Source organism: Kribbella sp. NPDC051718 (genome assembly GCF_040681515.1).
Taxonomy (GTDB): Bacteria; Actinomycetota; Actinomycetes; order Propionibacteriales; family Kribbellaceae; genus Kribbella.
In genome coordinates this window covers 1-57,188 of sequence record NZ_JBFAYZ010000003.1, presented here as the reverse complement: position 1 = coordinate 57,188, position 57,188 = coordinate 1, and the positions used below count along the sequence as shown (strand labels likewise).

Here is a 57,188-nt window from a genome sequence, read left to right as displayed (position 1 = left end):
CTGGGCCTTCACGCTGCCCGCGATCCGGCCGGTCTCGGCCAGGTCCCACTCACCCCAGCCCTCGTTGAACGGGATCCAGGTGGTGATCGAGGTGAAGCTCTTGTGCTCGTCGACCATCTCGCGCAACTCGGCCTTGAACTGGTCACGCCAGGGGCCGGCCGGGATCGGGTCGGGCTTCGCGGCCGGCATGTCCTGCCAGACCATCAGGCCCAACTGGTCCGCGTGGTAGTACCAGCGGTCCGGCTCGACCTTGATGTGCTTGCGGACCGTGTTGAAGCCGAGCAACTTGTGCTGGACGAGATCGAATGCGAGGGCCTCATCGGTCGGGGCCGTGTTCAGACCGTCCGGCCAGAAGCCCTGGTCGAGGGTCGACAGGTTGAAGAGGATCTTGCCGTTGAGGGCGAGGCGGAGTTTGCCGTCGGCACCTTTGATCTTGCCGACCGACCGCATCCCGGAGTACGAGCCGACCTCGTCCTGGGTCTTGCCCCGGTCGATCAGCTTGACCTTGAGGGTGTAGAGGAACGGGCTGTCCGGCGACCACAGTTTGGGGTTCTTGATCGGCAGCTTGAGCTCGGTGTCGGCCTTGCCCTTCACCTTGCCGACTAGCTTGCTCCCGTCGTACGCGGTGGCTTCCACGTCGAGGCCGGCTGGTCCGCTGGTGTCGGCGGTGATCTTCAGCGTGCTGCTCGGTAGGTCTGGGGTGAGCTGCAGCCGGTCGATCGAGGAGGTGGCGACGGGCTCCATCCAGACGGTCCGCCAGATGCCGGAGCTGCCTTGGTAGAAGATGCCGTGGTCGCTGACCTCGCGCTGCTTGCCGATCGGCTGGAACGTCTCGTCGGTCAGGTCCTCGGCCCAGACGATCAGCTCCTGCGGGCCGGACCGTTTGAGCACGTTCGTGACGTCCACGTCGAAGCCGTCGTAGCCGCCGCGGTGGGTGGCGACCTGGCGGCCGTTCACCCAGACCTTCGCGTCGTAGTCGACGGCGCCGAAGTGCAGCAGGAGCCGGTGGCCCTTCCAGCTGCTCGGCACGGTGAACGTGCGGCGGTACCACATCCGGTCCTCATGCCGCTGTACTCCGGACAGCGCCGACTCGATCGGGTAAGGGACCAGCACCTGCTCGGCCAGCGTCTTGTCGAACGGGGGCGCCTCCCCCGTGGCGGCCGGGGCGAACTCCCACAGGCCGTTGAGGTTCTGCCACTTCTTGCGGGTGAGCTGCGGCCTCGGGTACTCCGGGAGCGCGTTGGTGGGCGACACCTCGTCGGTCCAAGGCGTGCTCAGCGGCGGAGTGCCTGCGTGCCAGGCCTCGGGAGTGGGCTGTCCGACTGCTTGTTGAGTGCCGGTGGCGAGCGCGGTCGCGGCGAGCAGGCCGGCGACCGCGACCGCTACCGCGCGTCGTCTGAACTTCATGGGCTTCCCTCTCGTGGGCGGTGAAAGGTCAGTCCGCTGGAAACGTTCCCGTGACGGGACGTGACCGGGCGGACACGCTCGTCATTCAAAGCGTGCCGGAACAAAAAGACAAGAGTTCAGCCAAAATCAAACATTGGCCGACATCGGTCAGCCGGGCAGGACGCAGACCGGGATCGGGGCGGTGAAGGAGGTCTTCGGGGTCAGGCCGCCGGACTGGATGTCGACCGCGAAGGTGGTGACATTGTTGGACCGCTGATTGGAAACCAGCAGCAGTTTGCCGGTCGGGTCCAGGGTCACGTGCCGCGGCCAGTCGCCGCCGCAGGACGGCGTACCGATGCGCCGCAGACTCGCTCCCCCGGACTCGACAGCGAAGATGGCGACGCTGTTGTGGCCGCGGTTCGTGAGGTAGACGAACCGGCCGTCCGGAGACACGATCACCTCGCCGGGGTAGTTGGTCGGGCCTGCAGGCGCCGTGGCCTGGGCCGCTCCCGGAGTGACCTTGCCGGTCGCGCCGTCGTACTGGCAGACGGTGATCGTGCTGTTCAGTTCGGCGGCGACGTACGCGTAGCGGCCGTTGGGGTGGAACGCGAGGTGGCGCGGGCCGGCACCGGTCTTGAGCTTCGCCTGGCTCTTCAGGGAGAGCTTGCCGTTGGCAATCGTGTAGGTGTAGATCGTGTCGGTGCCCAGATCGACGGCCAGGACGTAGTTGCCGGTCGGGTCCTGGAGGACCTGGTGCGCGTGCGGCGCCGAGCCGGTGTGCTTGACCAGATCGGTCCGGGCGCCGAGGCTGCCGTCGGTCCTGACCGGGTGGACGGCGATGTCGCCGGAGCCGTAGTTGGCGCTCAGCAGGTACTTGCCATTGGCAACGAGAGCCAGGTGGCAGGGGGCGTTTCCGCCGTTGGGCTGACGATTGAGCACGCGCAGGTGACCGGGCGAGTCGACGGCGATGGCGGTCACGCCGCCGGACGACTGCTCGTTCACGGCGTACAGGTTGCGGCCCGACGGCGAGAGGATCAGGAACGACGGGTCCTGTACGCCGGCCAGTACGCCGGTCGAGGTGAGCCGGCCGGTCGCGACGTCGTACGACGCGATCCCGATGCCGGTACCACCGCCCGACTCGGAGGTGTAGGTGCCGAGATACAGCGTCCCCGTGGCCTGACAACTCGCGTTGGCTTGAGCTGGGGTGATCCCGACTGCTGCGCTGCCGACGGCAGCGGCGGTGAGTCCGAGGAATTGGCGGCGGCTCGTACCCATGACACATCCTCCGAGCATTTAGGTAATGATCCGACCACAAAGAGTGGCCTAGCTCGGCTTGTGTGGCAATAGGCACAACGGATGTTGCAGATTATGCAACGGGGATCGTGAGTGATGAAGGGTTGTCGGCGGGCGAGCTGAAGGTGACCGTGCTGCCGAGGCTGCTGCGACCGAGGTAACGCGGATCGACGGTGTCGACGACGAGCACCAGGTGATGCCCGGCGGACACCTCCCAACTGGTCGCCTCCAGCCTCAGGTCGACCGTCCTGGGCTGCCCGGCCGTTGCCCCGCGCAACGTGTACGGCTTGTGCGAGATGAGCGATCCGACGCCGAGCGCGTCGACGTCGTACAGATAGGCGAAGAGCGAGGTGTCGGCCTTGCTGGGCGTGACAGTCACCTGCAACCGCGGGGCGCCGTTGACGACCGTCTTCACGCTGTATTTCGGACCCGCCCAGACCCCGGCGAAGGTGCGATCGACGAGTGGGGTGGCGACGCCGACCGGGATCGAGAGCAGGCCTTGCAAAGCACCCGAGACGAGGACCACGCCACTGTCGGCGACTGTCGGGACGCCGGCGCCGATGCCGTTGGACCAGCCAGTGGAGGCCTGGCCCTGCAGGGATCCGGTGCGCGACAAGCCGGTGGGCTTGGTCAGGTACGAGGTTGTCGGTGTTCCGATCGCGGCCCAATTGGAGTAGCCGCGCCAGACGTTGCGCTGCGACTTGAGTTGGACCGGCGCCTCTTGGTCGGCGCCATTGTCTGCCCCGGTGAGGAAGTGCTTGAGCCAGGGCGCGAGCTCGTCCCAGACCTCGTTGGGCAGGCCGATCGCGCCGGTCACCTCGGGGGTCGCGTGGTCGCCGTGCGCGAGCAGCAGCCGCTTCGGTCCGGTGAGCTGGGTGAAGAAGTCCGTGTACTGCGTCGGCGGGAAGATCGAGTCCTCGAAGGCGTTGGCGAGGAAGACCGCGGGGTGGTTCGCGTTGATCTGGTCGACCACGGTCTTGGCCGATCGGACCGGCGCCAGCGCGGTCGCCTCGGCGATCGCGGTGTCGAAATCGCCACTCAGGAACTTCGTCTGCAGCGACTGCATCTCCGGTCCGGGCCGGCCGGTGATGTTGCCCAGCGCAAGGAGTGTGGTGACGGCCTGCAGATTGACCGTGTCGTTGGGATTCAGCGAAGCGATCAGATCGGCCCAGCCGCTCAGCGCGCCGACCGCCTTGATCCGGGGATCCTTGGCGCTGGCCAGCAGGGAGATACCGGCGCCGTACGAGATACCGACGGAGGCGACCCGGCTGGTGTCGGCCGGCGTGTGGTCGGCGGCCCAGTCGATCACTTCGGTCACGTCGGCGACGGTCGGCGGGCCGGCGATGTCGATGCCGCCGGCGGAGTCCCAGAAGCCGCGGCTGCTGTACGAGATGACCTGGAAGCCGGCTTTGGCCAGCTTGCTGCCCTGGCCGACGTACTCGAGGTTCGGCACGCCCCAGCTCGACGGCATCACCACGAGCGGGAACGGGCCGGAGCCCTGCCCGGTCGGGGTGAGTACGACGGCCCCGATCTCGGTCCCGCCTGCGCCGGGGATGCGCTGGTACGACGTGCTGAATCCCGCTGCGGCCTGCGCCGGGACGGGAGCGAGACCGATGCTCGCGACGAGGACTGCTAGGGCGACCACGAGTCTGCGCATCGATGACCTCCGGGCGGGGTTACTCCTCGGTTTTACCGAAGGGTAATCACGAAGTTACCGGTGTGTCACTAGCTCGGTACGCTGGGTCAGAACGCGTTGACTCCGGTGGCCTCGACCGACCAGGCCCAGAGATGCTGAGCGAGCTCGGGATCCTGAGCGGCCTTGCTGGGATGCACCAGCTTCGGCTTGCCGCGGAACTCGAAGAACGACGGGCCGTAGTACGAGCCGGACGGAACGCCGGGCGTCGTCGCGGCATACAGGCTCGGCCAGGCGCCGGCGGCCGCGGACTGGGCGACGAGGTTGGTACCGATCGCGAGGAGCCGGGCTTCCAGGTTGGCGCCGCCGAGTTGCGGTCCGGACGACTGCAGGTGGGTGCGAGCGTAGCCGGGGTGTGAGCCGACGCTGACGAGGCTCGAGCCGGCGGCGCGGGCACGGCGGTCGAGCTCGCGCATGAAGAGCAGGTTGGCGAGCTTGGATCTGCCGTAGGCGTCCCACTTCGCGTAGCCGTTCTCGGCGCGGAGGTCAGCCTGGCGGACCGTGTTGACGGTTTTGTGCATGAACGAGCTGACCGTGACGACGCGGGGGTTCTTCGCCTGCTGGAGCAACGGCAGCAGTCGGGCGGTGAGGGCGAAGTGGCCGAGATGATTGGTGCCCAGTTGCAGCTCGAAGCCGTCAGTGGTCTGCCGGTACGGCGTCGCCATCACGCCGGCGTTGTTGACCAGGAGGTCGAGGCTTTCCTGCGTTGCGCTGAAACTCTTGGCCGCGTCTTGGACACTCGCCAGATCGGCCAGGTCGAGCGCGAGGACGGCCGGCTCTGTGCCGGTGGCGGCCCTCAGCTTCGCGGCGGCCTGCTCGGACTTCTCCGGGTTGCGGGCGGCGATCGTCACCTCGGCCCCGTGCTTCAGGAGTTCGAGGGCGGTCTCGTAGCCGAGTCCGCTGGTCGCGCCGGTGACGAGGGCGCGGCGGCCGGTCAGGTCAGGGATGTCCGAAGTGCTCCAGCTCATGCGCCCACAGTAGTCGTGGGCGCATGAGCTTCGGCTTCGTACTAGAGAATCTTGCGCGCCTTGAAGGCGGTGGTCACCTGGGCGGCGGCCGCCTTGCCGTAGAGCAGGCGAGCCGACTGCACGGTCACCCGGGCGGCGTCGGCGAACGAGGTGTCCGGCGCGTAGAAGAACGTGCCCTGCAGGATCACCTTGTTGGCCTTGTTCCGGCCGAGTGCCTTCTGGATGTCCCAGAGCGCGTTCGACCAGATCTCACCGTCGTCGTGCACCTCACCGTCGATGTCGTCGGTGGTCTTGCCGGTGTCGGTGCGGCGCAGGCAGTGCTTCGGGCCGTCGGTGTACGACGTGGCGTCCCAGTCCATCACGCACGGGATGTCGTAGCCCTTGCTGACCGGGATGGACTGCTGGACGGCCCAGTAGTCGCCGAAGCCCTCGCCGATCGCGCCGGCCTGCTCCGACTCACCGAAGCCGGGAACGACGTCGTCCTGGATCGCGTGACCGTACTCGTGCCAGATCACCTCGGCGTCCTCGGCGTCGTCGACGCCACCCTCGCCCATCGTGATGACGTCGGTCGACGGGTCGTAGAACGAGTTGTCGCCCTCGAAGGTGTTGATCGAGAAGTCCTGCGACTCGCTGTTCACGTCGCTGAAGCCGAGCGAGTGGATGTACTCCTGGGTCTGGTTGACCTGGTAGTACGCCATCACCTGCTCGAACTTGTCGTTGGCGCGCTGGTACACGAAGTGGTTGTTCTTGTTGACCGCCACCCCGCCCTTGGCCTCGGCGATGTTGACGTAGCTGCCGTTCAGCTTGCCGGAGCCGTCCAGGTTGCGCAGGATGACGTTCTTCTGCGCCAGGAACAAGGCGTTCTGGTTCTTGTCGTCCTGGTCGGTCAGGTCCTCGTTCTTCAGCGTGACGACCGGGTTCGGGTCGAAGACCGAGCCGGTGCCGTCGATGTTGTCGCTGATCACCTTCGACTCCACGACCGTACCGGTCTTGGCGTCGACCAGTGAGCGGCTGACGCCCTCGGTCGACCGCGAGGTGACGTTCCAGACCAGCTTGGCGTTCGGTCCGCCGAGCACGGCCAGCTGCGCCGCACCCTGGGCCGCGGCCGGCGCCGGGGTCGCGTCCTTGCCACCGGTGGTCCGGCTCCGCGCGGCGCGGGCGGTGACGGCGGTGTTGGCGCTCTTCGTCGCGGTGGCCGAGGCGACCTTCGCGCTGACGTCCAGGTTCGCCGGTACGGCGTCGCGGCCGTCGGTGATCTGCACCTTGCCCGACTTGTCGACGTGCTGCGCGTAGTACCCGCCGACGACCGGCAGGCCCTTGAAGGTCTGCTGGTACCAGTAGTGCTTGCCGAGCAACGACGTCTTCGTCTTGATCAGCTTCAGGTTCGCCGGAACCGCACTGGCTGCCTGACTGCTCGCCGGCGCTGCCCCCGCCGCGCTGGTGAACGACATCCCGAGTGCCAGCACCACTCCAGTGGTGGTGATGGCTGCGATCGCCTTCCGGCGACGCGACTGCTCCCTCATACTCATTCCCTCCCAAGGTGGGCGAACGACCGTGGTGAAACGACTACGATCCGTCGCGACCCTAGTTCGCCCGGCACCGTCGTGGGAAGCAAAACTTTGCGTGATCCCGGCCGGGCAAGGGAAAACCTCTAGCGGTTGCCGCCTGCCAGCAATCGGATGACGGCTGGTAGGACATCGATGCCAACGTCGGGGTCGATGGCTCGCTGCACGCCCAGGCCGACGCCGAGGCTGAGCAGTGCGGTCGCACAGTCCTCGGCCGGCATCGGGAGCGTGATGTCGAACTCCTCGGCGTGCGTCTCGAGCAGTTCGGTGACCGCGGCCCGGATCCGAGCGTTGCGCAGGGCAAGCTCCCGGCGTACGACGTCGTCCTGCCGGGCCCGGGTCGCGAACTCGACCTCGAAGACCGTCCAGGCCTGGTCGCCGATCGTCTCGTCGGCCCAGCGCTGGAACCCGGTCAGCATGGCTTCGAGGGTCGCGGCGCCGTCCAGCGCCTCGGCCATCTTGTGCGCCTGGTCGAGGCGGATCGCGTCGACGACGGCCAGGCAGAGCTCGTCCTTGTTGCGGAAGTTCGAGTAGACCGCGCCCTTGGAGAAGCCGGCCTCGTCGGCGACCTTCTCCAGGCTGGTCGCCGCGTACCCGTCCCGGAGGAACAACTCGATGGCGGTCGCGACGAGCGTCTCGCGGGTACGCGCCTGGCTCTCCGCGCGGGTCAGTCTCGGCATCTTCACCTTCCATTAGTATCCAGATACTACTAGTATTCGAAATATGGCTGACCACGAAGTACTCGTCATCGGAGCGGGCGCCTCGGGCATCGGAGCGGCGATTCGCCTCCTCCAGGCCGGGATCACCTCCTTCGTAGTACTGGAGAAAGCCGCCGCGCTGGGCGGCACCTGGCGCGACAACACCTACCCCGGCTGCGCCTGCGACGTACCGTCGGCGCTCTATTCCTACTCCTTCGCGCCGAATCCGTCGTGGACCCGCGCCTTCGCCGGGCAGGCCGAGATCCGGGCGTATCTGGAGTCGACTGCCGCGCGGTACGGCGTGGTTCCTCACCTCCGCTTCGGCGTCGAGATGCTTCGCGCCTCGTGGTCGGATGCCGAGCAGCACTGGGAGGTGTCGACATCGGAGGGGTCGCTCACTGCCCGCGCACTGATCACGGGCACGGGGCCTTGGCATGAGCCGTTGATGCCGTCGATACCGCTGTCCTTCGACGGACCCCTGTTTCACTCCTCCCGGTGGGATCACTCGGTTGAGCTGCGCGGCAAGCGGGTCGCTGTGATCGGTACGGGGGCGTCGGCCGTGCAGTTCGTGCCGGCTATCCAGCCGTTGGTGTCGTCGCTGCATCTGTATCAGCGGACGGCGCAGTGGGTCTTGCCGAAGCCTGACCACTATGTGCCGTCGGCTGAGCGATGGCTGATGCGACGGGTGCCTGCTGCTCAGCGGTTGTTGCGTCTTCTGGAATATGGCGGCATGGAGGCGTTGGGGGTGGGCTTCCGGCATCCGGCGGTGATGCGGCAGATCCAGCGGGTGGGCGCTTGGCACTTGCGTCGGTCGGTGCATGATCCGTTGCTTCGTGCGGCGTTGACTCCGTCGTACACGCTGGGGTGTAAGCGGATTCTGATGTCCAATGACTACTACCCGGCCGTTGCTGCTGACAACGTGTCTGTCCATCCCACCGGTGTCGCCTCGATGTCTGGCTCTTCGGTTGTCGGGGCGGACGGGTCGGTGACGGCTGTTGATGTCGTGGTGCTGGGCACTGGGTTCAAGATCCTCGACCTGCCGTTGGCTACGCGCGTCTTCGATGCCGCCGGCAAGAGTCTTGACGATCATTGGCAGGGCAGTCCGTCGGCGTATCTCGGCACGACGGTGAGCGGCTTCCCGAATCTGTTCAACCTGCTCGGGCCGAGTCTGGGGACCGGGCATACGTCGGCGTTCATGATCCTGGAGGCGCAACTCGATCACACACTTGGCGCTTTGACGGCTATGCGTGATCGGGGGTGGTCGAGTATCTCCGTACGGGCTGGGGTTGAGGCGGCGTTCAACTCGTCCGTGCAATCTGCTTTGAGGTCGACGGTTTATGAGACCGGTGGCTGTGCGAGTTACTACCGCGATGCGAATGGGCGGAACAGCTTCAACTGGCCGTGGTCGTCGCGGCGGCTGCGGGCTCAGGTCGGGCGGTTCTCGCCTGCTGACTATGCGATCCGTTCCGGTGCGGAGGTGGCTTCATGAAGATCGATATCGCCCGGTCCATCGTGGTGATCACGGGTGGTGCTCGCGGGATCGGGGCGGCGACCGCCTCGGCCTTCTCTGCGCTTGGAGCCTCCGTCTATGTGGGTGATCTGGACGGTCCTCGAGTTCTGGATGTGACTTCGCGGTCGTCGTACGCGGCCTTCGTTGACTCGGTTCTTGGGGAGGCGGGGCGGATCGACGTACTGGTCAACAACGCCGGGGTGATGCCGCTCGGGCCGTTCCTCGACGAGTCGGACGAGATCAGCAGGGCGACGCTCGATGTCAACGTGTGGGGACTGATCCATGGGATGCGGCTGGTGGTGCCTGGGATGGTTGCCCGGGGCCACGGGCATGTGGTCGACATTGCTTCGATGGCGGGGAAGATTCCGTTTCCGGGGATGGCGGTTTACAACGCTTCGAAATTTGCTGCCGTTGGGCTCTCGGCGGCTGTTCGGCGGGAGCTGCATGGGACGGGGGTGAGTGTTAGTGCGGTGTTGCCGAGCGCAGTACGGACGTCGTTGTCGTCTGGGGTGCGGCTGGGCGGGGTCTTGCCGACTGTGGATCCCTCCGATGTTGCGGCGGCCGTCGTGCGGACGTGTCGCACCCGTCGGGCCGAGACTCCGGTACCAGGCTTCCTGGCCGGGTGGGGGTTGCTCGACGGGCTGGTACCTGAGCCGCTGATGGCTTACGCCCGGCGACTGCTCGGCGACGACCGGGGATTGACTGCGGACGCGGCTGCGCGTTCGGCGTACACGGCCCGTCTCGAGGCGTTCAGCCACCGCTGGCGTTGACCTCGTCCCCGGGAGAGGATCTGCCATGACCACCAAGCTGAGCCTGCGAGCCCAGAACCGGGCCACCCTCGACCGCCAATGGCTGACCTCCCGCCGCCCGGCAACTGCTCTGGAAGCGATCGAACACCTGGTGGGCATGCAAGCCCAGATCCCCCTGGCCCCCTACGTGGGCCTGTGGACCCGCCTGGTCGACTTCGACCCCATGGAACTGGCCGACCTCATCGAGTCCCGCCAGGCCGTCCGCGGCTCCCTCATGCGAGCCACCATCCACCTGATGTCCAGCCGCGACTTCCTAGCCACCCGCGGCCTCATCCAGCCCCGCCTGGAACGCGAGGTCTACTCCAACACGACCTACGGCGGCAAACGCCTGGAAGGCCTGGACATGCAGGCAGTCCTAGCCGCCGGCACCGCCCGCCTAGAGGCCTCGCCTGCCACAGCCGCCGAACTCCGAGACCACCTGGCCCCCCTCTGGCCCGACCGCGACGCCCCTTCCCTGGCACACGCCGTCCGCTGCCTACTCCCCACCATCCAAATCCCACCCCGAGGCGTCTGGGGCAAATCCGGCAACCCCACCATGTCCACAGCCGACCTCTGGCTTGGCACCCCCATCACCCCCACCCCCGACGTAGACGCCCTAGTCCTCCGCTACCTAGCCGCCTACGGCCCCGCCACAGTCCTAGACGCCCAAAACTGGTCCGGCCTAACCCACCTCTCCGAAGTCTTCGACCGCCTAGACCTCCGCACCTACACCGACCCAGAAACCACCCGCCCCCTCTACGACCTCCCCGACCTCCCCCTCCCCGACGAGCACCTCGAAGTCCCCACCCGCTTCCTCCCCGAATACGACAACCTCCTCCTCTCCCACGCCAACCGAACCCGCTTCCACCCCACCCCCGCCCCTCCCACCCGCCCCCTCCTAGAAACCCTAAGCAAAGGCTCAATCCTCCACGACGGCTACTTGACAGCCCTCTGGAGACGCCCCAAAACCCCCAAGAACACAGCCGCTCTGACGATCGAACCCCTCATCAAACTCACCCGCCAGGCCCGCACCGCCATCGAATCAGAGGCCGAGCAGCTGCTGGCGTTCACAAACCCATCAGCCACCACGACTGAGATCACCTACATCGGCGAGGACTGACAGCCGCTTGGTCAGTACGTACGGACGCTCTCCAACACATGCACCCGATCCACCAACGCCGGCCGCCCCGACATGAACTCAGCCCGACGAGTGCCACGCTGGCCGAGAGTGTTCTGATGCTGCATCTGCCAGCCGTTCAGCACCTGTACCAGCAACGTCCCGTAGCCGAGAAGTGCAGTTTTGCGGTCCGCCTGCTTCACCTGCAACCGGCTGAGCCAGGCAAGGATTGGTGGCGCGATGAAAGGTGTGAGGAACAGGAACGGCCACAACCGGCCGTGTCCGAAGATCAGCACGACCAGCACGAGCCCCGTGTATCCCATCACGAGAAAGCCCACAACGGCGCAGCCGAGCGCTGGGATCTTCCGCATCAAACGCCCAAGCGCTCGCGCCGCAATGAGAGTCGCCCTGGCAGGAATCGAGTACCAGAAGCTCAACAGGCTGAGCCATGCCCGCCCGCCCAGATGGTGGCTCAACTCATGGGCCAGGACAGCTTCCAGATGATGAACAGGAACTGTGTAGAGCGCCCAACGTGTGACCGCGATCGTATGGCCAGGCGTTGGCGTCGCGTTGACGTCCTCGGATTCCTGAATCCAGATCGTGAAGCGGTTCGGATCTACACCGGCGCGACGCGCCACCTGATACCACCCGGGCCCCATCCGCTGCCGTTCGACAGAAGTGGGCAGTCGCAAGCGCAGCAGATGGCGAGCAAGCATGTCCTCCACCGGCCGGATGAGTGTCAGCGCTCCGGAAATGATCCAGGCCCCCACTACAGCCCAGCCGACGGTAGACCCGAAGAATCCACCAAGCCACCCGACGACACAGAGGCTCCAGAAGAACCAGGCTCCAGCGACCGCCAAAGACGCGCCGATTCCAGCGTCCACCCGAACTGGCCCTGGAGGCCCCGACGACACCTCTGGTAGTTGTCCGCCAGGGATCTGTACCGGCGGGTCAGGCGGGAACTGGTTCCACTGCTGTCCGACTGGAAGATTGTTGCCTGGGCCGGGTTGCTGAGGGTTCGGGTACCCGTAGGGAGGCGGCACCGCAGGGAAAGGCTGGTCGCCGCCTGTCGGCCCTTGAGGATCGAACGGGTCGGGCGGGCCGCTCATGTGTTGCTCTCCTTCTTGGGTTGGGTCCGGCGGGGTTCAACGGTAGGCACGGTGGGGGCGGTCTCAGTAGAGCGACACGTGGACGTGGTCGAAGTGGCCGCCGGTGACGTCGGTGGGGACGTAGACGCCGCCGCCGTTGTACGGGATCCAGGTGCCGCGTTTGGCGGACCAGATCTTTCCGTACCAGATCACGTAGTGGACGCCGGTCTGCGCTGCTGTCTGGACGGCCCAGTTGGCGATCCGGTCTCCCTCTGCCTTGATCGGGGCGGATCTTCGGGAATTGCCCCCGACCATGATGTCGCAGGCCTTGCCGCGTGGATGGTCGCTGGTGGGGTTCCAGGCGTGGGCGTCCCAGCAGCTCATGCTGAGAGCGCCCAGCGATTTGCGAGCCAGTGCTACCCAGGCGGCGGTTCGCGGCGTCACCAGTCCGCCAGTCCCGGTCGGATCGGCGATCGTTTGTTGCTCGGGCGGCCAGACGCCGTTGATCGGCTGGCCGGAAACCAGTCCCTGGCCACATTGGCTGTTGTCCGTCAGCGCCTGGGCATCGTCACCGCCGCCGGGTGGCGCACCCGCGCGACCCGCGTACGGATCGCCGGGGCGATTCAGGTTGATCCCCGCAGACGCCGCGATGTTCTTGGCAGCTTCCTCGTGCTGGCCATAAGCATCCGGAAAGCCAGAGACCTGTACTGCTTGAGCCGCATCGTTGTAGGACATCGACGGCCAGCCGTTGATGTCCACCAGGCCTGGCGGGTCCGGAGGATTGACGCCGCCAAAGAACGCTTCCGCCGCGTAGCGGGGGTCCATGATCTGCTCGACGGATCCCCAGCCGGCCGCTGGTCTCTGCTGGAAAAGACCGACCGAGTCGCGGTCGCCATAGGATAGGTTCTGCAGTTGCGACTCCTGCAAAGCGGTCATCAGGGCGACCAGCGTGGCTTGGCCAGGTAGTCCCCGCTTGACCGCCACATCGTCGATGATCCTGGCGAACGCGATCTGGTTCTGACGCAACTTCACACTGGTGTTCGCGTCACCCGCCTGCCCCGGTGCGAGTGGCAGACAGGCAGCCTGGGACTTACCCGAAGCGCCGAACGGCGCGAGCATCAAGAGGCCGACCACCCCGACCAACGCCATCGCTGAGACAGCCTTGAGAACCAGGCCGGCGCTCATCAAGCCGCCGGCCCGAGACGCGTTACGAGCGTCGAACATCTCGGCCTCCTCTCGCGATCCTCATGGCCCGGTGCCGCCGGAGACCTCACTGATCAGCCACTTGCCCTCTTCCGCGATCACGGTGACCAGCAGTGGTACGTCGAATCGCTGAGGCTTCGTGCCGGTCGTCTGGATCGTCACCTTCAAGAGGCGAGCAACTCGGGTGTCCGTGTCGACCGGCGCAACGTCGGCTCGTGGAAGGCTGACCACCGCCGCGACCACCGTCGACCGGCCGTTGCTTGCCTTCAACGCGTCGTACGTCGAGTCACCTGCCGCGGCGAAGCTGGCTCCCACTCCCGGGGTCACATACTCAGCAGTCTTGTTGATCAGCTGCGAATAGCTCTCAGCCGCCGGATCGCGGGTGTAGAAAACGCGCGCCCAGGTCTCCACCACCTTCACGGCGCCGGCGATTGCCGCCGGCGGCGGACGATGGGTCTCTGGTGGCGGCGTCGACTGCGTCGGCGTAGCGCTCGGCTGCTCCGAGATCGAGGTCGAGGTTGTGCCGGGAGCAGTCGGCTGTGGGATCGGCTGGGCCGGCGTCAGGAGTCCCACCGGTTGCTTCTCGTCGTCGCCTCCACCGAGGATCTTCGGCAGGCCTCCGCCGAGCCCGAGGATCACCACCATCACGATGACCACGAGCACGACGATCGCCGCGGGCGAGACCGGCTCCGCCTGCCGCTGACTGCGCAGCCAAGCCATCCGCGCCGCGTGGTCGTCGCGACGCCAGGTCTTCTTGGCCCGCCTGCGCTCGCGACCGCTGAGCTCGTCGAGTTCCTCGGGGTAGTCGTAGTCGTTGTTGATGACCGAGCGCCAGCTGTCCGGCTCCGGCGGAAGAGGACGCTGACCCGACTGTCGCGGATCAGGGTCCTTGTCGCGCTTTCTACCTGCCATCGCCCATCACCGACGTTTCGGTACGTGCACAGTCACGCCGTCTTTCGTGAACTGCGAGTACTCCCGGAACCGACGCTGCTTCGCCGAAGTGGGCCGCCGACGTGACGTCCCCTTCGGCGGGCCGTCCCGCAGGCTCGCGGACTGCACGTAGGAACGCGGCTCGTAACGAGGTTCGCTGACCGGCGCGGCCTGGATCCGCTTCGAGTGACGCGCGGGGCGCTGAGCATCTGACGGAGCAGATCGTGGCGCCTTAGCCGACGATGTGGCGACACCCGCCGAACCTGTGCCGACCGAGATGGTACGGCGGCCCTCCCCGTGGGTCTGCGTCCGCGAACGCGAAAGGCTCAAAGCAGACGCCTTGCGTCCGGAACCGGCACCACCGACGCTAGCTGCTTCAGACGTAACCAGTCCGGTGCCACCTGGCCTACCCGCAGCTGCGGAGGTGCCTCCTGTCTCTGGCTTCCGTCTCTCCGCGCCCGTGGTCAACTCATACGGGCTTCCACCCGACGCCGTAGATCGCCCGATCGCGCCGACCGCCGGCGCCTGCCGGAATACCCGAACTGTAGACACCCGCTGGGTGCCAGCGCCGGGCTGGCCAGAGCGCTCGCGATTCCGTTCCGACGGCGTCGGCGACGTGACGCCTCTGTTGCTGATCGCGCTCGTCAGCCGCTGCAACGCACCCGTCGCGCCGCGACGCGCAAGGTTGCCCAGCATGATGCTTCCGGTCCCCGGACGCATCATCGTCGTCAGGCTGTCCAGCAGCCGCCGAACGCGGACTCCGACAATCAAGACGCAGATTGCGAGACCAGTGACCGGCAGCCACCCCAAGCTCCCGCTCAAGCTGAAAACGGCGGTGAGGAGGGTCAGTGCCGTGCCGAAGATCAGCATCGCGAGGAAGGACTGCAACACCAGGCCGATCAATGCCTCGAACCAGTTCAGCCCCCACTGACGTGGTCTGCCCGGAATGATCCAAAGGCAAGCGAAGAAGACCCCGACCACCAAAAGCAGTAGGCAACCTATGAACGCCATCAGGGCTGTGAAAGCCAAGGCGATATTGAGGAAAGCGAAGAGGGTGGCCGCGATCGCCGCGATCATCGCCACGCTCACTCGACCGAACGGATTGTCGCCCTTGAGCCACTTGACGGTCGGAGCGTCGCTACCGCCTTCCGCCGGCGTGATGACGTCATTGATGTACTTGGATCGAGCCTCTGTATCGGTGCCGACGTCCAGCAGTCCCTTGCCGTAGCGCTCGCATGCGGCAATGGAGCCGAACTCCGCAATGCACCACGGCGTCACGACGAATCCACGCCAGCTGGAATCAGCGGACTTACGCAGCAACGTCTCTTTCGGTGTTCCTGTGAAGCCAGGCTCGGGCCACGGAACAGGGGTCTGCATGGTCGAACCCATCGCATCCGACGACGCCGTCATCACCGCACCGGCACCGAGCTGCCTCGCGCCGTCCACGCCGCGGATCCAGGTCGCCGGGGCGACCGCGAAACTGATGCTGAGCAAGCCCGCCGCGAATACCCAGAGCAGTTGGCCCAACGCGCTACCTGAGGTCTTCCGCTGGGTGTAGGCGGCGACAGCTCCGAAGGCCAGTGCCGAAGGCAACAACCATCCCGCGAGTTGAGTGCCTGTGGCGCCGACTGTCGTCGACGTCGCAGTGGTCAGCGACGAGACATCGGTGAACGAGAACAACCACCAGCCGACCGAGATGGCCGCACGGGTAATCGCGGTCACGTACATCATGACCAGCGCCGCATAGCCGTTGAAGATCATGTTGAAGCCATCGGTGATACCCGTATCGAAGTCCAGCGTGTACAGCATGGGGCTGTAGGACTCGAAGAGGGTTCTGCTGTCGCCGTGGGTTAGGTCGGGGGTGGGGAGGAGGTCGCCGAAGCCGGTGGGGTTGGTGGGGCCTGTGTGGGGATCGGCGGCCAGGGCGACCTGGGCTGTGACGATGAAGGAGATCGTTAGGACGGTGAGCGCCGTGCGGAGACGGCGGGACCATCTCATGCGACGTGTTCCTTCTTGCCGGAGCCGTTGCCGTTGCCGTTGGAGGGGGACGGGTCGGGGTCCGTGGCGGGGTACATCGCTTCGTTGTAGGCGGCTTCGTCGGCTTCTTGGTCGTAGACCTCGTCGGGGCCGATTGGTTCGTCGTAGCGGGGTGGGTGGTGGTGGTCTACGCCGTTGGGAGAAGGGGTGGGCGTCGGGGTCGCCGGGGCGTGGTGGTTGGAGGTTTCTACTACCGGGACCGATGGCAGGGGGGTGTCCTGGACGGGTTCCTGGGTGTGGGCTTCGGCTTGGGAGGCGGCGGCCGCGGCGGGTTGCAGGGCGTCGGCGCGGTCTTCGTCGTCTTCGGCGAAGGGGTCCGGGTCCTCGTACGGCGGGAGGATCGGCTGGGTCGGTTCCAAGTCGTGCTCGGACTCCGGGGTGGTGCGGAGGAGTTCGGCGACGCGCTGGCTGGGGATGTCGATCTGGACGGTGGCGACCTCGTCCCAGCGGTCTCGCATGATGCAGTGGCCGTGGCGGATGCTCTTGCCGTTGGCGGCGGTGTTGATGCCGCGGACCAGGGTTTGGTACGGCGCGGTCTGCGGCCGGCCCAGCAGTTCCAACAACGAGTCGACCTGTTCGCGGGAGCGCAGGCTGAAGGCGAACAGGGTGGTGATCTGCTCGACCAGGCCGGGGAGCTTCAGGATCGAAGCCGGGTCCTGGGTGTCCAGGACAAGGGACGCGCCGAGAGCACGACCGACCCGGGCGATGTAGTCCAGGAACGACGCGCCGTCGGGCGTCTTCGTCAGGAGGTGGACCTCGGGGACGATGACGACTTTGGAGCGGCCACGGAACTCTCGGCGGCCGGTCGTACGGACCATCCAGGCGAGGCAGCCGCGGAGGCAGGCCATACCGACGCGTTCGATCGGGGACCACGACTCGGGCGCGGACTCCGGCGAGGGCAGGGTCAGGCCGGGCATCTGTACGACCCAGAGGCCCGGGTTCGTCGTCAGTGAGGACAGACCCGACGGCGGACCGGCGACAACCGAACCGAGGCCGGTCTCAACCAGGTCGCGCAGCGCGAACCCGACAGTCCGGGTGGTCTCCGATTCAGCCGCGCACAGCCGCTGGATGACTCCCCACGAGGACGGATCGGGCGACTGGATCTCCGCCCGTGTCGCCGCCATGACGGGCGCTTCGGCGGCGCCCCGCAGATGCGGCGGCAGCAGCAACATGAGCTGCGACGGCGCCTGCAGCAAAGCGTCGTCCACAGGGAGTACGCGCAGCAGGTCGGCAGCGCCCGAGAACTGGGCGGTGATCTCGATGACAGCAGTCGGTACGCCGTACTCCGCGGCAACCGCCGACACCCCAGCAGCATCACCCTTCAAGTCCAAAAGCGGAACCCAAGCCCCGGCAAAAGCCGAATCAAGCCCACCCAACATCGCGGCAGTCGTCTTGCCTCGACCCGATCGGCCAAGGAACAACGTCGTCGTCGCGTCACCCAACGCCGAACCGGCAGCCGCGTCGAAGCGCACCAACCCAGGCGTCGAGCCGGTCAGATACCCGATCGCCGGACCGGTCGCGTCACCGATCGACGCCCCGCCCCAGAACCACGAGCCGAAGAACGCGGTCGACTCCCGCACGTGCCCGAGATCGGGCACCCGGAGCTGGTCGCCTGGCAGCGATTCCAGCCACAGGTCCCGCTGCTCGTCCGCACCGGCGGCCACCGTGATGCCGCGGTCGGCGTAATGCGCTACGACGGCGTCGACATACGCCTCGAGGTCCTCGCGGGTATCCGCGCTGACCAGCAGCCGTGGGTGGTCCTCGACCAGGGTGAGGCCGCTGCGGTTGATGTCGCGCTTGACCTCACGCATGATCCGCTCGGTCTCGACGATCTCGTCGGCCGTCTCCTCGGCGGTGCCCTTCGCGGCCGACCGGCGCTGCTCCTTGGCCGACTTGCGGGTCTCGTCGACCAGGTGCCGGGCGGTCTTCTTCGTCAGCACCCGGAACCGGACCGAGGCCTCGACGGTGACGTCGATCTCGTCACCGTCGTCGTCGATCGCCTTGATCTCGGACAGCGTCCGCAGCCACTCCCCCGCGCCCGGTGTCTCGAGCTCCTCGGGGAAGTCCGTCATCGCCAGCACACTCGTGTACGCAGCGATCTGGCCGCGGGTGTCGTAGATGCGCAGGTGATCCGTATACGGCACGACGCGGCCGGACGTCAAGCGGGCCAGCGACGCGCCGGTGATCAGGCCGCGACGGGGTGCGGCCACTGCGCCGCGGTGCATCTCGCGGCTGATCAGCCAGGAGATCACCTCGGCGGGTGCCGTGTGCGCGCGCCAGACGGTCGAGCCGAGCTGACGGGCGAGCTTGTGGACGCGCTCGTCCAGGTGCGCGAGCTCGCGCGCGCTCACCCGCCACGAGGTGGTCCCGAGGGCGTCGCTGATCGAGCCGCGGACCTGCGCGGTCGCCCGCGGGTCGCGGTCGCTGAGGTGCACGCCGAGCGCGACGTACCGCTCCGGCATCCGCATCTCGTCGATCCGGTCGGCGCGGGTCTGCGCCCAGCCCTCGTGATCGCCGATCCGGTAGTGGCCGGCCACGCTGTCGATGTAGTCCAGACCGGTCGAGCGGCCCCAGACCACCTTCAGGTGGCTGAGCCGGTCGCCGAGGATCGTCGCGGCAGCGCTGACCGCGGCGTCGAGCGCGGCGTCCTGCTCGCCCTCGGTGGCCAGGTCGGTGTTCGCGACCGAGATCAGGAACCACGCCTCGGCGCTGCGCTCGGTCACCAGCAGACCGTCGGCGATGGCGACCAGGCGGGGTGGCGGCAGGCCACGCTCGCGGCCGACACCGACCAGGTTCAGGAGCTTGTCAGCGATCTTCATCAGTGCCCCTTATTCGAACGATGCAGTCCCGACGACGTCCTGCGACTGACCCTCTGCACGTGGTCCGCTCCGAGCAGGCGGGCCCGTTGGTTCACGGTGATCTCCGCACCGGCCCGGACCTGTGGGTCGAGCTCCACCACGTCCTCGCGTTCCCATTCCGGGGTCACCCTGGCCTTCGCCAGGTTGGCCACCTTCTGGGTCGCGACGCGCTCACGCCATGGCAGGTACTCCGTCTTGTCGGCGGCCCGCGCGCCGAGTCCGATGATCGGGCGATGGGCGCGCAACGCGTAGCGGACGGCCAGCGCCCACTCGGTCACGCGGCGGCGGCGTTCGTGGTGCCGGCCCGCCCGCCAGCCGAAGGCGGTGATCACGAACGGCGGCACGATGTACAGGCTGACGGTGGCCTTCTGCGGCACCCCGATGAACGGGACGAGCAGGGCGATCCAGACCAGGATGATGACCGCGCCGAAGATGATCATCCGCCGGCGGGCGCCTTCTCCGAGGTCGATCCCGAGCAGGTCGTACTGCCGGGTCTCGATCTCGAAATGGTGGGTCAGGGTGCGGCCGACACGCATCAATTACCTCCGGCCAGCAATCCCCAGAAGCCCTTGAGCACGTTGATGGTCTGGTTGTTGGCGTAGATCAGCCCACCGACCAGCACCCCGGCCGCGATGTGACCGAACAGCTCGCCCCACTCGCGCTTGAAGTAGTGGCCGATCGCGCGCAGCACGAGGATCGCGATGAAGATGTTCCCCGCGATGACCAGGACCCAGTCCTTGAAATCCGCCCCGGTGGGGACGTTGCTGTCGGCCATCGGCGCGGTCAGCTCCACCACGCTCGCGACGAGTTGGTGCGTCATCATTGCGGTATCTCCCTTGGTGCTCTGGTCATCCGACGGCAGTCTGCTGTGGTCATCCGACGGCAGCCACTTGCCATCGCTGTGCCCCGTCCGCGGCGACAGTACGCCGAAGAGTGAGCGTGTAGGTCTGCTTGAGGGTCGCGTCCCCGGCCCCGTCCCAGGTAACGGCGGCCGTGGCCCGGCGCTCGTTGTCGTCTCCGGCGTAAACCTGCCACGATTCCAGGTCGTCCAGCTTGACCACCCCGTTCAGGCTGTGGATCGCGGCACCGGGCGCCGCCACCGCCTCGACCTTCACGTCGGATTCGGCGTAGGCGCTGAAGAACGCCTCGGCGTCCTTCTCGGTCGCCGCGGTCAGGTCGTCGTCCGGCTGGCCGGTCCCGGGCATGTTGTCGGGCAGCGCTGCCCGCTCGTCGGCGACGAAGGTGGGCGGGCCGCTGGCGACGACCCGCGATGCCGTCCGTGCCACCGGCACGGACACCCTTTGCCACGTGTAGGGGCCGGGCACGAAGGTACGGCCCGACTTGGTGAACGCCCGGACCTGCACCCGGACGTCGACGACCGCCGTGATGCCGGACGGGTCGACCTTGACCTCGCCCGGGTACGCCTTGTCGGCGGTCTGCTTGCCCTGACCGTTCCAGCCGGCCCGGGCGTCCAGTTTGTCGGCCAGATCGAGGGCGATCGAGGCCGGCCGGGCGTCCGGGTTGGTCTCGTCCCAGTTCAGGTAGGAGACCGCGTACCGGGTCGCGACCGCACGGGCCTCGTCGGCCGGGAATCCCGACTGGGTGGTCTGGCCGCCGGTCGTGGTGGACGTGTTCGGCCGGATCCAGGACCGTACGCCGCTGATCGCGGCGAGCAGCAGGACGGCCACCACCAGGCCGCGGAAGAACCGCCGCGCCCAGGTGGAGAAAGAGGACTCGGGCTCGGTCGCCCATGGTGTCTGGCTGGGCTCGAGGATCGGCTCGCGGACCGGGCCGGGCGCCGCGTGGGCGCCGTGCGGTGACCGCTGCCGGAGTCGCTCGGGCTGCCTGGTCCCGCCCTCCGACGGCTGACCCGTACTGCGGGCTGCCGCCTGCTGGCCGGGCGGAGCACCCGGAGGCGCCTGCCCGGCCGGGGGCTGGGCACCTGGCTGTTGTGGGCGACGCGGAGGGGCCATCACGCCACCGGAGTTCGGCGGCTGGGGCTGGCTGTACTGCGCTGCCACCCCCTGCGCCTGGCGAGGCGTAGGCGACACCGGTCCATCGGGGTGGGACCACCACTCCGGTGCGGTGCTCTGCGGGCGTTGCTTGCCCGACCTCTTCGTACGCCGTTGGTCCGCCCAATGCTCACCTTTTGGCGGCAGATTCAGCAACGTTCGCCACCAACTCATCGCTACCCGCCCCTCAGACAGCAGTTACGCGGACAGTAGCCGGGAGGATACGGCAAGCGACTGTCCACCGGGAGACCTGAACCCAGGATCCGGAAGCTCCATCGCTCCCCGCAGCCATACTGTTACCCGCTTCTGCGCTCGCTGCACATTCACGGGTGAAGCGTGACACCTTCGGTACCGTCGCCATAACTCCTCTCTCATGCCCGATCACGTCGATCAGGCAGCGCATACCATGCCACACGGGTCAGACAGGTTCGAAAACCCGTGCGAACAACATGGTAAGCAGAACGATCCAACTGATCACAGATAGTAACCGATCGCCCGGTCCGCCCTGTGGAAAACTCTCCCGTGGCGCGGGGTCAAAGTACTAGTGTTTGACGCATCCGAGGACCTTTGAGAGGACATGCGATGGAGACTCGTCGGCTAGGGCGGCTGGAGCACCAGAGCTCGGTACTGATCTATGGCGCGGCATCACTCGGTGGGGTCGACCAAGATCGGGCCGATGCGTCGATCCAGGAGGCCCTTGACGCGGGGATCAACCATTTCGACGTGGCTGCCGACTACGGCGACGCCGAGTTGCGGCTCGGGCCGCGGATGGGCGAGATCCGGGACCGGATCTTCCTGGCCACCAAGACCGGACGGCGCACGTACGACGAGGCCTGGGCGGAGATCAACCGGTCGCTCGAGCGGCTGCAGACCGATCGGGTCGACCTGATCCAGATGCACGCCGTCTGCGATCTGGAGAACCTCGACCTGGTCACCGGCAAGGGCGGTTCGCTGGAGGCCGCGATCCGGGCCAAGGAAGAGGGCATGGTGTCCGCGATCGGCATCACCGGGCACACCGCCGAGGCACCGAGTGTTCATCTGGAGGGTCTGCGCCGGTTCGATTTCGACAGCGTGCTGACGCCGCTCAACTACAAGTTGTCCACCGATTCGAAGTACGCCGATGACTACGCAGCGCTCGTCGAGGCGGTCAAGGCCAGCGACGCGGCGCTGATGACGATCAAGATGATCGCCCGGCGGAACTGGCAGGACGGCGAGGAGAAGGCGTACGACACCTGGTACCGGCCGTTCGACGAGCAACGGTATGTGACGGCCGCCACAGCCTGGCTGCTGAACGGGCACCCCGAGATCACCGGCCTGGCCACGGCGGGCGAGACGCGGCTGCTGCGCCAGATGATCCAGGCCGAGAAAGAGCGGGCCGACCTCAGCCCGGACGACGCGGCTGCCATCCTGGACGAGGTGCAGGACTACCAGTCGCCGTTCGTCGACATGCCCATCTGATCCCGGTCCCGCGCCGCGGGCGGCCCCGGGAACACTCACGGGGTCCGCGCTGTTATGCATGACGAATTCGTCTAACTTCGGAGGTCGTAGTGGCAACGGTCGAGCTGTCCCAGGAGAACTTCGACAAGGTCGTCGGTTCCGACGGGCTCGTCCTGGTGGACTTCTGGGCGGAGTGGTGTGGTCCGTGCAAGATGTTCGGGCCGGTGTTCGAGAAGTCGTCCGAGACGCATGAGGACATCACCTTCGGCAAGGTGGACACCGAGGCGCAGGTCGAGCTGGCCCAGGCATTCCAGATCAGCTCCATCCCGACCTTGATGGCCGTGCGTGACGGTGTCGTCCTGTACTCGCAGCCGGGTGCCCTGCCGGCGCCGGCGCTGGAGGACCTGATCACCCAGCTCCGCGCGGTCGACATGGAAGAGGTTCGCGCCCAGATCGCGGCCCACGAGGCCGAGCACGGCACCGAGCCGCACACGCACTGAGTCAAACGCTCTATATATATAAGGAAGCGGTCCAGACCCGTACTTCGGGTCCGGACCGCTTCCTTTTGCCCGTACTACGTACGCGGGGCTCAGGTTTGTGGGTAGGCGCGGTCGAGGGCGTCGAGGCCGCGGCCGATGGTGGTGCGGATGGTGTCTTCGATGGTGGTGATCGGCTGCGCCTCGACCAGACCTGTGACCAGTAGTTGATGACGGAGCGCGAGGAGGCCGACGAGCATGGCGGACCAGGCTGGTGAGTTCGTGGCCTCGGTCAGCGGGGTGGCCCAGGAGTTGATGATGACCAGGCGGCGGGCTCTGAGGGTTGGGGAGTCGTTCTCACAGAGGTGGAAGGCGCGGAGGCCTTCGTAGATGTTCTGGTCGACGACGGGCCAGGGGCAGTTGAGGTCGAGCATCGGGCCTTCGAGGAGGAGGTCTCGGACCGCGTCCGAGCTGACGGCAGCCAGCAGGTTCTCGAGGGCCTGCGGCTCGGCGTCGAAGAACAGGTCTTCCTTGCTGCCGAAGTAGTTGAAGATCGTCTTCACCGAGACGTCGGCGGCGGCGGCGATCTCGCTCAGCGTGACCTCCTCGAAGCCACGTTGCTCGAACAACCGAGTCGCGGCATCGGACATCGCCTGCCGGGCAGCCGCCTTCTTCCGCTCACGCAAACCGTTCATCGAATAAAACTTTACAACGATGCGATGTTTTGGCCAAGCTGATGCCCATGGATGCGAAAAGTTGGCTGATCACAGGGACGAGCAGTGGGCTCGGTCGGGCATTGGTTCAGGTGGTGGCCGGACGGGGCGATCGGGTGATGGCTACTGCTCGGGGTGTTGGACGGATTGCGGAGTTGGAGGAGTTGGCGCCGGGGCGGGTGCGAGTGGCGCGGCTTGATGTGACGGATGGGGCGAGTGTCCGGGCGGCGGTGGCTGCGGCGGAGGAGGCGTTCGGCGGGATCGACGTACTGGTGAACAACGCGGGGTCTGCGTTGCTCGGGGCGTTCGAGGAGCACCGGGACGAGGAGTTGCGGGCGGCGTTCGAGACGAATCTGTTCGGGGCGTTGGCCGTTACCCGGGCGGTGTTGCCCGGGATGCGGGCGCGGCGGTCGGGGCATCTGGTGCAGATGTCTTCGGTGGTGGGCGTGACGTCTGGCGCGGGCGGTACGGCGTACGCGGGGCCGAAGGCTGCGTTGGAGGCGATGTCGGAGGCGCTGGCGGCGGAGGTCGCGGCGCTGGGGATCCGGGTGACGATCGTCGAGCCGGGGCCGTTCCGGACGGACTTCGGTGGGCGGTCGTTGAGCTGGGGGCAGCCGCTGCAGGACTATGCGGCTCTGATCGGGCCGGCTCGGGCTGCTTTCGAGGCGTCGCATGGGACGCAGAGCGGAGATCCGATGCGGGCCGCTGAGGCGATCATCGACGCTGTTGAGCGGGACGATTCACCTTTGCGATTGCCGCTCGGCGCTGAGGCGTACCAATGGATCCGGGGGTATCTGAGTGGACGGCTCGACGAGCTCAAGGTTGCTGAGCCGATCGGCGCGGATACGGCCCTGCGGAATTAGATAGAGCGTGGCTCCCGAGGGGAGCCACGCTCTCTTCCAGCGCGGGCGTCATTGGCCGGGCCGGGTGGTGCTGACGGTCCTCCGCCCGAGGACCGCTGGTGCCCTGGTCTTCCGACCTCGGGGCACCGAGTGCTCTGGCCAGAAGGTCCATTGCTGCTTCCGGGTCGGGCACTGGGTGGTGCGGCCGGCTCCCGCGCGGCATCGCGGGAGCCGGGTCTTGCGTTCACGGTCCCGTCAGGCGCTCGGGTGCTGGACCGCTACCGGGTTCCGGGGGTGAGGCTCCGCGGAATCCGGGTACTTCGCCGCGGGTCTCCCAGCAGGGTGGGAGCCGCGGGTGGTGCTGCCGGTATCCGCAGAGCAGGCGCCGTACTGATACCGGGTAGTGCTGGCGGATCTGCCGGTTGCTGCGGGAGATCCGCCGGTGCTGGCAGGTCCGCTGTGGTCTCAACGGAGCTGCCGGTGCTACTGGCCGGCCGTTGGGTGCGGCCGCCGGTGGTGCTGACGACTTCCCGACAGGGGCCGGGACATCGCCGGTACTACTACCCCGGGCCTGTGGTCCCGGGATGGTGCCGCCGGATCGCGGTGAGCAGTCCGGTTAGAGCTGCCGGGTCCTGGTGAGCGATCCGGGTGGTGCTGCCGATCCGTGGTGAGCGGATCGAGTGGTGCCCCGAGGACCCTGGTGAGAAGGCCCTGGGTGGTGCGCCGGGTCTTGGTGAGGGGCCCGGGGTGGTGCGCCAGGGCCTTGGTGAGGGGCCTGGGGTGGTGCGCCCGGATCTGTGGTTCCGGGGTGGGGCTGCCGGGGCTGTGGGGTCACAGGCCCGGGTGGTGCTGCCGGGGACCGCGGAGTCGCGGGCCCGGGGTGGTGCTGCCGGAGCCCCGGGAGATGGCGGGGCCGGCCGGTGGTCTCCTGCAGGGTGGAGGCCGTCTGGTCCCGTCGCGGAAGAGGCGGCTGGGGTACGGCTCGGCCGCGACGGGAGTTCGTGGGTGGTCGGTGGGGAGGGAGCCCGGCTGCAGCTGGGCTCTTGAGTCCGGTCTGCCGGCCAGAGGCCGGTTGGCCGGAGGGTCAGCGAAGAGGGTTGAAGGGGGCCAATTCGACCGGGGTGCGGCCGGTGGTGATGGTTTCGGCCAGGAGCTGGCCGGTGATCGGGCCGAGGGTGATGCCCCACATGCCGTGGCCGCCGGCGGCGAAGACGCGCGGGGACGAGGTGGCGCCGATGAGCGGCAGACCGTCCGGGGTGCACGGGCGCGGGCCGACCCACTCGAAGGTTCGGGCGTCGAGGTCGGCGTCGCGCAGGAGCGGCCGGGCCGCTTCGACGATGGCGTCGATCCGGCGCGGGTCGAGCTTGGCGTCGGGCTTGCGGAACTCCATCATCCCGGCGACCCGGAGCCGGTCGCCCAGCGGCGTACAGGCGATCCGTTGCGCCGGGAAGTACACAGGTCCGGCGGGCACGTGCGCGATCGGGACGCTGAAGCTGTAGCCGCGCCCCGCCTGCACGACGGTCCGTACGCCGAACTGCCGCGCCAGATCGCCGAGCCACGCACCGGTCGCCATCACGACCGCGTCGTACGGCGTGCTCTCACCATCCGCCGTGACGATCCGGACGCCGCGGATCTCGTCCACGATGTCCTTCACCGTCACGCCGGTGACGATGTTTCCGCCGCGAGCGCGGACCGAGTCGGCGAGCATGTTCACGTACTCGCCCGGGTTGATGAAGCGCTGGCCGTGCAGCCGGATCGCCGCGCCGATCTCGTCGGACAGCGACGGCTCGATCTCACGGGCGTCGTCACCGGTGATGGCCTCGAACTCGATGCCCTGGCCGGCCGCGTGGATGTGCTCGATCTCCTCGAGCAGCACCGAGCGCTCGGCCTCGGTCCGGTACGCCGCCAGGAACGACTTCGCCTCGTACGTCTCGGCCTCGACTCCCGCCTTGGCGAGTGCGTCGAACCCGTTCAGCGCCTGCCGGTTGATCGGCACCAGCGCCTCCATCGCGGTCTTCCAGCGTCCGGCGGTGCTGTTGCGAGCGAAGCGGGTCAGGAACGAGATGAGCCGCGGGCTTGCCGTCGGCGGTACATAGACCGGCGAGGAGGGGCTCAGCACCGCACCGATGCCGTACTTGAGGACGGCCGGCTCCGGCAGCGGAGTCGCCAGGCCGGGGGTCAGCCAGCCCGCGTTGCCCCAGGAGGCACCCGCGGCGACGCCTTCGCGATCCAGCACGGTGACCTCGATGCCGGCCTCCTGGAGGAACCAGGCGGTGGCGAGACCGACCATGCCGGCGCCGACTACGGCGACCCGGTCCGGGACGATGTGAGTGCCTTGCACGGAAGCGACCATGTATCGATGGTGCGGCCGCCAGGAACCGCTGTCATGGTGCGATCGCACCACAGCTGGCACTGATGACAGTGGCAAGAGCACAATAACTTCATGATCACCGTCCCTGACCTGGTCGTCGCCGTCGGACCGGCCCTCTTCGAGATCGTCGTCGCCGGGCAGGGCGACGGTGAGGTGCGCGATGTCTTCCTCGCCGATCCGCAGGAGGCTTCGACCGGTCAGCCGGGCGACCTGGTGCTGGGCTTCGGCCTGGGCAGTCCGGAGGAGGCAGTGGAGCTAGTAGCGCGCTGTGCTGTCGGCAACGCGTCCGGGATCATCCTGCGGACGACGCTGGCCCAGGACCCGGAGGTGGTGGCGCAGGCGGAGAAGCGGCGGCTCACCCTGGTTGCGCTGCAGCCGTCGGTCACCTGGGCCCACGTGGTGTGGCTGCTGCGGGGTGTGATCGACAGGGCGGCTGCGCCGGACTCCCCCGCGGCTGGAGACGCCGGTGTGCACCAGGAGCTCTTCGCACTGGCTGATGCCGCCGCAGCCATCGTTGACGCGCCGGTGACCATCGAGGACAACCAGTCGCGCGTACTGGCGTACTCGAGCCTCCATGACGTGTCCGACACGGACCCGACACGGGTGTCGACGATTGTCGGCCGGCGGGTGCCTGCTGAGGTCATTGCGCACTTCCGGGCTCGAGGGATCTTCAGGCGGCTGGCCCGGTCGAGCGAGCCCTTCCTAGTACCGGACGGGCCGAACGGTATTCGGCCACGACTGGTAGTACCGGTGCGGGCTGGTGGTGAGTGGTTGGGATCCATCTGGGCTGTAGTGGATGGGCCGGTGAGTGCGGAGGTGACTACTGAGCTCAGTAACGCGGCGTCGGTACTTGCGCTGCACATGCTGCGGCTCAGGGCTCAGGCGGACGTCGCTAGGCGCAGTGCGATCGACAGGCTGCGCACTGTCTTGCGGCAGTTCTCCCCTGACACTCCGCTCGACGTACGGCTGCCGCCGGCGCCGTGGCGGGTGGTGGCGCTTGGTTCGCCGGCCGCGTACGACGTACCGCAAGAGCTGGACCTCTGGGAGTCCACTGGTCGCCGCCATGGCTGGAGTGAGCCCCAGCTGGCCGACCTGGACGGCACTGTCCTGGCGGTCGTCTCGGACGGCGATGGGCCTGGCTCGTGGCGCTGGCTGCGCAAGCTGGTCATAGACCTGGCCAAAGACTTCCCCGGTACTACCGCCGCGGCCGGCGGGCGTGCCCGTGGTGCGGCCGACCTGCCCAGCTCTCGGGCCGAGGCGGTCGAGCTGCTGGGGCTGGTACGCCGTGACCTCGCGCCCGGCCCGGCGCTGCGGGTGGAGCAGGCGTGGCACGTCCTTACTGTTCACCGGGCGGTCACCTCGCTTGACACGACCAAGCTGGATGGGCCGCTCGCTACTTTGTTACGGCATGACATCGAGCACGACACCGCGTTCGTCGACACCCTGCAGGCGTGGCTGAACTATCCCGGACAGCCGCAGCAGGCGGCCAGAGAGCTGCATCTGCACACGAACACGCTGCGGCACCGGATGAAGAGGATCGGGGAGATCGCCCGGCTCGACCTGTCCAGCCCGCTCGAACGGCTGGCTCTGCAGCTGCAGATCGCGGCAGTCCGCACGGAGCACTGAGACGTAGGTCACCGGGCTAAGTAACAAGGCTTCATATTCCGGCAACGGATGGGCAACATGCGGCTGGCAATCTTTAACTCAGAAACACCGAGAGCTTGTCCCAGCCTTTCACCAGGAGGCTGGGGCCAGATCGTTCCAGCCTTTCACCAGGAGGCTGGAGCAACCCGAGCGAGCATTTCACCAGGATGCTCGGTCGCGTGTGGGCCCGGCGATTGTCTGAGCGATCGCCGGGCCAACGCGCGTTCTGGAGCAGGGTCAGGCGAGTTGGTTGACGATGGCACCGAAAATCTTCGGCAGTCGCGTCGCCGCCGGGACGATGTGGGGAGCCAGCAACGATCTGTTGCGGGCCCAGAGCAACGAACCGGTGAGGAACCGGCACTCCCAGGACACCCGGCGCCAGGCTGCGTCGTACGCACCTGGGGTGTTGCGCTCGACGCAACGGACCAGTTCAGCACTGGTCCGCAAAGCCACCGCTATCCCCTCACCGGTCAGCGCGTCGACGTAACCGGCCGCATCCCCAACCAACATCACCCGCCCGGCAACCCTCCGCCGGACCCGCTGGCGAAGCGGGCCGGCTCCCATCACAGCTGACGCCTCAGCTGCACCGGCGAGCCGACGCTTCAACGCGGGGAAGGCCTCCAGATGACTGTCGAAGGAGCCGCGCTCAGAGGTGAGGATGGCGACGCCGACCAGGTCATCGGCGACGGGAGTCACGTAGGCCTCGCCGAGGCGAGACCAGTAGACCTCAACCAAGTCACACCACGGCCGAACGGTGTAATGCCGCCGCAGCCCGCGACGCGGCTGCGCCGCATCGCGGGCTGCGGAAAGGCGGGGCAGGGCGGAGAGCCGGGGCAGGCGGGGCCAAGGCGGGGCAGTCGAGCGATCAGCGCCCGACCGCAGGCGCCGAGCTTGCTCGGCGCTCAGTCCTTGGGCAGTGCGGCCCGACCCCTCGATGCCTAGGCCGAGTTGGCGGCGGGTTGGGGAGTGGAGGCCGTCGGCGGCGGCTAGGTAGTGGGCGGTGATGCCGGCGGCTGTTACTGAGTGTTGGTTTTGGGTGATGGTGGAGATTCGGGTGGGGATGATGGGGATTTCTAGTTCGGCCAGGCGCAGAGCTAGGGCTCGTTGGAGAGTGGTGCGTCGTACTCCTAGGCCGGGGCCCAAGCGGAAGCGGGCGTCTACTACGTGGGATGCATCCAGGTAGCGGATGCCGTGGAACGGGCGGCCTTCGAGTGAGACGCCTAGGCGTTGGAGGTACTCGACAGCGGTGAAGGAGATGCCTTCGCCGCAGGCTTTGTCGATGGGGGTGGGGCGGGGCTCTACGACGACGACCGACAGGCCGGCTAGGGCGGCGCGGATGGCGGTGGCTGCGCCTGCTGGGCCGGCGCCGGCGACGAGGAGGTCGATCACTTTGTCAGCGCTGAGTCCAACGCCGCTTCCTCCGCGCGGATCCGGACCGTCAGCAGCGGGATGTTCAGCAGCAGGAAGACGGTGGCCGTCACCCAAGCCGTGTGCACCAGCGGCAGCGCGATCCCCTCCGCGACGACGGCGACGTAGTTCGGGTGCCGGAGAAACTTATAGGGGCCAGCGGCAACCAAAGACAATCCTGGTACGACGATCACGCGCGTGTTCCACTGATGCCCGAGCACCGAGATGCACCACCACCGCAACCCCTGCGCCAGCACCACGACCGCCAGCATCGTCCACCCGAGCGCCGGGATGAACGGCCGATCCGCCACGATCGCCTCGACCAGACACCCGGCCAGGAACCCGGTGTGCAGCACCACCATGAACGGGTAGTGCCCCTTGCCCGACTCCACTCCACCCTGCTTGAAGCTCCAAGCGGCGTTGCGCAACGAGACGACCAGCTCGGCGACCCGCTCGAGCCCGACGACGAGCACCAGCGCGACGTACCACCACAACGACGAGTCCATCACCACTCCAGGAGTACGAGCTCGGAACAGAAGCCTGGGCCCATCGCGAGCAATACGCCCATACCCGAAGGATCCAGCCGGAGGGTGTCACCGAGCACATGCAGTACCGACGATGACGACAAGTTGCCGACCGCGTCGAGCGACTTCCACGTCAGATCGAGCGCCCCCGGCCGCAACGACAACGTCTCCGCGACCGCCTCGAGCACCTTCGGCCCACCCGGGTGGCTCACCCAGGTACCGATCTCCGGAATCGTCAGGGCATGTTCGGCCAGAAAAGCAGTGACGTCACCACCGAGGTACTGCCGAACCACCTGCGGTACGTCGGCCCCCAGCACGATCCGAAACCCACCGGACCCGACGTCCCACCCCATCACCCGCTCCGAGTCCGGATAGAGCCGCGACCGCGTCGCCACCACGGACGGCCCCGCCGCAGCCGGATGCTCCGACCCGGTCAGTACTACGGCCGCCGCCCCATCACCAAACAGCGCACCACCGACCAGGTTGGGCAGCGACGAGTCATCCCGCTGCAGCGTCAGTGAACACAGCTCCACCGACAGCAGTACTGCGACATGCCCCGGCCAAGCTTTGAGATAGTCATGTAGGCGCGCAACCCCGGCCGCGCCCCCGACACACCCCAGCCCGAACAACGGCATCCGCTTCACGTCCTGACGCAGCCCGAGCCGCACGGCGACCCGCGCATCGATCGACGGCGCCGCGACACCCGTCACGGTGGTGAACATCAGCACGTCGACGTCATCCACCGTGAGCCCGGCCGCCGCCAGCGCCCCCGACACCGCCTCGGCGCCCAAGTCGACAGCCACCGAGATCCACGCGTCGTTGGCCTCGCCGAAGTCCTTCAGCGCGGCGTACCGCTCCAGTGGCAGCGCCAGATGGCGATGGGACACCCCGGCGTTCGCGTGCAGCCGGCGGAGCAGGCCGATCCCCTTGCCGTCGGGGAGGCAGATCTCGGCGAACGCGTCGGTGAGCTCGTGCTGCGCGTACCGATGGGGCGGCAACGCGGCCTGTACGGCGGCGATGCGCGTCATCGTGGCATCGTTGGGTCGGTGAGTGGGCTGAGAGTACTCAAGGGGCTCGCGATGGCGAGCCATCCCGGCCCGACCGTTGCCGTCACCACTCTGGTCACCGTTGTCGCCTGGTCGGCAGGCCGGAACGCCTCCGGATGCCTCTTAGTCGCCGCAGCAATCCTCACCGGCCACCTCTCGATCGGCTGGAGCAATGACGCGATTGACGCACCCCGCGACACCAGTGTCCACCGGAACGACAAACCAGTCGTGCTCGGACTGGTGAGTCGCCGGACCCTGTGGATCGGCGCGATCTCGATGGTAGTTGCCTGCGTCCCACTCTCGCTCGCCAGCGGCGTGCTGGCCGGCCTGGCGCATCTGGTCGGGGTGGCGGCCGCCTGGGGTTACAACCTCGGTCTCAAGTCGACCCGGATCTCCTGGCTCCCGTACGCCGTCGCCTTCGGCCTACTCCCGTCCTTCGTCACCCTCGGCACCGCCGACGTCTGGGCCCCTTGGTGGGCCTCAGCTGCCACCGCCCTCCTAGGCGTCGGCGCCCACCTCGCAAACGTCGTCCCCGACCTAGCCGACGACCTGGCCACCGGCGTCACCGGCTGGCCCCAACACCTAGGCAACCTAGCCCGGTACGCCGCCCCGCTCCCCCTCGCGATCGCCACGGCCCTCCTGGCGATCGCCCCGCCGGGCCCGTTGGGCGCGATCGGCTGGCTCACCCTCGCCGTTGTCGCAGTCCTCCTCGCGGTGATCGTCCTGTGGAAGAACGCACCCTTCCTGGCCACGATCGCAGTCGCCGCCATCAGCATCCTCGCCCTGGTCCTCCGCGGCGACGCACTGACCCGCTAGCGCGCGGGGGCGGGGGCGGGGGCGGGGGCGCGGGCGCAGCGCGCGGCGCGAGGCGGGCGGCAGCTAGTCGGCTGGCTTGAGTGGGGCGTTGTTGTTGAGGATGGCTGAGGTTAGGGCTTCGGCGGGTTCTTTGGCGGCTCGGGGGTTGGTGATCAGGACCAGGTCGATGGCGGGGAGTTCGGGGAGGCCGGCGCTGGGTGGGGGTTCGACCAGGTCGGCGGGCATCAGGGAGCGGGCGAAGATGGCTATGCCTAGGCCGGCCCGGACGGCGGCTAGGACGCCGTTCACGCCTCGGACTATGCAGGTGATCCGGCAGGAGCGGCCGGCTTGTTCCAGGGTTTGGACGCCGAGGGAGCGGCTGAGGCTCGGGGCCTGGTACGCGACCAGCGGGACCGGGCCGTCGGGGGCGATCCGGGTGCCGGCGATTCCGGCCCAGACGAGCGGATCCCGCCGGACCACCCGGCCGTTGGGTTCGTAGCCGCCGCCCATGCTGTGTTTGACGTAGGCCAGATCGAGGTGTCCCGACTCGACCCGCCGCAGCAGATTGGGGCTCTGGGCAACGGTCAGTTCGAGGTCGATCCGCGGGTACAGCTGCCGGAAGTCCCGCAGGATCCGCGGCAACGGAGTCAGCGCGAGGTCGTCGGTAACGCCGAAACGTAGCCGCCCACGCAGCTCCGAGCCGGTGAAGTACCCGGCGGCCTCCTCGTGCGCCGCGAGGATCGTCCGGGCGAACCCGGCCATCGCCTCCCCGTCCGCGGTCAGCGTGACGGTCCGCGTATCACGGACGAACAGCGGCCGCCCGACCGCCGTCTCGAGTTTGCGAACGTGCTGGCTGACCGTCGGCTGCCGGATGCCCAGCCGTTCCGCGGCCTGGGTAAAGCTCAGCGACTGCGCCACCGCCAGGAACGTACGCAGCTGGTCCGGATCGTAGGCCACCATCACACCTCTCATTGCGGGACGCAATAAGACTAATAGGAGTAATTCGCTGTCGGAATCCGGTCTCACCCCGTGAGGATGGAGGAGACCTCCCCTGACACAAACCTCCGTAGGGATGACTCTTGACCACCCGGGCCACCGGTTCTGTCCACCCCGTCCCCGACTTCCACACCCACCGCACTATCACCACGAAGCCCGAAGACACTCTCAAGAGGCCGGGTTTCCGAGACACCTTCAGCGCTCTGCAGGTCCGAAACTTCCGCCTCCTGGTGAGCGGATTGTTCGTCAGTTCGACCGGCGGCTGGGTCCAGCGCATCGCCCAGGACTGGCTGGTCCTGACGCTGACCGGCAGCGCCACCGCGGTCGGCATCACCACCGCCCTGCAGTTCCTGCCCACCCTCCTGCTCGGCCTGTACGGCGGTGTGATCGCCGACCGTTTCCCCAAGCGCAAGGTGCTGCTCGTCACCCAGTCCACGATGGGCCTGGCCGCCGCGATCCTCGCCACCTTGGCGTTCACCGGCAGCGTCCAGGTCTGGCAGGTCTACTCGCTGGCCCTGTTCCTCGGCCTCGCGACCGCCGTCGACAACCCCACCCGGCAGTCGTTCGTCACCGAACTGGTCGGCAAGCAGCGGCTGCGCAACGCGATCAGCATGGTCTCGTCCACGTTCCAGCTCGGCAGCCTGATCGGCCCGGCGCTCGGCGGCGCGCTGCTCGGCACCGTCGGTACCGGCTGGGCATTCGCGCTCAACGCGCTCACCTTCTTCGGCTCGATCACCGCGCTGACGATGATGCGCGAGAGCGAGATGCCCGGCCTGCAGGCTGCCCGCAAGGCCGGCGCCGGGATCAAGATCCGGGATGGACTGAAAGCAGGCGTGAAGTACGCGTTCCACGAGCCGGCCGTGCGCTGGGCGATCGCGCTGGTCGGCGTCTACGGCATGTTCACGATCAGCCTGCCGGTCACGTTGACCGCCTTCGCGGATCGCGTCTTCCACACCGGCGCCACCGGGTACGGCGTACTGAACTCCGTCGTCGCGGTCGGCTCCTTGGCCGGAGCGTTGCTGTCGGCAAGGAGAGTCCGCCCGACCCGGTTGCGCAACCTCGTCGGGATCGCCTCGATCCTCGCGGTGACCGAGATGGTGGCCGCGATCCAGCCGTCGCTGTGGACGTTCCTCCCGCTGCTCGCCGCGCTCGGCATGGCGACGCTGATGTTCCTGACAGCCGCCCAGTCGATGGTCCAACTGACTACCCCCGACGGACTCCGCGGCCGGGTCGCCGGGATCTACAACCTGGTGTTCATCGGTGGCGGTGCGATCGGCGGGCCGACCGTCGGCTGGATCGCGCAGCACTGGGGTGCGCGCTTCGGGCTGCTGCTGGCCGGGATGGTTCCAGCCGTGGCGACGATCGCGATCGGGATCAAGCTCGCCCGGACCGGCCGGTTCCGCGTGGTCATGGTCCGCTCGGACACCCGCTCGCCCTGGCTGCAGCCGCGACTCGGGTTGACGCAGACCGAGGTACGGGTCGAGCCGCCGGCTGTGCCGCGGATCGATCGGCCGCGGACGATCGCCCGGCGGGATCATCAGCGCGATGCGAATCACCCGCGACCCCGGCGTACCAGGAAGAAGCCCTTGCACTACTGAGTCAGGTAGAACTCAGTCAGCCAGGATTGCCAGGCGTCCTCGAGGCGCTTGGCGTCCTGGCCGGGGCCGTAGTAATGGTGGCCGAGGGCAACGGGCATACCGAGCAGGCTGCGGTTGTGGAAGCGGAGCATCGCGTACTCCGTAGTGATGCCGAAATGGCTCGGACCGTCGTAGTCGACCTCGCCCACCACGACGCCCAGCCCGTAGACGTCCAGCTCGACCTTCGCACCGACCTCGCCGCCGATCTCATCGCGCAGCTTCTGCCAGGCCTCCGGGGTGTTCGACCACGCTGGGCCTTCGGCAACGACATAGGTGGCGGGCGCACCGTGGAAGCCGGACACATACAACTGCAGCGTATGGAAGTAGAGGTCCCAACCCCGCGCGGTCGCCTCGTACTCCGCCTCCCAGTCGTCCCCCAGAAATCCGGTCTGGACGAAGCGCAGGATCGACGAACCGTCCTCCTGCTCCTCGATCAAGTACTCGAAAGCACTCGTCTCGGCCTGGATGGCGTACCCGCGACCGGGCTCCCAGCGCAGTACGACGCCGTCGGCCGACAGCCCATTCTCGTCCGGCGCCGGGTCCATCGGCGCGAACCACGCGGTCAGGCCGGCCTCGGTCGCGATCGCCTCCCACACCTCGTCGGGAGTCGCGTCCAGCGGGATCTCGGCCTCGATCCGGCGTTCCTCGGTCATCGTCGCTCCTGGGGTGTCGGCTGTTGCCATTCCACCACCTGTACCCAGGACGACGGCAACGCAAAGGCGGCCCTCCCCCAGGAAGGGCCGCCCAGCGCCTAGCAACTAAAGGGTCACGGAACGTCGATCAGACCGACCGGCGGAACCTTGACCGTGCGGTGGTGCGCGGTGCCGCCCAGGATCACCTTGCGGAGGGCGACGTTGTTGGTCGTGCTCGACTCGATCAGCCGCTTCTCCGGATTGGCCTGCACCTGGATGTAGTACGTGCCGTTCGCCAGGCCGGTGATGTCGAAGGACTGGCCGGGACGGAACTGCTCGTAGGTGTCACCCGATCCGACGTCCAGCACCTCGCGGACCGACAGCGATCCGTGGTTGCCGCATGCGGTGTGCAGGTCGGTGTTCGACGGGTGCCAGTTGGCGTTCTTCACCGTGTAGTCGATGGCGTCGGTCGCGGCCAGGCAGAACGCTTCCTTCTGGCTACGGACGACCTCGGTCTGCTTCGAACTCAGCAGGCTGTAGCGGGCGAAGTCGGTGAAGTGCCAGTGGGTGTGGCCTTCGCGCGGATCCCACTCCATCGTGCCGGTGTTCTGGTACCCGACCTCTTTGCCGTTCGCGTCGTAGAAGTATTGGTACGCGTCCATCAGGTCCTTGCCCTGCTGCCGGAACCCGTCCAGCACCAGCGGCGACGGACCCGCGTTCCACACCGTGGCCGAGAACGCCAGGTAGTCCTTGTCAGCCTCCGGTGTCCCTTCCTCACCGGTGGTGACCTGGATGCCCCAGGCCGGCACCGACCGCAGGTCCGGCTTCGGGCCGGCCGGTACCGCTGCCTTGCCGACTGGCCGCTGCGCATGCGGCTTCGCGGCGACCTTGGCCGACTTCGCCGCGACGCCCGTCTTGGTGAGCGCCTTGGCCTGGGCCTTCGCGAAGGTCTGCTTGCAACCGTCGGCGACGCCGTGGCCGCAGTCCTCGACGTTCTTGACCGTCACGTTCAGCGTCACGGCCGAGTCGTACGCGCCGATCTTGAAGAAGTCCTTGTACGCCTTGTTGACGGTCAGTTTCGCGGTGTACTTGCCCTCCGGCAGGTCGACGTTCTCGTCGTTGCCGTAGTAGCTCGTGGTGTTCGACGACCAGCCGGCCTGCAGACCCCAGACCGCGCCGAGCGTGAACGGGTTGGCGCTGCAGCCCTCCGGGTACGGCGAGGTGGCCGGCGCGTCCGGCCGGGTCCGCGAGCCTTCGCCGTTCAGGCAGAAGGTGCGGTCCTTGTCATAGACCTTCTTGCCCTTGGCATCGGTGATGGTCAGGTGCAGGAACTTCGCCAGGCCGCCGAAGTCCGTCACCGAGCCGGCCGGCAGTGCCTTGGGTTTGCCGTTGACGATCTGCACGCCGACGACCGGGTCCTTGTACGACTTGCGCGTCGCCCGGACCTCGATCGGGCTCTTGCCGGCCACCATGTGGGTGCCGAGGTCGAGCACGATGCCACCCCCCTCGGGGTAGCGGTCGAGCGTCACGTCGGTACTGCCGGCCACCAGCTTCAGCTGCGGCTGGGCCGCTGCCTGCCGGCTCGAGGTCGCTGCTCCCGCGGCCCCCGCCGCGAGCGCGACGAGTGTCGCGGCTCCGGTCACGGCCACCGCCGTACGACCGAACTTCCGTGAAATGTTGATGATCAATCCCCTCCCGTTCGGGCAGACCCGCCTCACACGGGTCATCGATCCCTTACGTAAGAGAGACTCCCGGCCCCCTCTCAAGGTTGATCTCAGTTGGATGGCATTCGTGTTACAGCACTTACTCAGGGTTGTCGCGGCTTGTTACTTGACCTTGTAAATTAATCAGTTCTAGGCTCGGCGCACGTTCCGCCCACAACGGAGGACCCCTATGTCTGTACGCCGTACTGGCATTGCACTGCTGGCCGCTGTCGCCCTGGTGTCGGCGGCGGCCTCGATCGCACCCGCGAGCGCCAAGGCACCGGTACCAGCGAAGTACCCGCAGATCGCCGCGAAGCCCTACATGGGCTGGAGCAGCTGGAGCCTGCAGTCGACCAACTATCCCGGCGTGAACCCCGACGGCCCGGGCAGCTTCATCAGCGAGAAGAACATCCTCACCCAGGCCAGGGCACTGGCCACCAAGCTGAAGCCCTACGGCTACGAGTACATCAACGTCGACGCCGGCTGGCAGGGCGGCGGTGACGAGTACGGCCGGCCGATCGCGAACCCGGCGCGCTTCCCGCGGGGCATGAAGGCGGTCGGCGACGACATCCACGAGCTGGGGCTGAAGTTCGGCATCTACACCGTGGTCGGCCTCGGCTTCGACGTCTACCGCGAGGGCAACACCCCGATCTTCGACGCGCCCGGCTGCTTCACCCGCGACATCGTCTACCCCGACCTGCGGACGACGAACGGCTGGGATCAGGCGTACAAGATCAACTACGCCAGCCCGTGCGCGCAGAAGTACGCCGACTCGATCGCGAAGACGTTCGCGAGCTGGGGCGTCGACTTCATCAAGATGGACGGCGTCGGCCCCGGCTCCTGGAAGGGAGCGCCGGACGACCCGAACCACAACAACACCGAGGACGTCGAGTCCTGGTGGCGCGCGGTCCAGAACGCCGGCCGCCCGATGCAGTACACGTTGTCGTGGTCGCTCAGTCACCGGTACGCCGACACCTGGAAGGCGAACTCGAACGGCTGGCGGATCGACACCGACGTCGAGTGCTACTGCGACACGATCGTCCGCTGGACCGGCTCCGTCGTACAGCGCTGGTCGGACGTCGCGCAGTGGGTCGACGATGCCGGACCGGGGCACTGGAACAACCTCGACGCGCTGAATGTCGGCGTCGGCGAGATGGACGGCATCAACGAGACCGAGCGCCAGTCGTACATGACGTTCTGGGCGATCAACTCGGCGCCCCTGTTCGTCGGTGACGACCTGACCAAGCTCGACGCGTACGGTCTCAAGCTGCTCACCAACCGCGAGGTGATCGCGATCGACCAGGCCGGCGTCCCGGCCCGGCCGCTGAACCAGGACCAGCTGCAGCAGACCTGGTACGCGAAGAACACCGACGGGTCGGTCACCGTCGGGCTGTTCAACCTCGGCGAGGCGCCCGCCACGGTGACCGGGAAGTTCGACGAGCTCGGGATCACCGGCAAAGCGCGAGTGCGGGATGTCTGGGCCGGGCAGAACACGATCAACGTGAGCGGTCAGGTCAGCGCGGTGCTGCCGGCGCACGGCTCGAAGCTGTACAAGATCTTCCCGAACAGCCTCGGCTCGGTGAGCAAGCCGGCCAACTTCAAGGCGACGGATGTCAGCCGGACCACGGTCTCGCTGGCGTGGCGGCCGAGCACCGGCGCCAAGTCGTACAAGGTCTTCGCCAACGGCAAGCAGGTTGCGACGAGCACGACGACCAGTGTCGTGGTCACCGGGCTGCTGCCGCAGACGCAGTACAAGTTCGAGGTAAAGGGTGTCAACGGCAACAAGTCGTCCGAGGCGAGCGCGCCGGTCACGATGTTCACCTCGAAGTCGGGTGGGCCGGTCCGGTACGAGGCTGAGGCGGCGAACAGCACGCTGACCGGCAACGCGAGCGCCAACGGCTGCACGCTCTGCTCGGGTGGCAAGAAGATCGGCAACATCGGCTACGACGCTTCGGTGACGCTGAACGACATCACCGTGCCGGCCACCGGTACGTACCTGGTCAAGATCGCCTACACCGACGGCGACACCAGCCGCCAGAGCATGCTGACGATCAACAACGCCGACATGTACTGGGTCAACTACCACGGCCTGGGCGACAACGACTGGGGCACACCCCAGGTCGTCTACCTCCCGGTGAAGCTCACGGCCGGCAGCAACTCCATCAAGGTCTCCAACCCGTCGGGCTACATCGCCGACATCGACTGGATCACCGTCTAGTCGCCCCAGGACGAAGGGACGGACCACCTGCCCGTGGTCCTTCCCTTTCGCATTCAGATGATGGAGGTCAGGCCGCCGTCCATCGGGATGACTGCGCCGGTGACGTAGCTGGCTCGATCGGATGCGAGGAAGACCGCTAGGTTGGCGACCTCGGCGGGTTCGGCTGCACGGCCCAGGGGGATCTCGGCGACCTGTTCGGCGAGCAACTCTTCCTTGGGACGACCAGTCGCCCGAACTGCGGCCTCGATGCCTTCAGCGACCCGGCCGGTGCGAGTCAGGCCGGGGTTGATCACATTCACCCGGACGCCACGATCGGCGTACGCCTTCGCATAGCCGACCGACGCGAGCATCAGTGCCGCGTTGGCCGCCCCGCCGCCGATGTGCAGCGGGTTGGCCGCCTTGCCACCCTGCCCGACGATGTTCACGATCGCCCCCGACCCCCGCTCCGCCATCCCGCGGACGACCGCCTCGGTCGCATGCATGTAGGTGAAGTACTTCGCCTCCATCGCCGCGTGCAACGCCTTGCTGTCCAGCTCCGCCAGCGGCGTACGCCGGGCTGCGCCGGCACAGTTGATCAAGATGTCCGGGATCCCGATCCGCTCGAACACCTCCGCCGAGGCCTCCGGATCCGTCAGATCCACCGCCTCGACATCGAAGCCGAGCCCCTTCTCCGCGAGCACCTTCTGAGCAGCCGCGAGGTTCCCCGGATCACGCGAGATCCCGACCACCTGCACCCCCTCCCAGGCCAGCGCCTCGACGCAGGCCAGCCCGATCCCCTTGCTCGCCCCCGTGACCACCGCGATCTTCCCGGACAGTTGCAGATCCACTCGTCGTCCTCCCAGGACTGTGCTGCGCGTTTGTGTGCCGACGGCGAGCGTATCTCTCAGCTATGGGGCAGTAGGCAACGAATTGGAATTACTGCTCGTCTGCCCTTGAACGTCCAGTTACTATGAGTACTCAGATCGACACCCTTTGTTTCGACGTTCTGTTGCTGTCAGCACCCAACGCCGGAGGACCCGTGCCGACCATCTCACCCAACCACTCACCGCCTCCTTCCGAGGCTGCGGCCGAGCGCAGCTCGTGGAGGTCCATCGTCCGTCATGACGTACCGGCCTCGCTGGTCGTCTTCCTGATCGCGATCCCGCTGTCGCTGGGGATCGCAGCCGCTTCCGGAGCCCCGCTGATCGCCGGGCTCGTCGCCGCCGTCGTCGGTGGCATCGTCGCCGGCGCGCTCGGCGGCTCCCCCTTGCAGGTCAGCGGTCCCGCGGCCGGTCTCACGGTCGTCGTGGCCGGCCTGGCCACGCAGTTTGGCTGGGCCGCCACCGCGGGGATCACCTGCGCGGCCGGCCTGCTCCAGATCCTGCTGGGCGTCACCCGCATCGGCAGGCTCGCACTCTCCCTGTCCCCCGCCGTGGTGCACGGCATGCTGGCCGGCATCGGCGTCACCATCGCCGTGCAACAGCTGCATGTGGTGCTCGGCGGACAAGCGCAGAGTTCCCTGATCGCCAACGTGGCAGGGCTTCCCGCGCAGTTGCTGGCGCATCACGCCGGCTCGGTGCTGGTCGGTGTCCTGACCGTGATGATCATGCTCGGCTGGCCCAAGATCCCCAAGGTCAACATCGTTCCCGCGCCACTGGTCGCGGTGGTCGGCGTCACCGCGCTGGCCGCCGTGTTCATGGTCGACGTCACCCGCGTCAGCCTGCCGGACGCGCCACTGAAGGAACTCATCCCACCCGCACTGCCCGGCGGCGGCCCGATCGAGATCGCGACGGCCATCCTGACCGTCGCTCTCGTCGCCAGTGTCGAGTCCTTGCTCTCGGCAGTTGCCGTGGACAAGCTTCACCGCGGCAAACGCAGCAACCTCGATCGCGAACTGATCGGCCAAGGCGCCGCGAACGCGATCTCCGGTGCACTGGGCGGGATGCCCGTCACCGGCGTGATCGTGCGCAGCTCCACCAACGTGGCCGCCGGTGCCCGTAGTCGGGCATCCGCGATCCTGCACGGCGTCTGGATCGCGGTCTTCGTGCTGGCCGCGGGCGCGATGCTCGAGCTGATCCCGATGGCCGCGCTGGCCGGCGTCCTCCTCGTCACCGGTCTGCGATTGGTCCAAATGGCCCACATCCGCACCCTCCACCGACACGACGAACTTCTCGTGTACGTCGTGACAGCGGCAGGCGTAGCCGTCCTGGGACTGGCCGAGGGAGTGCTCGCCGGGCTCATCCTCGCGCTCGGCCGGGTGCTCTATCGGTTGGCCAGGGCAACGGTCACCACGACCGAGGAGGACGGCGTGTGGATCGTCCGGATCCGCGGCACGCTGGTCTTCCTCGGGGTGGCGTCGCTGGTCCGGACGCTGCGCACGATCCCGGTCGGCGCTCCCGTCCGGGTGGATCTCCAGGTCGACCACCTGGACCACGCGGCATACGAGGCGATCGAGGACTGGCGGCGCGGGCATCTCGCCCGCGGCGGTTCGGTCGTCCTCAACCGGGCGGCGTTCCGGGCCGCGATGCGTGGCGACACGGGCCGCCGGCTGATCCCCTGGCAACCGCAACGCCAACTGGTGGCCGAGGTCGATCAGCGGGCCGCGATGCTCGACGGGATCCTCGAGTTCGAGGCGTCGGCCGATCCGATCCGGCCGATGATGGCGCGGCTCGCGGCCGACGGGCAGAAGCCGACGCAGTTGTTCATCACCTGCGCCGACTCGCGGATCGTGCCGAACATGATCACGACGACAGGACCGGGCGACCAGTTCTGCGTTCGCAACGTGGGCAATCTGGTTCCGCCGTACGGGTCGAACAGCAACTCCGTCGACGCGGCGGTCGAGTACGCGGTCGAAGTACTGGGCGTCGCCCAGATCGTGGTCTGCGGTCACTCGCACTGCGGTGCGGCCGCGGCTGCTCTGGATGCGTCCACCGACAACGGTTCCGCGTTGCGGACCTGGCTGAAGCATCTGGAGGTGTCGGTACGCCGGTCCGCCGCGCTGCCCGACATCGTCGACCCGGTGACCGGCATCAAACTGTCACCGGCCGACAAGTTGTCCGTCACCAACGTGGCGGTGCAACTGGAGAACCTGCGCAGCTTCGCCTGCGTCCGCAAAGCCGAGGAGGCCGGCCGGCTCGAACTCGTCGGCCTGTACTTCGACATCGGCGCGGCCGCCGCCCGGCTGGTCCTCGAACGCGAGCCCTACCTGGTACGCGCCGACGAGGAACTGGCCACCACGGCTCGTCCACCAGTCGACAACTGAGCCGACAACTGAGTCGACACCTGAGCGGCATCGGCGGGTGCGCTGTCCTGGCGCACCCGCCGGCTGTCGAAGATCAGCACCAGCGGGACCGCGAGCCCGAGCGCGACCAGCCCGTCGAGCCAGTAGTGGTTGGCCGTCACGACGACCACAGCGAAGGTGATCACCGGGTGCGCGATCCACAGCCACCGCCAACGTGACCTGGTGGCGCGGATCAGGAAGACGGCGACCAGGAACGCCCACCCGACGTGCAGGCTCGGCATCGCCGCGAACTGGTTGGCCAGGCCGCTCTCGGCGTCGGCGTTGTAGACCGACTGACCGAGTAGTTGCGCGGTGTCGACCAGCCCGTACTGCGGGAACATCCGCGGTGGCGCGAGCGGGAAGACCAGGTGCCCGATCAGCGCCAGACCGGTCAGCGACGCGAGTGCCCAGCGTGCTTTCGCGTACTCCACCGGCCGGCGGATCAGCAGCCAGATCAGCACCGCGGCGGTGAGCGGGAAATGGACCATCGCGTAGTACCGGTTGGCCATCCGGGCGAGGTCGGGGATCTGCAGGGCCACGTGCTGGACCTGCGCCTCGGTCGGCAGGCCGAGCCAGGCCTGGAAGTGCCGGACCTCGTCCGCGTGAATGAAGGCCGAGCCGGCGTGATGGGCCGAGATGAGCCGGCCGAGATTGTAGATCCCGAACAGTACCGCCAACAAGGCGATCTCCCGGACGACGCGTTTGAGCTTTGCGTGGTGTTCGTCGGGCGGGGACAGCGAGGGCAGGTCCTCTAGTGGTCGACAAAGAGTTACCTGCGCCATGGCGCCCTCCCCTGGAAACCGAACGCTCGTTCTCTAGCCTCCAAATTATCGCGAGCTGCTGATAGTTGCGAAGAATATGAAGGAGATCACACTGCTGTACGGCGGGAGGCAGTGAGGGTGCCGGCTGAGTAGCCGTCGGAGCGGAGGACCTGGCCGGCGGTGACGTCAGTGATGTCGATGGTGATGGGGTCGGTGGCCAGGTCTTCGGAGCTGATCGGGCGGTCGTCGAGATAGAGGTCGACGCGGTCGAGGCCTTCCACGTCCAACTCGACCGTCAGCGTCGTGCCGGTGAGCTTGGTGGAGACGTCCAGGCGGCGATTGGGCATCGCGGCCAGCAGGGCGCCGGCCGCGTCGAGCAGGTCGACGTTTCCTTCGAGGAGGTCTCGCCGGGTCATCCGGTGGGTCGAATCCGGTCGTACGCCGAGGTCTTCGACCGGCGTGCCGGACAGGTCGCCCACACGGAGGGTGCGGCGGATCGCGACGCGCAGGTTGGCGCCGTTGGGTAACGCGATGTAGGGCGAGCTCTCGTCCGGTGGCGGCGGTTCGTTGAGCAGGGTGGCGAGCAGGCCGTGGGTCCAGACGTTGGCGCCACCGGCACCGGTGTTGTCGTCGACGCCGAGGATCTGGCCGATCTGGTGGTCCGCGAAGCCGGCGGTGAAGATGTCCGTCGCCGAGTAGACGCGGGCGTCGGTGATGAGTACGACGGGGCCGTAGTACGTCTGGCCGATCGCGTTCGCGGCGTCCTCGGGGGTGATCGGCTTCGCAGCGGAGTACGCGGCGCCGGTCTCGGTGGCGAGGTCGAGCGAGTCGAACCACGGGCCGAGGTCGATGCCGGCCGGGTTGTCCTTGTGGCGCCGGCAGATGCGCAGGTTGAGCGGCGTACTGATGAACTGCACCGGTTCGGGCGAGATGTGTCGCGGCGTCAACGTCTGCAGGGTGAACTCGCTCGCGAAGATGTGCCCGCCCCCGTTGTCGCGGACGTCGACGATCAGGCCGTTCTGCGGCAGCGCGGCGGCGAGCCGGACGAACTCGTCGCGGAAGGCGATCGGGTCGGTGACGCTGAACGTGAAGATCCTCAAGTGACCGAAGGTGCCGGACGCGGTGACCACCTCGCGGGCGCGGAACACGCCGGGCATCGTCGTCGGCAGGTCGTCGCCGCCGACCGCTTGGGGTTTCTTGAGTTCGGCCGAGCTCTGGCCGCGTTCCAGGTCGACGACCTCACGGACGTACAGCGCCTTCTTGGCTCGCGACTTCTCGTCCGAATCGAGGTCGAGTCCCATCGACGCCGACGCCGGGGTGAGCGCGTCGAGGTCGGTCATCGGCGGCAGGTTGGTCGTCACCTTCCACTGCTCGCGCAGTTCCTGGTCGGAGCCGTCGAGGCCGACGTAGGTCAGGGTCACCCAGTCCTCGTCGGGCGGCGACTGGATCACCAACGGCCGGAGGGTGAGGGATTCCAGTCCGCGAGCGAGGTTCGCGGCGTCGTTGCTGCCGGCGAACTGGGCTCCGTTGAGGGCGACGGCGCGAGCGATCGGCGTACCGTTCCAGTGCGTCACCTCGGCCCCCGCCCCGAACTGCGGCGCGGTGTAGCCGGTGATCGTCCTCGTGACGAGGTAGTGGTCACCGCTCTGGTCGGAACACTTCTCGATCATGAACGGCAGGAACGCGACCTTGCCCGCGAACGGCGCCGGCAGCAGGTAGTTCGTATGCAGATCCCGGACGGAGTGGAAGATGCTCGACATCTGCCGATGGAACAGCCACTCCGCTTCCATCGTCCCGGCGGTCTGCCGTTCCATCCGGGCCCGCATCACCCGCAACCGTTGCAGCGGATTGACCGCATGCATCGCGACCTTGAGCGGCAGATGGACGTAATTCTCCTCGAGCAGCAACAACGACTGATCGACGAGCAACTTGCGCTGGTCAAGCGTCAGCGACCCCGCCGACCCAAGAAACTGCGACAACGGTACGACGGCAGCAGCCTTCATGATTCCCCCTGGTATCCCCTTCCACTCACCGTCCTGTGACGTCGGACCCCTGTCAACGGGTGGCCGTCCAGATCCCCTGGAGTCGATCTCACCGGGTGGCTGCAAGGATGGGGCGATGGGCGAGGTTTGGGACAACATCACGAGCACGCAGCCGGGTGCTTCGGGCACGGTGGTGATCGTGACCGGCATCGTCGCGTTGCTGTTGATCGCCTGGCGGCCGGTCTGGCGGCAGACGCGGCAGGTCGTGACGATCGCGCACGAGGGTGCGCACGGGCTGATCGCGTTACTCGTCGGGCGGCAGCTCGCCGGGATCCGGTTGCACTCCGACACGTCCGGCGTCACCGTGTCGCGCGGCAAGCCGGATGGCGTCGGGATGATCGCTGTGCTGCTGGTCGGATATCCGGGGCCGGCGCTGTTCGGGATCGCGGCGGCTTTCGTGCTGGAGCAGGGGTATGCCGTTGCGCTGCTGTGGGGGCTGCTCGCGGCGTTGCTTCTGCTGCTGCTGCAGATCCGCAACCTGTTCGGGCTCTGGTCGGTGCTCGCGTTCGGCGCGATCGTGTTCGGTGTGTCCTGGTGGGGGTCGGAGCAGGTGCAGTCCGGGTTCGCGCATCTGCTGACCTGGTTCCTGTTGCTTGCGGCGCCGCGGGCGGTGTTGGAGTTGCAGCGCTCACGACGGCACGGTGGCGGGCGGAGCTCTGACGCTGATCAGTTGCGGCGGCTCACCGGCGTACCGGCGATTCTGTGGGTTGGGTTCTTCGGAATTCTCACGCTCGCCTGCCTCGCCCTCGGGGTGGCATGGTCCGGAATCCTGCCCAGCTGATGAGCGGGCCGCGGACGTTCGATCCGGTCGTGGTGGGTAATCACGAGACGGATGCCTGGGTCGCGTACTACCGGCACGACTGGATCAAGTTCCTGCGGAGTTCGGTCGGGATGGTCGCGGCCGGGTTCGGGATGAGTCGGGCGCGGACGCTCGCGGGGGCCTGGTACGTGCTCAAGGCCAACCAGCTCTGGGCGCCTTTCCCCGACAACCAGCCGGACGGGGCGCGGGCGTACATGCGGCGCTTCTACGAACTGGTCGCCGACTCCGAGGACTTCGATCCGGCCAAGGCCGCGCGGCTCGAGGTCGAGTGGTGGCGGATCCATCGGGCGCATCAGCACGACTCCGCAGTCACCCGCGAGCAGCTGGAGGATGCACTGGTCGAGCTCTATTCCTATGTCTACAAAGCCGACAAGGAATCGGTACGACCGGCAGCGGCGCATCGCGTCGACGCGATGGACTGCTCCGACCGCTGGGTCGCCGCAGGCTGCAACCTCGACGATCGGCTGCTGGTCGAAGAGCGGCGCGCGCTCGTCGCGTCGTACGCCGCCCTCCGACTCGCCGTCAGCGACTAACCCCGGTCAGCACGCGCGTCGGCGGCCAACCTGCCGGCACGCCGGCAGCGGACGGCTAGGCTCGGCCGCCTGCGATTGGGCGGTTGCGTTGGTCTACGCCCGGACCTCCGTACGGGTAGTCGGCTGCACCGGGGTCGCTCGCCTCGTCGAGGCGTTGGGTTTCCTCGGGAGTGAGGTACAGATCGGCCGCGGCGAGGTTGTCGTCGAGTTGCGTCATCGTACGAGCGCCGAGGATGACCGACGTGATCGCCGGCCGATCGACCAGCCACGCGAGCGCGACCTGCGCCATCGAGACACCCCGCGCTTCGGCGATCGCACGGACCGCCTCCACCACGTCACGTACCCGCTGGTTCTTGCTCCGCCGGAACCACGACTCGACCCCGCGGTTCGGGTCGTCGCCGAGCCGCGTCTCGCCCGTCGGCTCCTCGTCGAAGGAGTACTTGCCGGTCAGCCAGCCGCCACCGAGCGGCGACCAGGGCAGCAGCCCAAGACCGTTATCCTGCGCGGCCGGGATGATCTCCCACTCGATCTCCCGCACCAGCAGGTTGTACTGCGGCTGCAGCGTGACCAGCGGCGACCACCCGCGCCGGTCGATCAGGTCGCACGCCTTCTGCAGCTGCCAGCCGGTGAAGTTCGACAGACCGCCGTACAGGATCTTCCCGGCCCGTACTGCGTCCTCGAGGAAGCTCAGGCTCTCCTGGAGCGGGGTGATCGGATCCCAGGAATGCAGCTGATACAGGTCGACGTGATCGACACCGAGCCGGGTCAGCGACGCGTCGAGTGCCTGCCGCAGGTGCCGTCGCGACGTACCGAGATCGTTCGGTCCATCCCCCATCGGGAAGCGTCCCTTGGTCGCCAGTACGACGTTGTCGCGGGCGCCGGACTTGGCCAGCCAGTGCCCGATGATGTTCTCCGAGGCGCCGGCCGTGTACACGTCGGCCGTGTCGACGAAGTTGCCGCCGGCCTCGACGTACCGGTCGAGCTGCTCGTGCGCGCCGTCCTCGTCGGTCTCGTTGCCGAAAGTCATCGTGCCCAGCGCGTACGTCGACACGACCGTGCCACTGCCACCCAGCGTGCGGTATTCCACGACTGCTCCTCGCTCGAGAACCGTATGTCCTGACCAGACTAGACTCCACCTGACGAAGGACGCCGCTCGATGAAAGGCAGCCGATGAACACCAGTGAACTGTTGCTCGACGCCTTCGGCCGGATCCAGGAGGTCGTGCACGAGGCGGTCGAGGGGCTCGACGACAAGGTGCTCGCGACGCGCCCGGAGGAGTCCGGCAACTCGATCGGGTGGCTGGTCTGGCATCTGACCCGGATCCAGGACGACCATCTCGCGGATGCGGGCGGGTATGAGCAGACCTACACGGTTGACGGCTGGCATGAGCGGCTCGGCCTGCCGTTCGACGCAGCCGACACCGGCTACGGGCATACGGCTGACGACGTCGCGGCGGTCAAGCTGTCCGGAGAGCAACTTCTCGGGTACTACGACGCCGTGCACGCCCGCAGCCTCGAGTACTTGAAGTCCCTGACCGACGACGACCTCGACCGGATCGTCGACAAGCGCTGGAATCCGCCGGTGACACTCGGCGTCCGCCTGATCAGCGTCTTGTCCGACGACCTCCAACACGCCGGCCAGGCAGCCTACGTCCGGGGCCTGCTCAGCTGAGGGTGGTCTTCCACAGAGCTGCAGGTTTGTCGGCGGGGCCGGCGAGCAGGTAGAGGGTCTTGCCGATCAGGGCCGCGTCCTTGACCACGCCTTCGGGGCCGGTCGACTCCTGCACCGTCCAGCTGCCGTCCTGCCCGCTGACCATCTTCACCTTGTTGCCCTCAGCAATGAGTTGGTAGATCCGCCCGCCGGCGACCACCGGCGGCGGCAGCTTGTCCTTGTCGCCGACCGGGATCATCGGCACGTCGGCCAGCCGCTTGCCCTGGTCGCCGTCGACCTGCCAGATCGCGAGCTTGCCGTCGACGAACCCGGAGATCGTGCAGGCGGTCGCGCTGGTACAGGTCGCCGTGTTGCCCTGGCTGCGATCGCCCAGCTCGGGGAGCTCGATCCGGCTCCAGCCCTCATTGACCTTGGTGGAGCGCCAGACGGCCGTCTCCTGCTTGACCTTCGAATCGAGCCGGACCTGCGAGCCGACCAGCAGAATCCCGTCGCCGGCCGCGGTGCCATAGCTCGGGCTGAGCAGCAGTGTCTTCACGCTCTCCAACGGAGTCTTGGCCGACGACTGCCGCACCCACTTGGTCGTCCCTTGCGGCAGCCAGATCGCGCCGTCCAGTCCGGTGTTCGCGCTCCCCCACGTACCGGCGAGCGCTTGACCAGCCGGCGTGATGATCGCGGAGTACAGCCCGCCCGCGTTCTGCCCGCCGAAGGTGTTGAACTCTTGGGGATACTCCGTCAGCGCCTTGCCCGACCCCGTCCACACCGTCCAGCGGGTGTTGGAGTGCGCCCCACCCGAGGCGCCGCCAAGGGCGAGCAGTCGCTGCCCGTCATACGCAACCGACTGCCAGGTAGCCAGCAGCGCGTACGGACTCCTGGCCTCCACCTTGATCTCCTGCCGGCTGCCATCCGCCTGCTGGAGCAGCAACCTCGGCACGACCTTCGCGCTGCGATCACGCAACCCGATCAGCAACTCGTCACCGTGCCCGGTCAGTACGACCGGTTCGGCCGGCAACTCAACCTGCGTCCACACCACAGCCTGCGGCGGGGACGCAGCTTTGTCCTCCGAACATCCCACAACAAGAACCGAGAGGGCGCTGACAAGCGCAACCAGGCGGGGGCTGTTCATTCAGCGGTTCTGGGGGAGCTTGGTGGTCTTCTTCTTGGCGCCGCGTGGTGCCGACGGCGGCGGTACGACCGGACCGATGTCGCCGTCGGGCGCGGTATCCAGGTCGATGATCACCGGTGCGTGATCGCTCGGACCGGTCCCCTTGCGCGCCTTGCGGTCGATCCACGCCGCCTTGACCCGCTCGGCCACCGGCTCCGACGTGAGCATCAGGTCGATCCGCATGCCAAGGTCCTGGTGGAACATCCCGGCGCGGTAATCCCAGTAGCTGAACACCCGCTCAGTCGGCCACCGATCGCGAACCACATCGTGCAACCCGGTCGACATCAGATCGGCCAGCGCCTGCCGCTCCGGCGCCGTGACGTGCGTCGACCCGACGAACGCTGCGGGATCGAAGACGTCGGCATCGGTCGGCGCGATGTTCATGTCCCCGCAGACGATCTGCTCAGCCGGCCCAGCCGCGACGACCTCCTTCAACGCGGCAAGCCAAGCCAGCTTGTACTGATAGTGATCTGAGTCAGGCTCCCGCCCGTTCGGCACGTACAGCGAGTGGATCCGGACCCCACCACACGTCGCCGCGATCGCCCGCGCCTCCGGATCGGGGAATCCCGGCGCCCCGGCGACCCCGGTGACGACGTCGTCCAAGCCAACCTTCGACAGCAGCGCCACACCGTTCCACTGCGCCTGCCCATAGACAGCGGACTCGTACCCGCGCCCCGACAGCTCATCCCCCAGCAACTTCGTGAAGGCATCGTCCGCCAGCTTGGTCTCCTGCAGACAGACGACATCAGGCTGCCGCTCATCCAGCCACTCCAACAACCGCGGCATCCGCTGCTTGACCGAGTTCACATTCCAGGTAGCTACTCGCACCCGCCCCACGTTAGCTCTCGTTCAGCTCGTCTGGGGACAATGGGCCGGTGCCCAGACTTCCAGGACTTGTCGTCACCGATCACGTGTTCACCGTGCCGCTCGATCACTCGCAGCCGGACGGGCCGACCATCGAGGTACTCGCCCGGGAGGTCGTTGCGGCGGCCAAGGTCGACGCTGATCTTCCCTGGCTCATCTACCTGCAGGGCGGACCGGGTGGCGCTTCCCCGCGGCCCATGGGTGCCAGTGGCTGGATCGGCCGCGCCACCCAGGACTACCGAGTGCTGCTGCTCGACCAGCGCGGCACAGGTCGCAGTACCGCGGTCACAGCCCGTACTGCATCCAAACTCGCGCCGGCCGAACTGGCGGCGTACCTGCGACACTTCCGCGCCGACTCGATCGTGCGGGACGCAGAGTTCATCAGGGCACAGCTCAGCCCCGGCAAGCCGTGGACGACGCTGGGCACGAGCTACGGCGGCTTCATCACGCTCACCTATCTGTCACTGGCACCCGAGGGCCTCAAGACCTGTCTGATCACCGGCGGGCTGCCCGGTCTCGACACGACAGCCGACGACGTCTACAGCCGGACGTATCCGCGAGTGCGCGCCAAGGTGGAGGCGTTCTACCAGCGCTACCCGGAGGACGTCGAGCGGGTACGCCGGATCGTGGATCACCTGCGCGACAACGACGTACGACTCCCTGACGGCGACCCGTTGACCGTCCGGCGCTTCCAGACGCTCGGCCTCAACCTGGGCATGGGTGACTACGCCGAGACCCTGCACTGGCTGATCGACGGAGCCTGGGACGACGGCGAACTGGGCGCTGAATTCCGCTACGGCGTGATGGAACGAACCCAGTTCGGTACAGGCCCGCTCTTCAGCGTCCTGCACGAGAGCATCTACGGGCAGGACGACCGCCCGACCAACTGGGCCGCCGAGCGCCTGCGTCCGGCCGAGTTCGACGGCGACGCCGAGCACTTCCTGTTCACCGGGGAGATGATCTACCCCTGGATGCTCGAGGAGATCGCCCTGCTCAAGCCGTTCAAGGAAGCAGCCGACCTCCTCGCCGGCGCGACCGACTGGACTCCCCTGTACGACGTACCGAAGCTGCAGGCCAACCGTGTCCCCGTGGCGGCCGCTGTCTGGCACGACGACATGTACGTCGACGCAGGGCTCTCGCTGCAAACGGCCGCCCGAGTCGGCAACCTCAAGACCTGGATCACCAACGAGTGGGAGCACGACGGCGGCCGTGCGTCCGGCGGCTCGGTCCTCGACCGGCTCCTCACCATCGCCGCAGATCTCCCGCCCGCATGAGCGTGGGTTCGCCGACGCCGAAGGTCAGCGCAGAGGAACTCAACCGCGCGACGCTCGCGCGACAGCTGTTGCTCAACCGGGAGGCATTGGATCCCGTCGAGGGGACGCGACGGATCGTCGCCATCCAGGCGCAGCACGCGGCATCGCCGTACATCGCGCTCTGGAACCGGCTCACCGACTTCAAGGCAGCCGACCTCGACGCCGCCTTCACCGACAGCCGACTCATCAAAGCGACGCTGATGCGTTTCACCTTGCATGCTGTGCATCGCGACGATCACCTGCCGCTGCACACAGCCATGCAGGCGACCTTGCGAGGGCGACTGACCCAAAGCCGCGCCGGCGGACTCCCGATCGGCGACGCGCACGACCTGATCCCCGGGCTGCTCGAATTCACCAAGACGCCGCGCACCAACGCGGAGATCGAGCAGTGGCTCGGCGAGCACAGCGGCATCCCCGGCAAGGACGTGTGGTGGGGCCTTCGCAGCTTCGTGCCCGTCGTGCACGCACCGACCGGCGGCCCATGGTCCTTCGGCCAACGACCCCTGTACGTCGCATCGCCACAGCCTTCCCCGTACTCCGAGGAGCTGGCGGCCGAAGCGCTCGAGACCCTCGTCTGGCGCTATCTCGAAGGATTCGGCCCGGCGTCGATGCCCGACGTGGCCCAGTTCGCCTCCGTCCACCGCACCCGCGCCAAGGCGGCCATCACCTCGCTCCTCGACAAGCTGATCGTCCTCGAAGGGCCGACCGGCGAGCAGCTGTACGACGTACCGGACGCACCACGCCCGCCGGCCAAAACGCCTGCTCCCCCACGCCTGATGGCGATGTGGGACAGCACCCTGCTCGCCTACGCGGACCGCTCGCGGATGGTGCCCACGGAGTACAAGTCCATCGTGACGCGCACCAACGGCGACGTCCTACCGACCATCCTGGTGGACGGCCACGTAGCCGGCCTCTGGCGCCCGACCCCCGAGGGCATCGAAGCCATCGCCTTCCGCCGCCAACCCGCCAAGGTCTGGAAGGCCCTCCGCGCCGAGGCCGAGTCCCTCACCACGTTCCTCGCCGACCGCGACCCAGCCGTCTACTCCCGCTACAACAACTGGTGGTCCAAACTCCCCGCCGGCCACACCCGCCTGCTGACGAGCTAGTCGACGCAGAGGCAGAACGGGTGGCCCGCCGGGTCGAGGAAGACGCGGAACGTCGTACCGGGCTGGTGCTCCGGCTTGGTCGCACCGAGTTCGAGCACCTCGGCCTCGGCGATGTCCAGATCCAAGACCATCACGTCGAGGTGCATCTGTTGCGGCACGTCCTGCCCCGGCCAGACAGGCGCACGATAGTCGTCAACCCGCTGGAAGCAGATGCACTGGCCGTCACCGCGGATCTCACTCCACTTGTCGTCCTTCTGCACTTCCCAGCCCAGCACCGCGCCGTAGAACTCCGCCAGGGCGACAGGATCGGCACAGTCGAGGGCGAAACTTGGGTACTTTCCGATAGCCATGTCCAGCACGGTACCCAGCTACCCGGACGGATCACGTCCGGGTAGCTGAGCGTCTACCAATAGGTGTTGAGATCCGCGAGGAGGTTGCGGACGGCGCCGCCTTCGGGCTTTTGGTAGAAGTCGAGGGCTACGTAGTTGGGTTTGCGGCCGGCTGCGGGGCCGCAGATGCGGCTCGACTCCTCGGACTCAGAGGGCTGCTCCGAAACCGGATCGACAACAGCGGAATCGAGGACCTGACGCGTGCCGTCGAACTCGTACCGCCCGGCGCGGACGACGTGTTGCGGAGCAGGCTGCTTTCGTCCCTGGCCTACCTGCACTGTATCGACGGCTTGCAGTCGCGTGCCCAGACCTGCGCCGCCGAGGCGTACGAGCTCGCGCTCGGAGACGACAGCCTGCGAGCGGCGGCGCTGCTGGTGTTCGGCTGGGTTGCCGACCGCAACGGCGACGTCCCGGCTGCCTTGCAGCAGTACGCCGACTGCCGTGCGGCGGCGGAAGCTGGTGGCGACCACTACACGTACCTCACGGCTGTGCAATGGGCCGGCCTCACGCTCAACAAGAACGGCCATCGCGAAGAGGCGGTCACCCTCATCGCGGCCGCTCAGCAGACGGCCGAACGCTGGGGACTCGGCCGCGCCCGCGGCAGCATGCTCGCGCAGAACCGTGCCTACGCGTTGTTCTACCTGGGCCGCTGGGACGAGGCTCTCGACGTCGTCGAGGACGCCCTCGCGGACGGCCCGCCGCCGCGCCACGACGCCGCCCTGCGATTCCTCGTCGCTCAGATCGCCTGCAGGCGTGGCGATCTCGACTACGCCGGCGAGTTGATCAACGTCGCCGAAGACACCTTCGGCGACCGTCGCCCGGCCGCCTTCGAACACTTCTTCACCAGCCTGCGAGTCCTGGTACTCGCCGGCCAGGGCGACCGCGACGCCGCTGAGAAGGTCCTAGCCGACCACTTCGACAAGGTCCTCGCGAGCGACGACGTCCTGTACTACGAGACAGCCTGGGTACTCCTCGCCGGCGTCTACTTCGAGCGCCTCTCCCGCTCCCACCGCAGACAACCCGCCACCCGCCTCAACGAAGTACGGGCCCGACTGGCCGACGGCGAATCCCGCTGGCCCACCGTCGCTGCCGTCCTCCGCACGGCCGAGGCAGCCGAATCCAACACCCTCAAGTCCTGGGACGCCGCCGTCGCTGCCTGGCGGGCACTGTCCGGGCCCTACGAACTGGCGATGACCCTCACCGCCGCCGCCTCGGCAGCCCTTGCCACCAGCAACAAACCCGGCGCCCGCCTCCGCCTGACCGAGGCGCACACTCTGGCCACCGACCTCTCCGCCGCGCCCCTCTTGGCGGAGATCGCCGCCTTGACGACCAGAGCCGGGTTGGCCGAAACGCCCGTCGTGGCCAATTCGTACGGCCTGACCGCGCGCGAACTCGTCGTCCTGAAGGTGCTCGCCCGCGGCCTGTCCAACGCCGAGATCGCCCGCGAACTCTTCGTCTCCTCCAACACCATCGCCACCCACGTCGCCCGGATCCTGCGCAAGCTCTCCGTCACGACGCGCACCGAGGCGGCCGCCCTAGCGCACGGCACCGGGCTGTTGACGACCTAGCCGGATCGCCGAGACGAGAAAGAAGATTCCACCGAGTACGGCGTACCCGGCGATGTTGGTCAGCTTCGGGTTGTCCGCGGTGGCTCCGGCCACGAACGAAAGCCCTGCCAGCACGGAGAGTCCGCCGCTGAGCATCATCGGCCACTGGCCACCCAGCTTGCGACGGCCGGCGCCCACGATCAGTTGGATCAGCCCGGAGACGACCGCCCAGGCACCCCACACCCGCAGTACCGCCGGTACGCCGGAAGCTGCCGCGATCGCCAGTCCGACCGCAGCCAGCAGGCTGATCGCCATGTTGACGTAGAGCCCGCGCGTCGGGCCGGTGGTACGCACGTCCACGACCGCTGCCGCGACGTCGAACAACGGGTAGACGACGATCAGGGCGACGCCGAGCGGGCCGAGGTCGGACTTGGCGACGAACATCAGCCCAGCCCAGACGATGGCGAACGCGAAGCGTCCGAAGTACAGGCGGCGTAGCGCCGGGGCGATGCCGGCGGTGCTGGCTTCGATCGTGGTCATGTTGGTGAGCCTTTCAAAGAGACCGAACGTTCTACCTCTCGCTACCATGGGCGCTGCCCGCCCGTCTTGTCAAGACAGAACGTTCTACCTGTCTGTTACGCTTGGGCAGATGGTGAAGGTTTCCGAGGCGCGCTTGCGGCTGCTGGGCACCGCGACGCGGGTCTTCTACACAGAGGGCATCCACTCCGTCGGCATCGACCGGATCGTCGCCGAGGCCCAGGTGACGCGCGCAACCTTGTACCGGCACTTCACCGGCAAGGAAGAACTGGTCGTCGCCTACCTGGAGAGCGTCGCCCAACTGGAGCGCGACCAGCTCGACCACGCCATCACCAGCGCCGCCTCCCCCGCCGACAGCATCCGCGCCGTCGCGAGATCGATCACCACCGCCATCACCTCCGACGGCTTCCGCGGCTGCGCCTTTCTCAACGCCGCCGCCGAGTACCCAGACCCCGACCACCCCGTCCACCAGGCAGTCCTTGCCCACCGCAACTGGTTCGCCACCACCATCGCCACCCTCTTCAGCGACCTCGGCGATGCCAACCCCCAACCCCCCGCCCGCCACTTCGTCATGCTCCGAGACGGCGCCATGACAGCCGGCTGCCTGACCAACCCCGAAGAGGTCTGCAACACCTTCGTCCGAGGCGTGGAAGGCCTACTCAACTACCGCACCGCCACCACAGCCAAACCCGCGTAACAGCACCCCACGCCCCCGCCGCCGCTCGCTCCTGCGTCGCTCCCAGCTCTAGGCGCTCCCACCCACCCTGGTTTGCCGCTCCTAATGAGTGTTAGCGGGTCGCCGGTTTGGCAGACTCGGGCTGGTAAGCCGCTGGCTGGTGAGCACTGGTCGCTCCTGGACGTTGGAGTTCTAGACGGAGAGCGTGCCCCTGCTGGTGACCGGGAGATTTGATCGCTGCTGGGATGTCGTGCCCGGCCCGCTGTGTGGTGGGGCGTGAGCACTGGTTCATTAGGTCGCTGACGGTTCTCCCGGCCGGCTTACTGGTGGTGGAATGGTGCCGAGTTCGGGAGACGAGTGGTGAAGTTTTTTGTGGGTGATGACTGGGCCGAGGAGCATCACGATGTGGAGGTGATGGACGAGGGCGGCCAGGTACTGGCCACAGCGCGACTGCCTGAGGGGATGGCGGGGATGGCGCGGTTCCACGCGTTGGTGGCCGGGCAGTTCGGTGATGCCGATCCCGACGAGGTCGAGGTGGTGATCGGGATCGAGACCGACCGGGGTCCGTGGGTGGCCGCGCTGGTGGCCGCGGGCTACCGGGTGTTCGCGGTCAACCCGTTGAGCGCGTCGCAGTACCGCAAACGGCACGTGGTGTCCGGGGCCAAGAGCGACGCGGCTGACGCGCACGTGCTGGCCGACATGGTCCGTACCGATTCCCACCAGCTGCGTGCGGTGGCCGGCGACAGTGCCGAGGTGCAGGCGATCAAGGTGGTCACCCGGATGCACAAGACACTGATCTGGGAACGGACCCGGACCGGTCAGCGGCTGCGGCACGCACTGCGGGACTATTTCCCCGCCGCCGTAGTCGCCTTCGAAGACCTCGACGCCACCGACACGCTGGAACTGCTGGCCAAGGCTCCG

The 57,188-nt window shown here is 67.5% G+C and carries 50 protein-coding genes (1 of these 50 running past the window's edge); 19 read left to right on the top strand and 31 right to left on the bottom strand.

Translation table 11 applies throughout. The features are described 5' to 3' along the window. The 6 genes from AB0M15_RS11955 to AB0M15_RS11930 all read right to left on the bottom strand — a co-directional run. Window positions 1-1,407: the 5' portion of a LamG-like jellyroll fold domain-containing protein gene (locus AB0M15_RS11955; protein WP_363816712.1), read on the bottom strand. 1,086 nt of this gene lie to the left of the window's left edge; the window shows 1,407 of its 2,493 coding nt (coding positions 1-1,407); its start codon is at window positions 1,405-1,407; the stop codon falls past the left edge of the window. Between the two features lie 147 nt (window positions 1,408-1,554). Further along, window positions 1,555-2,661 carry a lactonase family protein gene (locus AB0M15_RS11950; RefSeq protein WP_363816710.1) on the bottom strand — a complete coding sequence of 369 codons (1,107 nt, stop codon included), beginning with the start codon at window positions 2,659-2,661 and terminating at the stop codon, window positions 1,555-1,557. A gap of 91 nt (window positions 2,662-2,752) precedes the next feature. Next, on the bottom strand, window positions 2,753-4,336 hold the full coding sequence (locus tag AB0M15_RS11945; RefSeq protein ID WP_363816708.1) for an alpha/beta fold hydrolase: 1,584 nt from the start codon (window positions 4,334-4,336) through the stop codon (window positions 2,753-2,755). Between the two features lie 86 nt (window positions 4,337-4,422). Beyond that, window positions 4,423-5,340, bottom strand: coding sequence for an oxidoreductase (locus tag AB0M15_RS11940; protein ID WP_363816706.1), 918 nt, complete (start codon window positions 5,338-5,340; stop codon window positions 4,423-4,425). A gap of 41 nt (window positions 5,341-5,381) precedes the next feature. After that, entirely contained in the window at window positions 5,382-6,863 is a 1,482-nt protein-coding gene (locus AB0M15_RS11935; RefSeq protein WP_363816705.1) for a M36 family metallopeptidase, read from the bottom strand. A gap of 128 nt (window positions 6,864-6,991) precedes the next feature. After that, complete coding sequence (locus tag AB0M15_RS11930; RefSeq protein ID WP_363816703.1) at window positions 6,992-7,585, bottom strand: TetR/AcrR family transcriptional regulator; 594 nt, start codon at window positions 7,583-7,585, stop codon at window positions 6,992-6,994. A gap of 43 nt (window positions 7,586-7,628) precedes the next feature. Here AB0M15_RS11930 and AB0M15_RS11925 point away from each other — a divergent pair, with 43 nt between their 5' ends. The 3 genes from AB0M15_RS11925 to AB0M15_RS11915 are packed head-to-tail and all read left to right on the top strand — an operon-like array spanning window position 7,629 to window position 11,021. Beyond that, window positions 7,629-9,092: an NAD(P)/FAD-dependent oxidoreductase gene (locus AB0M15_RS11925; protein ID WP_363816701.1), complete on the top strand. Its 1,464-nt coding sequence runs from the start codon at window positions 7,629-7,631 to the stop codon at window positions 9,090-9,092. Continuing rightward, on the top strand, window positions 9,089-9,883 hold the full coding sequence (locus AB0M15_RS11920) for an SDR family oxidoreductase (RefSeq protein ID WP_363816699.1): 795 nt from the start codon (window positions 9,089-9,091) through the stop codon (window positions 9,881-9,883). Before AB0M15_RS11925 ends, AB0M15_RS11920 begins: the two co-directional genes overlap by 4 nt. 25 nt (window positions 9,884-9,908) lie before the next feature. After that, window positions 9,909-11,021 carry a winged helix DNA-binding domain-containing protein gene (locus AB0M15_RS11915; RefSeq protein WP_363816697.1) on the top strand — a complete coding sequence of 371 codons (1,113 nt, stop codon included), beginning with the start codon at window positions 9,909-9,911 and terminating at the stop codon, window positions 11,019-11,021. 11 nt (window positions 11,022-11,032) lie between these two features. On the opposite strand, the gene AB0M15_RS11910 is transcribed toward AB0M15_RS11915, so the two are convergent. From AB0M15_RS11910 to AB0M15_RS11875, 8 genes are all read right to left on the bottom strand, one after another. After that, window positions 11,033-11,902, bottom strand: a complete 870-nt coding sequence (locus AB0M15_RS11910) for a M48 family metalloprotease (protein ID WP_363816695.1) — start codon at window positions 11,900-11,902, stop codon at window positions 11,033-11,035. Between the two features lie 288 nt (window positions 11,903-12,190). After that, the gene (locus AB0M15_RS11905) at window positions 12,191-13,330 is read right to left on the bottom strand and encodes a hypothetical protein (RefSeq protein ID WP_363816693.1); all 1,140 of its coding nucleotides are present in this window, start codon (window positions 13,328-13,330) and stop codon (window positions 12,191-12,193) included. Window positions 13,331-13,351: 21 nt separating this feature from the next. Next, entirely contained in the window at window positions 13,352-14,221 is an 870-nt protein-coding gene (locus AB0M15_RS11900) for a hypothetical protein (RefSeq protein ID WP_363816691.1), read from the bottom strand. Window positions 14,222-14,227: 6 nt separating this feature from the next. Continuing rightward, on the bottom strand, window positions 14,228-16,048 hold the full coding sequence (locus AB0M15_RS11895) for a hypothetical protein (protein ID WP_363816689.1): 1,821 nt from the start codon (window positions 16,046-16,048) through the stop codon (window positions 14,228-14,230). A gap of 185 nt (window positions 16,049-16,233) precedes the next feature. Next, the gene (locus AB0M15_RS11890; protein WP_363816687.1) at window positions 16,234-19,095 is read right to left on the bottom strand and encodes an ATP-binding protein; all 2,862 of its coding nucleotides are present in this window, start codon (window positions 19,093-19,095) and stop codon (window positions 16,234-16,236) included. Next, window positions 19,095-19,670 (bottom strand): hypothetical protein, encoded by a 576-nt coding sequence (locus AB0M15_RS11885; protein WP_363816685.1) that lies wholly within the window; start codon window positions 19,668-19,670, stop codon window positions 19,095-19,097. Before AB0M15_RS11885 ends, AB0M15_RS11890 begins: the two co-directional genes overlap by 1 nt. Next, entirely contained in the window at window positions 19,670-19,957 is a 288-nt protein-coding gene (locus AB0M15_RS11880; protein ID WP_164597436.1) for a hypothetical protein, read from the bottom strand. Before AB0M15_RS11880 ends, AB0M15_RS11885 begins: the two co-directional genes overlap by 1 nt. Window positions 19,958-20,006: 49 nt before the next feature. Further along, complete coding sequence (locus AB0M15_RS11875; RefSeq protein ID WP_363816683.1) at window positions 20,007-21,320, bottom strand: conjugal transfer protein; 1,314 nt, start codon at window positions 21,318-21,320, stop codon at window positions 20,007-20,009. Between the two features lie 408 nt (window positions 21,321-21,728). On the opposite strand from AB0M15_RS11875, the gene AB0M15_RS11870 reads away from it, so the two are divergent. Beyond that, window positions 21,729-22,604, top strand: a complete 876-nt coding sequence (locus AB0M15_RS11870) for an aldo/keto reductase (RefSeq protein WP_363816681.1) — start codon at window positions 21,729-21,731, stop codon at window positions 22,602-22,604. Window positions 22,605-22,693: 89 nt separating this feature from the next. Continuing rightward, window positions 22,694-23,083, top strand: a complete 390-nt coding sequence (gene trxA / locus AB0M15_RS11865; protein ID WP_363816679.1) for a thioredoxin — start codon at window positions 22,694-22,696, stop codon at window positions 23,081-23,083. An 89-nt stretch (window positions 23,084-23,172) separates the two neighbouring features. Here the strand turns inward: trxA and AB0M15_RS11860 are convergent, their stop codons facing one another. After that, window positions 23,173-23,754: a helix-turn-helix domain-containing protein gene (locus tag AB0M15_RS11860; RefSeq protein WP_363816677.1), complete on the bottom strand. Its 582-nt coding sequence runs from the start codon at window positions 23,752-23,754 to the stop codon at window positions 23,173-23,175. 47 nt (window positions 23,755-23,801) lie between these two features. Between AB0M15_RS11860 and AB0M15_RS11855 the strand changes: the two genes are divergently transcribed. Then, a complete protein-coding gene (locus AB0M15_RS11855; RefSeq protein WP_363816675.1) occupies window positions 23,802-24,635 on the top strand; it encodes an oxidoreductase in 834 nt (277 codons plus the stop codon). Between the two features lie 1,063 nt (window positions 24,636-25,698). Here AB0M15_RS11855 and AB0M15_RS11850 read toward each other — a convergent pair. Continuing rightward, window positions 25,699-26,967, bottom strand: coding sequence for an FAD-dependent oxidoreductase (locus tag AB0M15_RS11850; protein WP_363816673.1), 1,269 nt, complete (start codon window positions 26,965-26,967; stop codon window positions 25,699-25,701). 90 nt (window positions 26,968-27,057) lie between these two features. Between AB0M15_RS11850 and AB0M15_RS11845 the strand changes: the two genes are divergently transcribed. Continuing rightward, complete coding sequence (locus AB0M15_RS11845) at window positions 27,058-28,611, top strand: helix-turn-helix domain-containing protein (RefSeq protein ID WP_363816671.1); 1,554 nt, start codon at window positions 27,058-27,060, stop codon at window positions 28,609-28,611. 255 nt (window positions 28,612-28,866) lie between these two features. On the opposite strand, the gene AB0M15_RS11840 is transcribed toward AB0M15_RS11845, so the two are convergent. Genes AB0M15_RS11840 through AB0M15_RS11830 form a run of 3 tightly spaced genes read right to left on the bottom strand, consistent with a single transcriptional unit; the run spans window position 28,867 to window position 31,588 of the window. Beyond that, a complete protein-coding gene (locus AB0M15_RS11840; RefSeq protein ID WP_363816669.1) occupies window positions 28,867-30,018 on the bottom strand; it encodes an FAD-dependent monooxygenase in 1,152 nt (383 codons plus the stop codon). Continuing rightward, window positions 30,015-30,542, bottom strand: coding sequence for an isoprenylcysteine carboxyl methyltransferase family protein (locus AB0M15_RS11835; RefSeq protein WP_363816667.1), 528 nt, complete (start codon window positions 30,540-30,542; stop codon window positions 30,015-30,017). Before AB0M15_RS11835 ends, AB0M15_RS11840 begins: the two co-directional genes overlap by 4 nt. Continuing rightward, entirely contained in the window at window positions 30,542-31,588 is a 1,047-nt protein-coding gene (locus AB0M15_RS11830; protein ID WP_363816665.1) for a type III polyketide synthase, read from the bottom strand. The genes AB0M15_RS11835 and AB0M15_RS11830 overlap by 1 nt, the downstream gene beginning before the upstream one ends. An 18-nt stretch (window positions 31,589-31,606) precedes the next feature. Between AB0M15_RS11830 and AB0M15_RS11825 the strand changes: the two genes are divergently transcribed. After that, a complete protein-coding gene (locus AB0M15_RS11825; protein WP_363816663.1) occupies window positions 31,607-32,422 on the top strand; it encodes a UbiA family prenyltransferase in 816 nt (271 codons plus the stop codon). A gap of 63 nt (window positions 32,423-32,485) precedes the next feature. Here AB0M15_RS11825 and AB0M15_RS11820 read toward each other — a convergent pair whose 3' ends face one another. Further along, complete coding sequence (locus AB0M15_RS11820) at window positions 32,486-33,361, bottom strand: LysR substrate-binding domain-containing protein (protein WP_363816661.1); 876 nt, start codon at window positions 33,359-33,361, stop codon at window positions 32,486-32,488. Window positions 33,362-33,480: 119 nt separating this feature from the next. Between AB0M15_RS11820 and AB0M15_RS11815 the strand changes: the two genes are divergently transcribed. Beyond that, entirely contained in the window at window positions 33,481-34,995 is a 1,515-nt protein-coding gene (locus tag AB0M15_RS11815; protein ID WP_363816660.1) for an MFS transporter, read from the top strand. Here AB0M15_RS11815 and AB0M15_RS11810 read toward each other — a convergent pair. Both AB0M15_RS11810 and AB0M15_RS11805 read right to left on the bottom strand, forming a co-directional pair. Then, on the bottom strand, window positions 34,989-35,687 hold the full coding sequence (locus tag AB0M15_RS11810; protein ID WP_363816659.1) for an SRPBCC domain-containing protein: 699 nt from the start codon (window positions 35,685-35,687) through the stop codon (window positions 34,989-34,991). The two genes, AB0M15_RS11815 and AB0M15_RS11810, sit on opposite strands and share 7 nt — an antisense overlap. A gap of 113 nt (window positions 35,688-35,800) precedes the next feature. Beyond that, a complete protein-coding gene (locus AB0M15_RS11805; RefSeq protein WP_363816657.1) occupies window positions 35,801-37,309 on the bottom strand; it encodes a lysyl oxidase family protein in 1,509 nt (502 codons plus the stop codon). 250 nt (window positions 37,310-37,559) lie between these two features. Between AB0M15_RS11805 and AB0M15_RS11800 the strand changes: the two genes are divergently transcribed. Further along, window positions 37,560-39,587, top strand: coding sequence for a fibronectin type III domain-containing protein (locus AB0M15_RS11800; RefSeq protein WP_363816655.1), 2,028 nt, complete (start codon window positions 37,560-37,562; stop codon window positions 39,585-39,587). Between the two features lie 53 nt (window positions 39,588-39,640). Here the strand turns inward: AB0M15_RS11800 and AB0M15_RS11795 are convergent, their stop codons facing one another. Continuing rightward, window positions 39,641-40,414, bottom strand: coding sequence for an SDR family oxidoreductase (locus tag AB0M15_RS11795; protein ID WP_363816653.1), 774 nt, complete (start codon window positions 40,412-40,414; stop codon window positions 39,641-39,643). A 122-nt stretch (window positions 40,415-40,536) separates the two neighbouring features. On the opposite strand from AB0M15_RS11795, the gene AB0M15_RS11790 reads away from it, so the two are divergent. Continuing rightward, a complete protein-coding gene (locus AB0M15_RS11790; protein ID WP_363816651.1) occupies window positions 40,537-42,828 on the top strand; it encodes a bifunctional SulP family inorganic anion transporter/carbonic anhydrase in 2,292 nt (763 codons plus the stop codon). On the opposite strand, the gene AB0M15_RS11785 is transcribed toward AB0M15_RS11790, so the two are convergent. Together AB0M15_RS11785 and AB0M15_RS11780 are read right to left on the bottom strand one after the other, a co-directional pair. Continuing rightward, window positions 42,768-43,628 carry a phosphatase PAP2 family protein gene (locus AB0M15_RS11785; RefSeq protein WP_363816649.1) on the bottom strand — a complete coding sequence of 287 codons (861 nt, stop codon included), beginning with the start codon at window positions 43,626-43,628 and terminating at the stop codon, window positions 42,768-42,770. The genes AB0M15_RS11790 and AB0M15_RS11785 overlap by 61 nt on opposite strands. An 86-nt stretch (window positions 43,629-43,714) precedes the next feature. Further along, window positions 43,715-45,610, bottom strand: a complete 1,896-nt coding sequence (locus AB0M15_RS11780) for a S41 family peptidase (RefSeq protein WP_363816647.1) — start codon at window positions 45,608-45,610, stop codon at window positions 43,715-43,717. Window positions 45,611-45,725: 115 nt separating this feature from the next. On the opposite strand from AB0M15_RS11780, the gene AB0M15_RS11775 reads away from it, so the two are divergent. Then, entirely contained in the window at window positions 45,726-46,430 is a 705-nt protein-coding gene (locus AB0M15_RS11775; protein ID WP_363816645.1) for a M50 family metallopeptidase, read from the top strand. Next, the gene (locus AB0M15_RS11770) at window positions 46,406-47,002 is read left to right on the top strand and encodes a hypothetical protein (RefSeq protein WP_363816643.1); all 597 of its coding nucleotides are present in this window, start codon (window positions 46,406-46,408) and stop codon (window positions 47,000-47,002) included. Before AB0M15_RS11775 ends, AB0M15_RS11770 begins: the two co-directional genes overlap by 25 nt. 55 nt (window positions 47,003-47,057) lie before the next feature. Here the strand turns inward: AB0M15_RS11770 and AB0M15_RS11765 are convergent, their stop codons facing one another. Then, window positions 47,058-48,089, bottom strand: a complete 1,032-nt coding sequence (locus tag AB0M15_RS11765; protein WP_363816641.1) for an aldo/keto reductase — start codon at window positions 48,087-48,089, stop codon at window positions 47,058-47,060. A gap of 83 nt (window positions 48,090-48,172) precedes the next feature. Here AB0M15_RS11765 and AB0M15_RS11760 point away from each other — a divergent pair, with 83 nt between their 5' ends. Then, the gene (locus tag AB0M15_RS11760) at window positions 48,173-48,673 is read left to right on the top strand and encodes a DinB family protein (protein WP_363816639.1); all 501 of its coding nucleotides are present in this window, start codon (window positions 48,173-48,175) and stop codon (window positions 48,671-48,673) included. Here the strand turns inward: AB0M15_RS11760 and AB0M15_RS11755 are convergent. Together AB0M15_RS11755 and AB0M15_RS11750 are read right to left on the bottom strand one after the other, a co-directional pair. Continuing rightward, complete coding sequence (locus AB0M15_RS11755; RefSeq protein ID WP_363816637.1) at window positions 48,666-49,700, bottom strand: hypothetical protein; 1,035 nt, start codon at window positions 49,698-49,700, stop codon at window positions 48,666-48,668. The genes AB0M15_RS11760 and AB0M15_RS11755 overlap by 8 nt on opposite strands. Before the next feature lie 96 nt (window positions 49,701-49,796). After that, entirely contained in the window at window positions 49,797-50,663 is an 867-nt protein-coding gene (locus tag AB0M15_RS11750) for an exodeoxyribonuclease III (RefSeq protein ID WP_363816635.1), read from the bottom strand. Between the two features lie 47 nt (window positions 50,664-50,710). Between AB0M15_RS11750 and AB0M15_RS11745 the strand changes: the two genes are divergently transcribed. Continuing rightward, the gene (locus AB0M15_RS11745; RefSeq protein ID WP_363816633.1) at window positions 50,711-51,973 is read left to right on the top strand and encodes an alpha/beta fold hydrolase; all 1,263 of its coding nucleotides are present in this window, start codon (window positions 50,711-50,713) and stop codon (window positions 51,971-51,973) included. Continuing rightward, entirely contained in the window at window positions 51,970-53,118 is a 1,149-nt protein-coding gene (locus AB0M15_RS11740) for a winged helix DNA-binding domain-containing protein (RefSeq protein ID WP_363816631.1), read from the top strand. Before AB0M15_RS11745 ends, AB0M15_RS11740 begins: the two co-directional genes overlap by 4 nt. On the opposite strand, the gene AB0M15_RS11735 is transcribed toward AB0M15_RS11740, so the two are convergent. Both AB0M15_RS11735 and AB0M15_RS11730 read right to left on the bottom strand, forming a co-directional pair. Then, complete coding sequence (locus AB0M15_RS11735; RefSeq protein ID WP_363816629.1) at window positions 53,115-53,468, bottom strand: VOC family protein; 354 nt, start codon at window positions 53,466-53,468, stop codon at window positions 53,115-53,117. The two genes, AB0M15_RS11740 and AB0M15_RS11735, sit on opposite strands and share 4 nt — an antisense overlap. Window positions 53,469-53,521: 53 nt before the next feature. Beyond that, a complete protein-coding gene (locus AB0M15_RS11730; RefSeq protein ID WP_363816627.1) occupies window positions 53,522-53,785 on the bottom strand; it encodes a hypothetical protein in 264 nt (87 codons plus the stop codon). Between the two features lie 12 nt (window positions 53,786-53,797). Here AB0M15_RS11730 and AB0M15_RS11725 point away from each other — a divergent pair, with 12 nt between their 5' ends. Continuing rightward, on the top strand, window positions 53,798-55,075 hold the full coding sequence (locus tag AB0M15_RS11725; protein ID WP_363816625.1) for a LuxR C-terminal-related transcriptional regulator: 1,278 nt from the start codon (window positions 53,798-53,800) through the stop codon (window positions 55,073-55,075). On the opposite strand, the gene AB0M15_RS11720 is transcribed toward AB0M15_RS11725, so the two are convergent. Beyond that, a complete protein-coding gene (locus AB0M15_RS11720) occupies window positions 55,043-55,594 on the bottom strand; it encodes a hypothetical protein (RefSeq protein WP_363816623.1) in 552 nt (183 codons plus the stop codon). The two genes, AB0M15_RS11725 and AB0M15_RS11720, sit on opposite strands and share 33 nt — an antisense overlap. A gap of 109 nt (window positions 55,595-55,703) precedes the next feature. On the opposite strand from AB0M15_RS11720, the gene AB0M15_RS11715 reads away from it, so the two are divergent. Together AB0M15_RS11715 and AB0M15_RS11710 are read left to right on the top strand one after the other, a co-directional pair. Further along, the gene (locus tag AB0M15_RS11715) at window positions 55,704-56,288 is read left to right on the top strand and encodes a TetR/AcrR family transcriptional regulator (RefSeq protein ID WP_363816621.1); all 585 of its coding nucleotides are present in this window, start codon (window positions 55,704-55,706) and stop codon (window positions 56,286-56,288) included. Between the two features lie 339 nt (window positions 56,289-56,627). After that, window positions 56,628-57,188: IS110 family transposase (locus AB0M15_RS11710; protein WP_363816619.1), on the top strand; the 561-nt coding region annotated here is incomplete at its 3' end.

Excerpts from the sequence above, each read along its gene's own strand:
- AB0M15_RS11950 (WP_363816710.1), bottom strand. The coding sequence starts at position 2,661 with ATGGGTACGAGCCGCCGCCAATTCCTCGGACTCACCGCCGCTGCCGTC.
- AB0M15_RS11945 (WP_363816708.1), bottom strand. The coding sequence starts at position 4,336 with ATGCGCAGACTCGTGGTCGCCCTAGCAGTCCTCGTCGCGAGCATCGGT.
- AB0M15_RS11940 (WP_363816706.1), bottom strand. The coding sequence starts at position 5,340 with ATGAGCTGGAGCACTTCGGACATCCCTGACCTGACCGGCCGCCGCGCC.
- AB0M15_RS11935 (WP_363816705.1), bottom strand. The coding sequence starts at position 6,863 with ATGAGGGAGCAGTCGCGTCGCCGGAAGGCGATCGCAGCCATCACCACC.
- AB0M15_RS11930 (WP_363816703.1), bottom strand. The coding sequence starts at position 7,585 with ATGCCGAGACTGACCCGCGCGGAGAGCCAGGCGCGTACCCGCGAGACG.
- AB0M15_RS11925 (WP_363816701.1), top strand. The coding sequence starts at position 7,629 with ATGGCTGACCACGAAGTACTCGTCATCGGAGCGGGCGCCTCGGGCATC.
- AB0M15_RS11920 (WP_363816699.1), top strand. The coding sequence starts at position 9,089 with ATGAAGATCGATATCGCCCGGTCCATCGTGGTGATCACGGGTGGTGCT.
- AB0M15_RS11915 (WP_363816697.1), top strand. The coding sequence starts at position 9,909 with ATGACCACCAAGCTGAGCCTGCGAGCCCAGAACCGGGCCACCCTCGAC.
- AB0M15_RS11905 (WP_363816693.1), bottom strand. The coding sequence starts at position 13,330 with ATGTTCGACGCTCGTAACGCGTCTCGGGCCGGCGGCTTGATGAGCGCC.
- AB0M15_RS11900 (WP_363816691.1), bottom strand. The coding sequence starts at position 14,221 with ATGGCAGGTAGAAAGCGCGACAAGGACCCTGATCCGCGACAGTCGGGT.
- AB0M15_RS11895 (WP_363816689.1), bottom strand. The coding sequence starts at position 16,048 with ATGCTGTACACGCTGGACTTCGATACGGGTATCACCGATGGCTTCAAC.
- AB0M15_RS11890 (WP_363816687.1), bottom strand. The coding sequence starts at position 19,095 with ATGAAGATCGCTGACAAGCTCCTGAACCTGGTCGGTGTCGGCCGCGAG.
- AB0M15_RS11885 (WP_363816685.1), bottom strand. The coding sequence starts at position 19,670 with ATGCGTGTCGGCCGCACCCTGACCCACCATTTCGAGATCGAGACCCGG.
- AB0M15_RS11880 (WP_164597436.1), bottom strand. The coding sequence starts at position 19,957 with ATGATGACGCACCAACTCGTCGCGAGCGTGGTGGAGCTGACCGCGCCG.
- AB0M15_RS11875 (WP_363816683.1), bottom strand. The coding sequence starts at position 21,320 with ATGAGTTGGTGGCGAACGTTGCTGAATCTGCCGCCAAAAGGTGAGCAT.
- AB0M15_RS11870 (WP_363816681.1), top strand. The coding sequence starts at position 21,729 with ATGGAGACTCGTCGGCTAGGGCGGCTGGAGCACCAGAGCTCGGTACTG.
- AB0M15_RS11860 (WP_363816677.1), bottom strand. The coding sequence starts at position 23,754 with ATGAACGGTTTGCGTGAGCGGAAGAAGGCGGCTGCCCGGCAGGCGATG.
- AB0M15_RS11855 (WP_363816675.1), top strand. The coding sequence starts at position 23,802 with ATGGATGCGAAAAGTTGGCTGATCACAGGGACGAGCAGTGGGCTCGGT.
- AB0M15_RS11850 (WP_363816673.1), bottom strand. The coding sequence starts at position 26,967 with ATGGTCGCTTCCGTGCAAGGCACTCACATCGTCCCGGACCGGGTCGCC.
- AB0M15_RS11845 (WP_363816671.1), top strand. The coding sequence starts at position 27,058 with ATGATCACCGTCCCTGACCTGGTCGTCGCCGTCGGACCGGCCCTCTTC.
- AB0M15_RS11835 (WP_363816667.1), bottom strand. The coding sequence starts at position 30,542 with ATGGACTCGTCGTTGTGGTGGTACGTCGCGCTGGTGCTCGTCGTCGGG.
- AB0M15_RS11830 (WP_363816665.1), bottom strand. The coding sequence starts at position 31,588 with ATGACGCGCATCGCCGCCGTACAGGCCGCGTTGCCGCCCCATCGGTAC.
- AB0M15_RS11820 (WP_363816661.1), bottom strand. The coding sequence starts at position 33,361 with ATGGTGGCCTACGATCCGGACCAGCTGCGTACGTTCCTGGCGGTGGCG.
- AB0M15_RS11810 (WP_363816659.1), bottom strand. The coding sequence starts at position 35,687 with ATGACCGAGGAACGCCGGATCGAGGCCGAGATCCCGCTGGACGCGACT.
- AB0M15_RS11800 (WP_363816655.1), top strand. The coding sequence starts at position 37,560 with ATGTCTGTACGCCGTACTGGCATTGCACTGCTGGCCGCTGTCGCCCTG.
- AB0M15_RS11790 (WP_363816651.1), top strand. The coding sequence starts at position 40,537 with ATGAGTACTCAGATCGACACCCTTTGTTTCGACGTTCTGTTGCTGTCA.
- AB0M15_RS11785 (WP_363816649.1), bottom strand. The coding sequence starts at position 43,628 with ATGGCGCAGGTAACTCTTTGTCGACCACTAGAGGACCTGCCCTCGCTG.
- AB0M15_RS11780 (WP_363816647.1), bottom strand. The coding sequence starts at position 45,610 with ATGAAGGCTGCTGCCGTCGTACCGTTGTCGCAGTTTCTTGGGTCGGCG.
- AB0M15_RS11775 (WP_363816645.1), top strand. The coding sequence starts at position 45,726 with ATGGGCGAGGTTTGGGACAACATCACGAGCACGCAGCCGGGTGCTTCG.
- AB0M15_RS11770 (WP_363816643.1), top strand. The coding sequence starts at position 46,406 with ATGGTCCGGAATCCTGCCCAGCTGATGAGCGGGCCGCGGACGTTCGAT.
- AB0M15_RS11760 (WP_363816639.1), top strand. The coding sequence starts at position 48,173 with ATGAACACCAGTGAACTGTTGCTCGACGCCTTCGGCCGGATCCAGGAG.
- AB0M15_RS11740 (WP_363816631.1), top strand. The coding sequence starts at position 51,970 with ATGAGCGTGGGTTCGCCGACGCCGAAGGTCAGCGCAGAGGAACTCAAC.
- AB0M15_RS11735 (WP_363816629.1), bottom strand. The coding sequence starts at position 53,468 with ATGGCTATCGGAAAGTACCCAAGTTTCGCCCTCGACTGTGCCGATCCT.
- AB0M15_RS11720 (WP_363816623.1), bottom strand. The coding sequence starts at position 55,594 with ATGACCACGATCGAAGCCAGCACCGCCGGCATCGCCCCGGCGCTACGC.
- AB0M15_RS11715 (WP_363816621.1), top strand. The coding sequence starts at position 55,704 with ATGGTGAAGGTTTCCGAGGCGCGCTTGCGGCTGCTGGGCACCGCGACG.